This window comes from Halorubrum sp. ARQ200, from assembly GCF_005435115.1.
In the GTDB taxonomy this organism is placed as follows: Archaea; Halobacteriota; Halobacteria; order Halobacteriales; family Haloferacaceae; genus Halorubrum; species Halorubrum tropicale.
This window is the reverse complement of record NZ_SGTZ01000018.1, coordinates 1-56,004: the sequence shown is the minus strand read 5'-3', so window position 1 is coordinate 56,004 and position 56,004 is coordinate 1. Positions and strand designations below refer to the sequence as shown.

Below are 56,004 nucleotides of genomic sequence, written 5' to 3'. Positions count from 1 at the left end.
CAGAGCGGTAGGGAAACACCCGTACCCATTCCGAACACGGAAGTTAAGCCTACCAGCGTATCGTGAAGTACTGGAGTGAGCGATCCTCTGGGAACCACGAGTCGCCGCCTGCCCACTCATACGGGAATACTCCCACCACAGCCCACGGACAACGCGTCCGTGGGCTTTCTTCATATCCAACGAGTGACAGCGACGCGTCCGATTCGGTGGACACTGACTCGATGGTGTGGTTGGCGTCCATCGAGGCGGCTGAGTCAGGGTACCGTCCGTCAGCGACTGCGCCGTCCAGGAGCTGAGTCGAAGATTGTCTCGGCGGAACCGTATCAGTACTAATACTTTCGTCCGTAAGTTTATCACTTCTGTCGCTGAAGTCAATGTAACATGGGCGGGTCGGACGACGCGGTTCGACTGTGCTGCGGCGACGAGCCGTCGCTTCGCGACGGCGTCGCTTCGGACCGCGTCGTCTCCGTGTTGTTCGGCACCGACGTCGAGGCGTGGCGGAGGGGCTGGAGTCGGACCGTAGCGGGGCCGCCGGCACGGGAGGCGGCGGTGGACGTGAACGACATCGCTCGGAGCGGGGCCACCGCGTCGACGCAGGTGGTACCGAACAACGGGCTCGCGTACACGGTGCTCGGCCGCGACGCCGATGGGGAGCGCGTGCTCGACGCCGTTGGCGATCACCTCGACGGCGTTCCCGAGGGGACGGTCGACCTGTTGGTCGACGACCTCGCGCCCGTCGCCGCGCGGGAGGGCGTCGACGTCGCGGTCGGGTTCGCGGACCGTCTCCGTGAGCGCTTCGCCGACGAGGCGAACCGCGTCCTGCTCGGCTGTTCCGCCGAGTGCTCCGCCGAGTTACTGTCACGCCTCGACGCCCTCGTCGACGCTGACGCGACCGCGACGGCGGCGGTTGAACGGCTCTCGCGCGACGACCCCACCACCTTCGGGTACGTCCGTCGTCACTGGGCAGAGGCCAAGCGCGGTATCGAGGCGTGCGACCGGAACTACCCGCAGTCGAAGCAGGTCCACGCCGCGCTGACCGACCCGGAGACGACGCCGCGGACGCTGGGGGCGACCCTGTCGGGGTTGGTCACGCTCGGCGCGCTGGAAACGTGGGGAGACACGGTGGGACCGACCCGGTACGACCTCACCGCGTACCGGCCGGATCGGACGTCGGCGATCGGCGCGGCGCTCGAAGCGGACGACGTCGAGGAGTGAGACGTCGCCTCCCGGCTCGGTGTGTCAGCCGCCGGTTTCGTCCCGCTCGTCGGTCTCCGCGATGCGTCTGAGGTCGGTCTCAACGACGGTGCCGTCGGGCTCCAGCGTCACGCTTCCGAGGGCGGCGGTCTCACCGGTGTCGTACCGGGCGTCGACCGCCGCCAGCGTCCGGCGCCTGTCGAGCCGGTCCCAGACGGCCTCCGCGACGAGCGACTGGAACGCCTCGGGGTCGGTCCACCCGGCGTCGATGTCGGAGGGGACGCCGACGACGACCCGGAGCTCCGTCTCGGCGACGCGAATGCCGACGCCGAACGTGTCCGCACACATGGACGGTCGTTCGCGACGGGGGGTGAAATCACCGTCGGCGGCGGACATGACGGCGACCGCGCCGACTCGCACGCTCGACTCTCGAAACCGGTAAGCACTCCCCGCTCGAATGGTCGAAGACTCGATGAGTTCGACGCCAGCGGTGTCGCCGAGGGCGGGGCTCGCGGCGGCGGTCGTCGCGGTGAGCGCGGGCGCGATCCTCGTCCGCCTGAGCGACGCGCCGAGCTCGGTCGCCGCGTTCTACCGAGTGCTGTTCACGACCCTCCCGTTGGCCTCGGTGGCGGCGTGGCGGTACCGCGGGGAGTTCGGCCGGATCCGGTCGCGCGACCTCGCGTTCGCGGTGCTGTCCGGCGTCGCGCTCGCGATCCACTTCGCGGCCTGGTTCGAGAGTCTCCGGTGGACGAGCGTCGCCGCGAGCGTGACGCTCGTTCAGGCGCAGCCGGTGTTCGTCGCGGTCGGCGCGTGGCTGCTGTTGCGCGAGCGCGTCACGCGGCAGATGGCCGCGGGCATCGCGGTCGCCGTGGCGGGGATGGCGTCGATGTCGCTCGGCGACTTTCTGGGGGGCGTGGCGGTCGGGGCTCGCCCGCTGTACGGCAACGCGTTGGCGCTGGCCGGTGCCGTCGCCGCGGCGGGGTACGTGCTGGCCGGTCGCTCGCTGCGGCAGCGGATCTCGCTGGTCCCCTACGTCACCGTCGTGTACGGCGTCTGCGTGGTGGTCCTGCTCGCGTTCGTGCTCGCCGCCGGCCACCCGCTGACGGGGTACCCCGCCCGGGAGTGGCTCCTGTTCGTCGGGCTCGCGGTCGGACCGGGGCTCCTCGGCCACACGGTCCTCAACTGGGCGCTCGCGCACTTGGAGTCGAGCGTCGTGTCCGTCTCCCTGCTCGGTGAGCCGGTCGGCGCGACGCTGCTCGCGGCCGCGCTGCTGTCGGAGACGCCCACCCCGGCGACGGTCGCCGGCGGCTGCGTGGTCCTCGTTGGTATCTACGTCACCGCGACGACGAACTCGTCGTAGCGTTTTCAGCGCCGATATTTTGGGGTGAACGTTCAAGACCGCCGAACCGGTGGGTAAAGTATGGACCGGCGAACGGTCGTCGCGTTCGTTGGCGACGACGAGAGCGCCAGCGAACGCGTGGCCCGTTCGGTCGAGGCCGCGTGGAACGGCGCGGGCGGCCCGTCCCTTCGGACGCTCGCTCCCACTGACTTCGGCGAGGACCGAGGCGGCGAGGAGCCGCTGAAAGACACGTGCGGGGTCGTCGTCACCGCCTCGGCCGTGGCGGACGACGTCGTCACGGAGAGACTCGTCGCGCTCCCGTCCCACGTGCCGGTGATCGCGCTCGTCGAGGACGCGTCGACGGCGACGATCCGAACACTGCTGGCGGCCGACGTGGACGACGTGGTCGAGGCCGACGACCGCGGCCGTCACGTCGGGGGGGACGCGGTCGACCCGCTCGCGGAGCGGATCCGGGGGCAGATGAGCCCTGACCGCGTCACGCTCGGAGGCGACGGCGTCGCCCGGCTCTCCGAGGTGTTGCTCGACGCCGGGACGACGCTCATGAGCACGCGCACCGACGAGGTCGGCACGAAGATCGAGTGGACGATGGAGAACGTCGGCGAACACGCCGAACTCGATCGGATCGTCTGTTACCGCGAGGAGGACGGCGAGTTCGTCCCCGCCTACGACTGGTGTCCCGAGGGGTTCGACCCGGCGCCGAGGCCGTTCGACGACTTCCCGGACCCGGACCTGCTATCGACCTTCGGCAACGTCGCACGCGGATCCTCTCCGGCCGAGGACGACTCGGAGGGCAACGACGACGCGGGCCTCGCCGGGCCGGCGGCGACGGTCCACGTCCCGCTCGTCGTCGACTGGGAGCTCAGCGGCATCGTCGCGTTCGAGTCTGACGACTGCCGCGTCTGGACGGACGAAGAGGTGAGCCTGTACCGAACCCTCGGCGACCTGATCGCGCACACGATCGCGCGCAACGACCGCCGAGAAGCGCTCCGCAGGCAGGCGGAACAGCTGGAACAGTTCAGCGCGGTCGTCTCGCACGACCTCCGGAACCCGCTGAACGTGCTCTCCGGCTACCTGTCGCTCTCCGAGGACGAACTCACGTCGTCGCGGTACGACGCCATGAGCGGCGCGGTCGACCGCATGGAGACGCTGATCGACGACCTGCTCATGCTCGCGCGTCGCGGCGAGGCGATCGGCGACACGGAGCCGGTGCCGGTCGCGGCCGTCGCCGAGGACGCCTGGGACTCGGTGCGCGCGCCGAAGGCGACGCTCACGATCGCCGACGAAATCGGGCGCGTCGAGGCAGACCCGAGCCGGCTCCGGCAGGCGCTTGAGAACCTCTTCCGGAACGCGATCGACCACGGCGGTCCGGAGGTCTCGATAGAGATCGGTCCGCTCACCGACGGCGGCGATGTCGGCGGGATGTACGTCGCTGACGACGGGCCCGGCATCCCGGTCGGACTCGTCGATACGGTGTTCGACTCGGGCGTCTCCTCGGCCGACAGCTCCGGGATCGGCCTGGCGATCGTCGACCGGATCGTCGAGGCGCACGAGTGGGACATCGATGTCCGGAACGACGGCGGCGCGGTCTTCGAACTCACCTTCGACACGGACGCGACGCGGGTCGCGGCGCCGTAACGTTCGGTCGGCGTCGTCGTCGCCGCGACCCGGTCAACGTTCGTCGGACTCTCAGTTTTCGGCGAGCGGCTCACTCCTCGGCGAACCGTTCGACGGTTCGGCGGTGCCGATCGCGGAACATCCCCTCGAATCCAACCTTCGCCAGCGGCCCGACCGCGTCGCCCAGCGGGCCGAGCGGCAGCCGATAGGCGACCGTGTCGACGAGGAGCGTCTCGTCGCCGTCGGCGTAGAACGCGTGGGTGTGTTCCCACCGTCGGAACGGACCGCCTTCCATCACGTCGACGAACCGGGCGGAGCGCTCCGGGGACGCCGTGCCGTCGGGCTCGCGCTCGGCGATCCGCGAGGTCCACCGCTGTCGCGGTCCGGCCCCGAACGGGCGGACCGACATCTCGATCTCCGAGCCCGCGACGAGGACCTCGGGGTCGGGCGACCCGTCCGCCCCCGCGACGCTGTCGACGCCGAGACGCATCCAGTCCGGGGTGAGTTCTCGCAGTCCGTCGACCGTGGAGTGAAAATCCCACACGTCTTCGATCGGGGCCGGCACCCGAGTCGTCCGCCTGTACGTCGGCATACCCGCGGTATGGTGCGGGCGGACAAAAAGCCGTCCTCGGCGGCGGTTCTGGGACCGAAACCCGCATGCCCGCGCGCGGCGTGAGACGAGACGATGGAACGCGGGGCGATCGACGTCGGCGATCTGGCTGGACCGTTCGATCTCCAGGCGACCCTGGAGAGCGGACAGAGCTACCTCTGGAACCGCGCGGACGGCGAGACCTACGACGAGCTTCACGCCCACGGCGGCGACGCGTGGTACGAGACCGTCGTCGACCCGATTCCCGGCGTGACGGAGGAACGCGTCGCGGTCCGGGTCAGACAGGAGGGCGGCGTCCACGACGGGCGGCTCCGCTGGGAGGCCTCGACGGACGCCGAGCCGCTGTTGACGCACCTGCTCCGACTCGACGACGACCTCGACGCGATCTTGGACGCGACGCCCGACCTCCCGCTGCTGGAACGGGCCTACGACGCCTACGAGGGGATGCGACTGACCCGCGACCCGGTATTCCCCTGTCTGATCTCGTTCATCTGCTCGGCGCAGATGCGGGTCGCGCGGATCCACGGGATGCAGCGGCGGCTCCGGGAGACGTACGGCGACGCGGTCGCGCTCGGCGACGAGACGTACCGGGCGTTCCCGACGCCGGATCAGCTGGCCGCGCGCACCGAAGAGGAGCTCCGCGACCTCTCTCTGGGCTATCGGGCGCCGTACGTCCAGCGCACCGCGGAGATGGTCGCGAGCGGCGAGGCCGATCCCCTGGCTGCGGCCGACCTCCCCTACGAGGAGGCGCGGGAGTCGCTCACGCGGTTCGTCGGCGTCGGGAACAAGGTCGCCGACTGCGTGCTGTTGTTCTCGCTAGGCTTCCTCGAAGCGGTGCCGCTCGACACCTGGATCCGCACGACCATCGAGGAGTACTACCCCGACTGCGACCGCGGGAGCTACGCGGCGACCTCCCGCGCGATCCGCGAGCGGTTCGGCGGCGAGTTCGCCGGCTACGCGCAGACGTACGTGTTCTACTACCTCCGCGCCGGCGGGGAGTGACCGACGGGCCCGCGTCCGCGGACGCCGGCGTCTCCGCGGGAACGAGCGGCCGCGAGACGCCCGCTCGCCGACCGCGTCGGCCGCCGAGAGTCGGTCCCGTCCGAAGTTTGATACTCGTTCGCGTGGTACGCTCGGCTGTGATGGACTGTCGAGTCGTCGTCGAGGCCGCGGTCCCGGTGTACGACGTGGAGACCCCCGACGAGGCGGTCCGGATCGCCATCTCGAAGACCGGCGAGATGCTCAACCCGGACCTCAACTACGTCGAGATCGACACCGGCACGCGGACGTCGCCCAGCGGCGAGCAGCTCGACCCGGCGTTCGTTGCGGCCGACGAGGCGCTCGTCGCCCTCGAACTCCGGATGGACGTGTTCAACGTCGACCGCGACGAACACGCCAGCCGCGTCGCGCGCAAGGAGATCGGCAAGCGGCTCCGTAACATTCCGCTGAAAGTGCTCTCGGTGACTGAGATAGCCCCCGAAGAGAGCGACCGTCCGGAGGACTCCCCGACGGCTGAAGGAACGCCGGAGTCGGAAGACGGCGAACTCGATCCCGGCGACGACGGGCCGGCTGACGGTCGCTGAGCCCCGAGAGCGGTTCGGACACCGCCGGTCCGCGGGCGAGAACGACACGGGACGACGGACGGCGGCGTCGCTGATCGGTGAACGGTCGGTCGGCGAGGAGCGGCGCGCAGTAGACGGTTCAGTCGGCCGTCGGGGCCAGCGGCTCCGATTCGGACGACTCCATCGGCTCGGTGATTCCTTCGGTCAGCTTGAAAACGGCGGCTTTGTGGTCGGTCTTCGACTTGTGAATCGATGTCGGCTTGACGCCCAGTTCCTCGTAGGCTTCGAGGTCGACGTCGTCGTCCCAGAACTCGCACTGTTTTCGTACCTCCGCGAGGAGACCGTGAAGATGGATGAGCTCCTGCTTCTTCATGAGTACCAGTCCTTTACTACCGGAGGTTTATATTATTATCTTGAGTCACGTTACCATGCTGTTCGCGTATTTCGCGAGTAGCGGGGCGGAGAAGTGGATTCTCGATAGATCTATCAGGATCGTTTGCGACCGTCCGGAGCGGTCGCCGGCTCGCGAGCGACGGGCGTCGCTACGCGGTCGGTCACCGGGCGACCGGAAGGATCGGCATCGCGGGCCGGCCGTCGCGCCGGCGTGCGCTACTGGAACTGCTTGACGGCCTCGAGGTCGCGTTCCGTCCGCATGAACTCCGTCAGGCGGCGCGTCGCGTGACACGCCGAACAGGTGAAGTTGGACCGCAGATCCTGAAGCTCGGCGGGATTGTCCTGCCACTCCTTGCCGCACTCCGGACAGACGAGTCTGACGAACGCGTCAACCATGTCATCCAGTACAGGCGGCCGCGTTAAAAACGTGTGTGGCAGGCGATCCGCGACGGTCGGCGGGTCGGTCCCGCGGCCGATTCGACGGGCCGACCCCGCGATCGGTTACGACCGCATCGCCCGCTCAGGCGCTCGCGGTTCCGCTCGCGTCGAGCAGCTCCTTGTACCGGTTCCTGATGGTGACCTCCGAGACGTCGGCGACGTCGGACACCTGGCTCTGGGTCACCTTCTCGTTCGACAGCAGTGCCGCGGCGTAGACGGCGGCCGCGGCGAGGCCGACCGGCGACTTGCCGCTGGTGATCCCCGCGTTCGCGGCGTCGTCGAGCAGTTCGCGCGCGCGCCGCTCGGTCTCCTCCGAGAGGTCGAGCCGCGAGACGAACCGGGGGACGTAGCTCGTCGGGTCAGCGGGTTGGACGCGCAGTCCGAGCTCGCGGACGACGTAGCGGTACGTCCGGGTGAGCTCCATCTTCTCGACCCGCGAGACCGCGGTGAACTCGTCGAGGCTCCGGGGGTTCCCCACCTGCCGTGCGGCGGCGTACAGCGAGGCGGTGGCGACGCCCTCGATCGAACGGCCCGGAAGCAGGTTCTCGCTCAGCGCCCGGCGGTAGACGACGGAGGCGGTCTCGCGGACGGTGTCCGGGAGCCCGAGGGCGCTCGCCATCCGGTCGATCTCGCCGAGCGCCTGCTTGAGGTTGCGCTCCTTGGAGTCGCGGGTGCGGAAGCGCTCGTTCCAGGTCCGCAGTCGCTGCATCCGGCGCCGCTGTCGGCCCGAGAGCGACTTGCCGTAGGCGTCTTTGTCCTGCCAGCCGATGTTCGTCGAGAGCCCCTTGTCGTGCATCATGTTCGTCGTCGGGGCCCCCACCCGCGACTTGCTGTCGCGCTCGCCGGAGTTGAACGCGCGCCACTCCGGCCCGCGGTCGACCGAGTCCTCCTCGACGACGAGCCCGCAGTCGCTACAGACCGTCTCACCGTGTTCCGTGTCCGTGGCGAGCCGGCCGTCGCACTCCGGACAGGTGGTGATCCGCTCGCGCTCGTTCTCCGTGCGCTCGTCGACGCTCGTCGACTCCGCTCCCGCCGCGTCCCTCGTCCGGGTGCGCTCGCCGGACGCGGGCGCGTCGCCTCGGTCCGCGAGTCGGTCCCGTTCCGTGCCGCCGTCGCTGTAGGTGTATGTCTCTGTCATGGGCTTGCTCCGACGATCCCCCGACGAAAATACAGCGAGGTCCGCAATCGCCAGTCTGTTAACATGTAGTTAGTGGTGAGAACATATAAATATGTCGCTATTGACGATAGTGGGCGAAAGACGAAATTCGCCTCTGGAGGAGGAAAACGGCCGTCAGGGCGGCCTTGACGGTCCGATCGCGACGACGCCCGGACCGCCGTTCGGGCCGCGCGATCGTATATATACTTCACTCTCGGACCGCTCCGGGCCGGGGTGTCCGACAAATAAAGCGGCTGTGCCGGGGCGCTCGCGCGCGTCGCCCTCGCCTGCGGCCGTCACGGGTCGCCGGCGGCGACGCGCGCCATCGCCCCGGCGAGCACCTCGGTCGCGGCGGCGCAGTCGGCCCAGTCGGTCCACTCGCGCGGGTTGTGCGAGATCCCGTCGCGCGACGGGGCGAACAGCAGCGACGCGTCCGCGACGCGCGCCACCCGCATCGCGTCGTGGGCGGCGCCGGAGTGGAGGTCGACCGCCTCGCGGTCCGCGGCGTCGGCGGCCTCGTGGGCGGCCTCGCGGAGGCGGTCGCTCATCGGCGTCGGCGCCACGTCGAACGGGCGCTCGAACGCCGTCTCGACTCCGCGCTCGCGCTCCAGCCGCGCCAGCGACCCGCGCGCGGCGTCGACGATCGACTCCATCGACTCGGCCTCCACGTCGCGCACGTCGACGCCCGCCTCGACGCGCCCGGGGACCACGTTCGTCGCGTTCGGCGCGACCGACAGCGACCCGACCGTACCGACCGCCGAGGGCGACGACGACTCCACGATCTCGTTCGCGGCGCGCTCGACGTCCGAGACGAACTCGCTCGCAGCCGCCAGCGCGTCCGTCCGCTCGTCCATCGGGGTCGCGCCCGCGTGGTTCGCCTCCCCGTCGATCGTCGCCTCGCAGTGGGTGATCCCGGTGATCGTCGTCACGACCCCGGCCGCCGCGCCCGCCGCCTCCAGCGTCGTGTCCTGCTCGACGTGGAGCTCGTAGAACGCCCCCCACGACGCGGGGTCTACCGTCGTCGGCGCGCCCTCCGCGTCGGTCGGCGTGGCGGCGTCGACCGCGTCCCCGCCGCGGTAGCCGATCCGGTCGAGCGCCTCGCCGAGCGTCTCCCCGTCGCCGTCCGACAGCGCGAGCGCCTCGTCGAGGGGTAGCTCGTCGGTCGCGACGGTCGATCCCAACAGCCCGTTGCCGAAGGTGCCGCCCTCCTCCTCGGTGAAGCTCACGACCCCGACCGGCCGGTCCGGCTCGACGCCCTCGTCGCGCATCGCGCGGACGGCCTCCAGCGCGGCGTACACCCCGAGCGGCCCGTCGAAGATGCCGCCCTCCGGGACGCTGTCGAGGTGGCTCCCCGAGACGACCGGGGCGGCGCCCGGGTCGGCGTTCTCGGGAGTCCAGGTCCCGAGGACGTTCCCGACGGCGTCGACGGTCACGTCGAGGCCGGCGTCGCGGAGGCGCGCGACCAGCCGGTCCCGGGCCTCCCGGTTGGCCTCGGTCCCCGTTCGGTTCGTTCGGGCGTGCGCGTCGGCGTCGTCCGTCTCGACCCGGCCGAACGCCGCGTTCGCCTCGATGTCCGCGCGGAGCCGGTCCGCGTCGACTGGGAGGTTCATACCGGCACCGGGTCCCGCGGGATCAAAACGGTTCGGGCTCCGGCCGGGCGCTCGGCGGCACGACCGCTCGTCGCCGGCGCCGCGCCGTCACTCGTTCCGCCGCGCGAGCCAGTAGCCCGCCGACCCCGCTCCGAGACCGGCGGCGAACGAGCGCTTCGCCGCCGGGCCGTCGAGCGAGCGCGCGACGGCGACCCCGAGCGCCGCCCACGCCAGCGCGACGCCGACGGTCCGCCCCGGTCCGCCCCGGAGCCGCCGACAGCCGGCGATCGTCCGCGAATGCCGATAGAGGTAGCCGGCCGCGAAGCCGACCGCGAACGGGCCGGCCCGGACCTCGTCGCCGGCCGCTCGCCACCGCGCGAGCAGGACGCCGACGCCGAGGCACTCGATCGCGGCGCCGAGCGCGCGCACCGCGTTCACCATGCGAACGGTTCGCACTCGACGCGAAAAGCGGTTTCGCCGGGCGCGGATCCGAAAGCACTTGTCGGGGCCCGTTCGTACATAAGATGGCATGTCCCCGTTGCTCCTCCAGGGTGCGGCCGCCGGGATCGCCCTGCTGATCAGCCTCGTGTTCCTCGTCGTCCACCTGGCGATGATCGTGTGGACGTACTCGGACGCGCAGTCGCGGAGCGATCACCCGCCCGTGCTCTGGGCGCTCGTGGTGTTCTTCGCGCCGATCCTCGGCCTCCTGCTGTACCTCATCATCGGCCGAAACTCCTACTGAGGCATCGCCGTCCGGCGACGGTCGTCGCGTGACCGCCCGCGCCGGACCTCACACGCCCTTCAGCACGCTCGTCGCACCGACCGTCTCGGCGACGACCCACGCGACGAACAGCGCGTAGGCCGCGAGCAGCGCGTACGACTCGCGCTCCCCGAGCGCGAGCTCCGTCCGAAGCGTCACGAACAGGAGGACGGTCGCGGCCGTCAGGACGCCGAACATCGGCACCGCCGTCGAGAAGTTCACCTCGACCGCGCCGACGATCAGCACGCCGAGCGGGATCGCGACGAGCAGGTCGAAGGTGTTGGACCCGAGGACGTTGCCGAGGCTCGTCGCGCCGCGGTCGTCGCGCGCCGTCCGGACGCTCACCAGCGCGTCCGGCAGGCTCGTCGCCGCCGCGACGACCGTGACGCCGGCGAGGAACTCCGGGACGCCGAAGGTGGCGCCGAGCGACTCGACCGACGCGACGAGCCGCTCGACCGTGACGACGATGAGCCCGAGGCCGGCCGCCAGCTTCGCCCACTCCCGCCGGAGGTCGACCCCGTCGCGCACGCGCTCCGCCGCCGCGTCGTCGACGTCTTGATACTGGATGAACAGGTAGAGCACGTACAGCCCGAGCGGGATGGCCGCGAGCGAGCGCGGCAGCTCGCCGACGATCGGCTCCGTCGACACCGGGAAGTAGATGACCGCGAGCGCGAACGTCACGACCAGCGCCGAGACGGCGAGCATGTAGAACTGCGCCTCCTTGTACACGATCGCCCGGTTGGCCTCCAGGTCCGACTCTGTCCCGAGGCCGGCGACCGCGGGGATCACGAGGACGTTGAAGATGGCCGACCCGACGAGCGCCCCGACGCCCATGTCGAAGACGCCGGTGAAAGCGGTGACGAGCACGCTCACGAGTTCCGGGAAGCTCGACCCGACCGCGACCACGACCGACCCCTGCACGACGGCCGGCAGCCCGTAGTAGCCGGCGAGGGTCTCGGCGGCCTCCTCCAGCCAGCCGCTCCCGACCCAGATCAGCCCGGTCGCCGCGGCGATCACGAGGACGTGGACGACCGGCGCGTCGGGGAGGATCCCCGTCACGGGCTACCGGACGTGTCGCCCGCCCAGCTCCCGGAGCCGGGCCGCTGTCTCGTCGTCGAGCGCGTCGCGGGTGACGCGCCACTCCCAGTTGCCGGCCATCGTGCCGGGCTCGTTGAACCGCGCGTCGCTGCCGAGCCCGAGCAGGTCCTGGAGCGTCGTCACCGCGAGGATCGCGTCCGACCCCCACACAGCGTCGATGATCGCCCACTCGGGCGACTCCCCGGGCTCGGACCCGACGTTGTACCGGAAGCAGTCGCGCTGCTCGGCCGGGAGGTCCTCGAAGTAGCCGACCCAGGTGTCCGTGTCGTGCGTCGAGGTGTAGCCGACGACGCCCTCGCCGTAGTGCATCGGCTGGTACTGGTTCCCCTCCGCACACCAGTCGGCGTACTGCGGGACGCGCATTCCCGGGAAGCCGAACTCCGCCATCAGCTCCTCCATCGCCGGCTCCTCGAATCCGAGGTCCTCCGCGATGAAGGGGGCCTCGCCCAGTTCGCGCTCCACCGTCTCGAACAGGTCGCGCCCCGGCCCGTCGCGCCACTCGCCGTCCGCGGGGTCGTCGCTGTCGGCCGGGATCGCCCAGTACTTCGCGAACCCGAGGAAGTGGTCGAGCCGCGCCACGTCCGCGAGCTCGAACAGCCGACGGAACCGGTCGAGCCACCAGTCGTACCCCGACTCGGCGAGGTGCTCCCAGTCGTACAGCGGGTTCCCCCACCGCTGCCCGTCGTCGCCCGCGTTGGGCGGGACGCCCGCGACCGCCGTCGGGCGGTTCCCCTCGTCGAGCCGGAACGCCTCCGGGCTCGCCCACACGTCGGCGGAGTCGAGCGCGACGTAGATGGGCACGTCGCCGACGATCGACACCCCCTCATCGGCCGCGACCGCCCGCAGGTCGCGCCACTGGCGGTCGAACGTCCACTGGACGAACTCCCGGAACCGGATCTCCCGGGCGTGCTCGTCGCGCGCGTCGGCCAGCGCCTCGGGGTCGCGCGTCCGCAGCGGGGCGGGCCAGTCGGTCCAGACGTCCTCCGGGCGCGCGTCGGAGAGCGCGCGGAACAGCGCGTAGTCGGCGAGCCACGGCTCGCGCTCGCGGAACTCGTCGAGGGCGGCGCGGTCCGCCTCGGTCGCCCGCTCCTCGAACCGGCCGAAGGCGGTCCGCAACAGCGGGAGCTTGTACTCGCGGACCGCGTCGTAATCGACGCGGCCGGTCGGGAAGTCGGGCACCGGTTCGAGGTCACTCTCGTCGAGCCACCCGTCCGCGACGAGCCCGTCGGGGTCGACGAACAGCGGGTTGCCGGCGAACGCCGACGGCGACTGGTACGGCGACTCCCCGGCAACGGAGAGCGTCGGCCCGAACGGACAGATCTGCCAGTGGTCGACGCCGGCCTCGCCGAGGAACGAGAGGAAGTCGCGCGCGCCCTCGCCGAGGTCGCCGATCCCGTACGCCCCCGGCAGCGAGGTGACGTGACAGAAGACGGCGTCGGAGCGGTCGAATCGCATACGACCCCCTGCGATCCCCACCGACTCAAGCGTTGTGACCGGGCGGGGCTCGCCCGGACGGTCCTCGGAGCCCGGGCGGGCCGCCAGTCACTCCGTCCGCCGCCACACGACCGCGTCCGCCGTCTCCAGCGTCACCGACGCCGTCGAGCCGGCGGAGTCACCCGGCTCGACGCCGAGGTCGGGCGGCGCGAGCGCGACAGTCCACTCGCCGCTCGCGTCGTCGCCGGGGCCGCCGGCGCGCTCCGCTCCGAGGTCGGCGAGGACGGCGGCCGGCGAGACCTCGACCGGCGTCCCCTCCGTGTTACAGGCGATGAGCAGCGTCTCGTCTCCGTCCGGTGCGCGCCGGCACGCCTCGTACACCACGGTTCCCTCGGTCGGGTGGCGGTAGCCGAACGCCTCCCCGCGGTCCGGGTCCACGTCGTCGCGGAGCCACGGTCGCGCCTGCCGAAACTCTCGGACCGCGCGGTCGAACGCGGTCCGGGCCCCGTCCTGCTCGTCCGCCCACCGGTCGAGCGTGAGGTACTCGCTCACGTCGCCGCTCCACGCGAACGAGAAGCGCTGGAGGTCGTCCGCGTCGAGCCCGTTGCCGGCCTCCTCCGCGTCCATCGGCGTCCCCATCGCCGACAACAGCTCGGCGATCAGGTCCACGTCGTAGTCGGTCGCGTCGACGAGGTCGGACAGCGTCGTCGCGACCGACTTCAGGTCGGCGCGCGTCTCGAAGCCGAGCGCCCGAAGCCGCGGGAACGCGTCACCGGTGCCGTCGGCGTCCGCGAGCGCTCCCTCGGGGACGTGCCAGTCGATCCACGGCGCCTCCTCCGCGACCACCTTCACGTTCCACGTCGGGTCGGTGTCGCGGACGAACCCCCACGGCGCGCGGTAGTTGGCGTGGAGAAAGTCCATCGGTACGCCCGGCATCGCGACGTGGAACCAGACGAGCGCGGCGGGGCTGTCGTACGCCTCCCGGATCGTCCCGCGCGGGTCGGCCGCGAGGTACGGGTTGATCAGCTCGCCGCTCCAGTCGTCCGTCACCTCGACCTGCGAACCGCGGCGGAGCGTGTCGTGGTTGGCGACGCCGGTGATCCACCGGCTTCCGAACTCGCCGACCTCGCGCATCCGCCACCACTTCGTCGCCCAGAAGGTGAGCAGCGCCGGCTTGTTGTGCGCGAACGTCACCGGCGACCACTGGAACGCGTGGGGGTGTCGGTCGATCAGGGTGCGGTACGTCGAGGCGAGCTCCCAGTCCTCCCGCGGCCAGGGCCGACCGTCCTCGAAGATCATCCACGGGCGGTAGCCCGTCCCCGCGACCTCGTGGACCACGCCGTCCAACGCGTCGAGGAACGCGTCGTCGTGGACCTGCTCGCCGGTCTCCTCGTCGTGGTAGGTGAAGTCCTGCGCGCCGTCGACCCGGATCCCGTCCGCGCCGAAGTTCGCCTTCCGCCGGTGGAGCTCCAAGAGGATCGCTCGCACAACCGGCTGCCGGTAGTCGAGGTGGAGCCCGTACATCCCGGGCCCCTCGAAGAACGGGTCCGGGAGCAGCTCGGCGGCCGCCTCGTCGGCGTGGCCGAGCGCCACGTCGAAGACGACCCGGATCGGGTCCGGCATCGCGTGGCAGGCGGCGATGAACTCGACGAGCTCGTCGGGCCGGCCCGTCTCCAGCAGCGCCGGGTTCGCGGCGCCGAAGCCGCTCACGACCACGTCGTACCCCCAGTTCCGCTGGTCCGGCCGCTTCACCCCGACCGTCGCGGTCTCGGCGTCGGCGTCCCGGTTCAGCGGTGGGCCGTCCGCCGCCCCTTCCGCGCCGCCCGGCCGCCAGTACCACTGCCGGCCGTACGCCTGCGTGAGCGGCTCGACCGGCATCAGCTGGACCGCGTCGTAGCCGGCGTAGTTGCGCTCGTGCGGGTCGAGCGGTTCGCCGCGCTCCAGCTTGTCGCCGACCTCGCGGAACCGCGCCGCGAGCGCGCGCAGCGACCCGAACTCGGTCGACGTGCCGGGGTGGACCTCCAGCATGCTCGTCGCGGGCTCGACCCGCGGGAAGCCGTCGTCCTCGTCGGTCGGGACCGACTCCTCGTCCGTGCCGAGCGCGGCGAAGTGGTCGCGGTCCGGCCGCGTCGCGTCGAGCCGCGGCCAGTCGTACGCCTCGGCGGGTGCGAACGCCCCGAACGGGAGCGAGCGAGCCAGCGGGTCCCTGACGGTCCGGTACGATCCGTCGCCGTCTGGCTCCGGGGCGACGAGCTGGTAGAGCGCGCCGAGCCGGTCGGCGGTCCCGACCGGGAGCCCCTCGACGGCGACCCAGTGGAACTCGCCGTCGCGCTCCGTCGGGAGCCGGTCGATCCGGAACGAGACCTCCCGGAGGTCTTCGCGGCCGGGATCGACCGCGAACCCGTCGCCGCCGTCGTCGACGGGAGTGAATACCTCCAGGCGCACGTCTTCGGCCGGGACGCCGTCCGCGACGAGATCCGGCGTCCAGAATCCGAACGCGACGCCCTCCGGGGGATCGGTCGCCGGGTCGGCGCCGTCGGGCCGGATGGGGTGCGCGCCGAGCCGGGGCGCGATCTCGCTCGCGGCCGCGAACCGGTCGTCCGCCGACGCCCGGTCCCGCCGCGCGGCGTCGACCAGCGCGGCGGTCTCGTCCGGGAGGACGGACGGGCCGTCCGGACCGCGGTCGGCCGCCCGACCGCCGCTCATGGCTCCGAGACCGGCACCACCGCCACCTCGTCGACGCGGACCCGCTCCGTGCCCTCGCCGTCCTCGACGAGGCAGTCCTCGCCGGTGACGAGATCGCGCTCCCCGTGGTCGAGGTCGAACGCGACGCTCGCGTCGGCCGGCGCGAAGTTGAGGACGACGAGGAGCGTCTCGTCGCCGTCGCGGCGCCGGAACGCGACCACGTCGTCCGGGTGGGCGTCGCCGCTCGCGACGACCGGCTTCTCCGAGAGATTGCCGCTCGCGACGTGGTAGTCGACGCGCGCGAGGTCGCCGTCCGGCCCGAGCGCGGGGTGGTCCCGGCGGACCGCGAGGAGGCGCTCGTAGCGCTCGCGGACCTCCTCGCGCGCGTGGTCCCACGCGATCGCGTCACGGCGCCCGCGCTGCCCGATCTCCTGGCCGGCGTACACCATCGGGACGCCCGGCAGCGTCATGATCGCCGCGCCCGCGGCGGCCGCGGCCGCGTCGCCGCACTCGACGCGGTAGCGCGTCTCGTCGTGGTTCTCGATGTACTGGAGGAACTCGGCGTGGTCCGGAAACCCGATCTCGGCGCGCTGGCCGACCGCGTCGAGGACCGACTCCGCGGGCGCCGCCCCCCGTCCGATCTGCCGGAGCTGGAAGTACAGCGTCGCGTCGAAGTGGACGTCGAACATCCCCTCGTGGAACCCCGGGATGTACGGGATCGTCTCGTCCATCAGGAGGAACTCCCGGTCGATGTCCTTCACGCGGTCGCGGAGCTCCCGCCAGAAGGAGTCGGGGACCGCCCACGCCATGTCGCAGCGGAACCCGTCGACGAGCGGCGCCCACTCGTCGACCACGTCCAGCAGGAACCGTCGCACGTCGAGGTTCGCGTGGTTGAGGTTCGCGATCAGCTCCCAGTCGAAGTACGTGCCCGGCTCGCCCGACTCCTGCCACTCGTAGCGGTCGCGGTACGGCGACGCCGGATTCCGGTAGGCGTCTTGGAACCACTCGTGGTCGCGCGCCGTGTGGTTGGCGACGAAGTCGAACAGCACGCGCATGCCGTGGTCGTGGGCGGTCTCGACGAGCGCCTCGAAGTCCTCGCGCTCGCCGAGGTCCTCGGCGGTGTCGAAGAAGTCGACGATGTTGTAGCCGTGCGGCTTCCCGTCGTGGCCGAGGACCGGGGTGAGCCACAGCGTGTCGACGCCGAGGTCGGCGATCCGCGGGATCCGCTCGGCGATGGCGTCGAACGCCTCGCCCTCGTCGGCGTCGGCGAAGGTGCGGACGAACACCTCGTAGACCGAGGCCTCGCGGGTCCACTCGGGCGGGTCGTTGAGCCGCACCGTCTCGAAGTCGGGCGCGTCCGGGACCCGCACGGCCTCGCTTCCCACGGCCTCGTCGGCCGCGGCCCGGTCGCCCGCGGCGCGCTCGACGGCCGCCGCGTCGGCGACGCTCACGCGCGGGTCCTCGCCCGGGTCTCGCGCGACCGCGACCGCGTGTACCCGGAGCCGGTCCGGCACCGCGTCGAGCGGCACGCGGAGCTCGCGGCCGCCCTCGCTCGCGCGGAGGGCGTCCCGCGGGTTCGTGCGGCCCGCCGCGACGGCGTCGGCCACGTCGCGGTCGTCGACGACGAACGTCACGGCCAGGTCGTCGGCGTCGAGCGAGGACTCCGGGTTCGGCGAGGGGACCGCGGTGAACACCGCTTCCCCGGCGTGTTCGCCCTCCTCGCCCGGCTCCTCGTCGAACACGACGCTCGCTTCGACCCGCACCCGCGGCCGGCCGACCCCCTCGTGTCGCCCCTGCGCGGCGTAGTCGCGCGGCCCGTCGTCCGCGTCCCGGTCGCGGATCGCGGTCCCGCTCCCGCCCGCGACGTCGACGCCCTCGTAGCTCGCCGGGAACGCGCGGACGGTGAGGAGGTGGTCGCCGTCCGGGGCGTCGAGGCCGAGCAGGTAACGCCCCGGCACGTCGGGGGTGAATCCGGTCACGGGGCCGTCGCCGACGGTCGACTCGCTGTCGGGCGGCGCGTCGGCGACGCGCCACGCGTACGCGCCGTCCGGGTTCGGATCTCTCGGTGCAAGCTCCGTCCGCTCGCCGGTCGCGAGGAAGCGCGGGGGTCCGGGGTGGTGCATGTGACGGCCATCGACCCCCGGGGCCTTCGGTGTTGCTCTTGTGACGGTGACCGCGCCGCGGCGCCGACCGCCGCGCGGTTACCCGCCGCGGTCGTCAAGGCTTTTACTCCGGCAGGCGCAGGGCGGGTATGCGACTGCGTACCGCCCTAACGGAGCACGAACGTCGGCGCGGAGAGCGCTACCCGGCGGAGCACTCGATGACCGCCGGCGCGTTCACCGGCGACGACGGCCGACTGGTCCACGTGGGGCCGGACGGGACCGTCCACGACTGTTCGTATTCCCTCTCCGAGGTCGGCGGCGCCGACCGCCTCCGGACGGGGATAACCGCCGGGCGCGGCGTCCGCTGGTTCGACGACCTCGAGACGACCCGCCAGCACTACGACGGCGACACGCCGCTCGTCGAGACCGAGTACGACGCCGGCCGCTACACCATCCACCAGTTCGACCTGGTGGTGGGCGACACCCACCTCACCCACGTCGAACTCCGCGGCTCGCCCCTGGCAGACGCCGAGCTCGTCGCCGCCTACGCGTTCTCGCCCGACATGGTCGAGGGCCGCGTCGGCAACATGGTCCACGACGGCGCCGGCCCCGAGGACGGCGGCGTCGTCGAGGTGTACCACCGCACCGAACACGACTTCCTCACGGCCTCGACGGGCCTCTCGAACGCCCACGGCCAGCGCCTGCGGACGATCCCGGAGCTGCTCGGCGAGGGCGGCGACGGGTTCCCGCACCGCGGCGAGATCGACCGGCGCGAGGACTCTCGACTCACCCCGGACGTCGTCGTCCGCGCCCCGTTCGAGCGCGACGGCCGCACCGAGCGCGTCACCCTCGCCGGGCGCGCCGTCGTCGACCGCCGCGACGCGCGCGACACCGGCGACGACGCGAAGGACGCCCTCACCGACGGCATCGACCGCCAGCGCCGGATCGAGGCCGTCTCGAACATCGCGACCGCCTACCCCGACGCCGACGACCTGCGCGAGGCCGCGGACGGCCGCGGTCCGAACGTGCCCGAGGACGCCCCCCGCCGCTCGGTGATCGCGAGCGACCTCCGCGCGCTCGACCTGCTCACCGCGGAGTCCGGCGCCCGGATCGCCGCGCCCGAGTTCGACCCCTTCTACTCCACCTCGGGGGGCTACGGCTACACCTGGTTCCGCGACGAGGCCACGGTGTCGACCGCGCTGCTCGACGCGAGCGAGGAGCTCGGCCTCGACGCCGGCGAGGAGTTGCTCGCGGCCGCGAGCTTCTTCTGCCGGACGCAGGACGCCGACGGCTCGTGGCCCCATCGGGTGTGGGCCGACTCCGGGAAGGTCGCGCCCGGGTGGGCGAACGCCCGGATCGAGGGCGCGAACGCGACGCCCGGCCCCAACGACCAGCTCGACCAGCCCGCGACGGTCGTCGCGTTCCTCGCGACGCTGCGCCGCGAGGCCGACCTCCCCGCCGAGTGGCGCGACCGGATCGACGAGACGATCGCCGACGCCGTCGACTTCCTCCTCGAGACGACCGAGGACGACGGGCTCCCCCGCCGCTGTCAGAACTGCTGGGAGAACGCGCTCGGCCGGTTCACCCACACCGGCGCCGAGTACCTCCGGGCGTTCGCCGCGGTGGCTCGCGCGCCGGTCGACGAGGGGCTCCGCGCCGACGCCGCCGCCGCCGCCGACGCGGCGCTGTCGGGCCTTGACGCCCGCTGGAACCCCGACACGGATCGGTTCCTCCAGCGAGCAAGCGACGAGGGGCAGGACGCCCGCGCCGACGCCAGCACCTTCGCGCTCGCAACGGCGGCCGCCGAGTACGCCGCCCTGCTCGACGACGAGGCCGCGCCGGGCGACGCCGCGGCCGCCACCGACGGCTCCGGCCCCGCCGGCGTCGACTCGGTCGCGACGACGGAGTTCGACCGCTTCCTCGACCGGGTCAACACGCACGTCCGGCAGACGATCGACGCGCTCCGGCGCGAGACCGCCTCGGTCGAGGGGCTCGTCAGGTTCACCGGCGACGACTGGCGCACGGCCGAACAGGGCGCCGCGAAGGTGTGGTCCATCGCGACGCTGTGGGGCGCGACGGCCGCGGCGACGCTCGCGGGCGTCGTCGACGAGCGCGGCGGGGCCGCCGGCCCGCTGTTCGCGGACGCCCGCGACCTGTACGAGCTGTGCGGCCCGGACGGCCCCTTCGTCAACGAGGCGGGGCTGTTCGCGGAGCAGGCGTTCGACGACGGCGACCTCGACAGCGCGACGCCCATCGCGTGGTCGCACGCGCTCCGCATCGACGCGACGGTGACGCTGGCGAGCCACGGCGAGCTCCCGGTCCCGCACGACCGCGAGAGCGGGCCCGAGACGGGTCCGCACTGGACGACCGGCCGGAAGTTCGGCCTCGGCACGCCGGGCGACTACGACGCCGAGGACCCGGTCCCGGTGTGGTTCACGCTCACCGAGGGGGCGCTCACCGAGGCGCGGTTCCCGCGGATCGACGTGATGAACGTCCGCACGTTCGACTTCCTCGTCGCCGACCCCGACTCCGAGTACGCGATCCGCACGTTCGACGAGACGGGCCACGTCTCGGCGACGGAGACGATCGAGCGGACGACGGAGCCGGCGGCCGACGACGCGCTCGCCTACGTCCAGCGGATCCGCGAGACCGGCGACGGCCACGGCCACTCCTGGACGCTCCGGGTCGAGTACGCCGTCGACACCGACGGGACGGCGATCCTCGCGGACGTGCGGTTTGAGGGGAGCCGCGAGTACGACGTGTACGCGCTCGCGGACGTCACCATCGCCAACGTCGGCACGAACGACCGCGCCGAGCGCGTCGACGGCGACCGCGGCGCGCACCTGATCGCGCGCAAGGACGACCCCGACCGCGACCCGGGCAAGCTCGTCGACGACGAGGGCGAGCCGTTCGACCCCGCGCTCGCGCTGGCGAGCGGCGACAGGTTCGACTGGGCGAGCGCGCTCGCGGCCGGCGGCGAGGCGGCGGACGCGCTGTTCGGCGACGGCGAGCGCGACGACGAGTCGGCCGAGGCGGTCGGCAACGTCGTTTTGGCCGGCCTCGTCGGCAGCGGCGAGCGCGTCGTCGACACGGTCGCGCTCGGGTTCGCCGAGGACGCCGACACCGCGGCCGCGCTGGGCGAGGCCGAGGGGGCGCTCGCGCGCGGCTTCGACGACGCCGCGGACGCGTACGCCGAGACGTGGCGCTCGTGGCTCGCGGACCGCGAGCTCCCCGACTCGGTCGCGGACGACCCCGGCCTCGCGGCGCAGTACCGCTTCGCGCTGATGACGCTCGCGGCCGTTGAGGACAAGGCCCACGACGGCGCGGGGATCGCGAGCCCCTCGGTCCCGTGGGGCGAGACCGAGTACGCCGCCGAGGACCGCGGCTACGGCTACAACTTCGTCTGGTCGCGGGACCTCTACCAGGTGTTCACGGCGCTGATCGAGATGGACGACCTCGAACGAGGCGCCGACGCCCTGGCGTACCTCTACAACACGCAGCAGGACGACGACGGCTTCCTCCCGCAGAACACCTACATCGACGGGCGGACCCGGTGGGGCGGCGAGCAGATGGACAACATCGGCTTCCCTTCCGTGATGGCGTGGCAGCTGTACGAGCGCGGCGTGACCCTCGCGGACGCGGACTACACCTACGACCAGGTCGCCCGCTCGCTCGATTACATCGCCGAGAACGGCCCCGAGACCGCCCAGGAGCGCTGGGAGGAGGAGGCGGGCTACTCGCCGTCGAGCATCGCGGCCGAGATCGCGGGTCTCGTCTGCGGCGCCGCGCTCGCGCTCGCGGAGGCCGACCGGCGCGACGGGGCCGAGGAGGCGGGGAGCGGGGCGGCCGAGTCGCCCGAGTCGCTCCGCGCCGACGCGCTCGCGTGGCTCGCGCTCGCCGACGACTGGACCGCCCGCGTCGAGGACTGGTGCGCGACCGCGACCGGCACCGACCGCCACGAGCGGACCCCGTACTACGTCCGGATCACGGCCGACGGCGACCCCGAGTCCGGTCGCCCGCGCACGATCGCCAACGACGGTCCGACGTACGACGAGCGCGAGATCGTCGACGGCGGCTTCCTCGAACTCGTCCGGCTGGGGATCAAGCCCGCCGACGACCCCGTGGTCCGGAACTCCGTCGCCGTCGTCGACGATTCGATCCGCGTCGACACCCCCCACGGCGCCGCTTGGTACCGCTACGTCGGCGACGCGTACGGCGAGATCGCAGTGGGGGACCCCGGCGCGCCGTGGGCCGGGACCGGCGACGGCCGCGGCCGCCTCTGGCCCATCTTCACCGGCGAGCGCGGGGAGTACGAGCTCCGCGCTCGCGGCGACGGCCCCGACGCCTTCGGCGGCACCGACGAGGACGCGCTCGAACCCGAGGCGCTGCTGGAGACGATGGCTGGCTTCGGCAACTCCGGGCTGATGCTCCCCGAGCAGGTGTGGGACCGCGAGCACCCGACGAAGTACGGCTGGGAGTTCGGCGAGGGCACCGGGGGGGCGACCCCCCTCGCGTGGTCGATGGCCGGCTTCGTCCGGCTGGCGCACGGCGTCGACGCGGGCGAGCCGGTCGAGACGCCGACCGTCGTCCGCGACCGCTACGTCGACCGCGACCGCCCGGCCGGTCCCGACCTGACGGCCACTGCCGAGTTCGTGGAAAATTCGGTCGTCATCGCCGGTGAGACGGACGCCGAGCGTGTGGCAGTTCACACGCGGCAGACGTCGCGGCTCGTCTCCCCCGGCGCCGACGGCGCGTTCGAGGTCGACCTCGACGCGGACACCGACGCCGACACGGTCGTGGTCGCGGCCGCGACCGACGACGACTTCGAGGCGGCGGGGACCGCAGTCGAGCGGCTCCGCCTGTAGCGCGTCGCGGCCGCGTCAGGCCGCGGACCGCGAAGTCCTTCTACCCTAGCGCGGTGACATCGACGGTGCGCGTCTCGCCGTCGACCTCGATCTCGACCGTCTCGGCGACGCGTTCGCGCACCGTTTCGCGCCAGTCCTCGACCGCCTCGGCGTGTCGCTTCCGCCGCGCCGCGAGGTCCGCGTCGGGGTGTTCCGCCGCCGTGTCGTCGACCTCGGGGTACGGCGGCGCCTCGGCCACCAGCGCGCGCGGGTCGATGTGGAGCGGCGCGGGAGCCCCGTCGCCGGCGTCCGCGTCGCCGCCTCCCGCGTCGAGCGCGTGGAGTCGGGCCCGCATCCGCCCCGAGAAGGGCGGCGTCGCGCGGAGGACGACCTCGCGGTCGCTCCGCAGCGTCGCTTCGAGCGCGTTCGCCACGTCCTCGCGGTGGACCGCGACCGACCGGATCCGGTCGGGGCCCACGCCCCGACTCCCCTCGTCGTCAGTCATCGTTCGCCGCCCACTCGGCGTCCGAGAGCGTTCGCTGGACCGCCTCCTCGCCGACCGCGCCGGCGAGGTGTTCGAAGCCCGCGCGGACCCCGCGGTCGCCGGCGTTCGCGACGAGCCGCGAGACGATGAACTCCGGCGTGGACTTCCCGACCGTCTCGAACCGCGGCTGGTAGTCGACGCGGAGCTCCAGGTCGTTCGTCAGCCCCTCCGCGAAGATGCCGTCGATCCGGGCGGCGTCGGGCAGCGGGCTCAGGTCTTCCGCGAGGTGGGTGACGTAGACGCCGAGCGCGCCGCGGTCGACCGTCAGCGTGACGAGGCCGTTGAGCAGGTCGGCGGCCCGGCCCGGCTCCGTGATCGCCTCGAACTCGTCGACGAGCATGAGCGTCCGCCCCTCGGCGACGAGCGGGGGGACGACCGACTTCAGCGTCGACTCCAGCACGCCGGCGTTGAAGGAGGCGTGCCGGCGATGGAAGACGATCCGGTCGAACGTCCCGACCTCGGCCGCGTCGGCGGGCACGGGCAGCCCCATCGACGCGAGCAGCGCGACCGCACAGAGCGTCTCCAGAAGGGTCGTCTTCCCGCCGGAGTTCGCTCCGGTGAGGACGCTCACGCGGTCGCCGGTCGGCGGCGCGTCCGCGCTCGCGACGCCCGCCTCGCCCGCGAGCGAGTGGGAGCCGACGCCGTACGAGACCGGCTGAACGTCGCCCCCGAGGAAGGGGTTCCGCGCCCCGCGCACGCCGATACCGTCGTCGACGAGTGCCGGTCGGACGTGCCCGTTCTCGGCCGCGAACCGCCCGAGCGAGAGCAGGAACGCCGCGTCCGAGACCGCCGTCGCGGCGCGGGCGACCGCGGTGTCCTCGTCGGCGCCCGACTCGTCGCCGAGCCGCTCGCGGATGTCGGCCGCGACCGCGGCCTCGCGCTCGTCGACGGCGGCCTCCAGTTCGCCGACGAGGTCGCGCAGCGTCCCGGAGACGAAGTCGGCCGCGTCGAGCGCCTCGTCGGGCGCCGCCGACCGGACCGTCGCCGGCTCGACGCCGGTCTCGCGCGCGACGTGGTCGACCGTCGCCGCCTCCAGCGCCTCGAAGTCCCGGAGGCTCCCGTCGCGGACGGTTTCGAGCACGTCGAACGCGGAGTCCGCGAGGTCGCGCGCGGCCGCGAGCTGCTCGCGCAGCCGGTCCAGCTCCGCGTCGGCGCCGGCCGCGACCTCGATGTCGTCGCCGTCGAGGTCGCCGGCGGGGTCGATCGAGCCCCGTACGTCGGCGAGCGCGTCGGCCGCGTCGCGCAGGCGGTCGCCGTCGAGCGCGCCCACGTCCGCGAACGGGCCGTCAGTCAGCCCCGTTTCGCGGAGCGCGACCGCCGTTTCGACCGCGGCGAGGTCGGAGCCGTCCGCCTCGTCGTAGGCGGCGAACGACTCCGCGACGGCCTCGCGCGCGTCGTCGTCGAGGCCGTCCCACGCGTCGCGGGCGGCGACGACCCGGTCTAACCGCTCCTCGACGGCGTCGCGGTCGAGGAGGGGGGTCATCACCCTGATCCGGTCGGCCGCGTGCGCGGTCAGCGCCGCGTCGGCCGCGAGCCCGAGGAGGTCGTCGTACACCGAGCGCGCGTCGCCCGTCGCGAGGACGTCCATCCTGGCCTCGCCGTTCGCCCGGCGGAGGATGCGGGTCGCGCGGCCGCGGTGGAGGCCGGCGTCGACGAGCGCGCGGACGTCCGCCGACTCGATCGCCTCGACGGCCCGTTCGGTCCCGAGCGCCTCGGTGAGCCGCTCGCTCGTCTTTGGGCCGATCCCCCAGTAGTCCTCCAGTCGCATACCACGTGGTGTCGCCCCGGCGCCTTGGCGTTTTCGTCGCCCGTCCCGGCGCCCCGATGTCTTTCCCGGCGCCCCGATGTCTCTCCCGCCACCTCGGCGGCGCGATCCGGCACGCGAGCGCTCTTGCATCCGGCTCCCGTACGGGAGGCCATGGCAACCGAGATAGCCGAGGGCGTCTGGCGGATCGAGTGTCGCGGCGTCAACGCGTACCTCGTCTTCGACGACGTGCCGACGCTCGTCGACGCCGGGACTCCGTGGGACGGGGCCGCGATCCGGGACGGGCTCGACGAGGCCGGCGTCGCCGTCTCGGAGGTCGGCCGCGTCCTGCTCACCCACTACGACCTCGACCACGTCGGGACGCTGGCGGCGCTCGCGCCCGACCTCGACGCGCCGGTCCGCGCGTACGGCTTCGACGCTCAGCTGCTTCGCGGGTCGCGGTCACCGTCGATCCGGAATCACAAGGGCCTGATCCAGCGACTCGGCGGGCTCGTCACGGACCGCGCCGACCTCGACGTCGTCGGCGTCCGCGACGGCGAGCGGATCGGGTCGTTCACGGCGTACCACACGCCCGGCCACACGCCGGGTCACGTCGCGTACGCCAGCGGGGAACTCGGTGTCGGCCTCCTCGGCGACCTCGCCTCGGCGTCGGACGGCGACCTCGAACCATCCGGCTGGCTGATCAGCTACGACACGGACGCGGTGGCGACGAGCGTGCGCGACCTCGCGGCGCGCGCCCCGTCGTTCGAGGTCGCCTGCGTGGGACACGGCGACCCGCTCGCGACGGGCGGCGGCGAGGCCCTGCGGTGGCTGGCGGCGACCGTCTGATCTACCCGCCTATCGCGACTGCCGGTAGATGAGGTTGCGCTGGATGTCGTTGGCGCCCTCGTAGATCACCGGGATGCGCACGTCGCGGTAGACGCGGGCGATCCGGCGCTCGGTCAGGATCGAGCGGCCGCCGTGGAGCTTCATGCCCTTCTCGGCGCAGTCGGTGGCGACCTCCGTCGACTTGGTCTTCGCCAGCGCGGCCCAGTAGCCGGCGTCCTCACCGTTCGCGACCTTCTCGCAGGCGCGCCAGTTGAGCGCCCGCGCCGACTCGAACCCGATCCGCATGTCCGAGATGGTGTGCTGGACGGCCTGGAAGTCGTCGATGGTGCGGCCGAACGCCTCGCGCTCGTCGATGAACGCCTCCGCCTCCTCGATGGCGGCGGCGGCGAGCCCGAGCCCGTGCCCCCCGACGATGACGCGGCCGTGGTTGAAGAAGTCCGCGAGCACGTAGAAGCCGCCGCCCTCGCTGCCGACGACGTTCTCCTCGGGCACGAAGCAGTCATCGAAGACGATGTGGCCCTGCTTGGACGCGCGCATCCCCATCTTCTCCGGGATGTGCTCGGCCTCGTAGCCGTCGGAGTCGGTCTCGACGATGAACAGCGTGTAGTTGGAGTAGCGGTCGTCGCTCTCGCCGGTCTTCGCGTAGACGGTCAGCCAGTCGGCCTCGACAGCGTTGCCGACCCAGTACTTCTCGCCGGTCAGTTCGTAGCCGCCCTCGACCTTCTCGGCCTTCGTCGTCATGCCCGCCAGGTCGGAGCCGGTCTGCGGCTCGGAGACCGCGAGCCCGGAGATCTGGTCGTTCTCGGCGACCGGGCGGAGGTACTTCTCCTTCTGTTCCTCGGTCCCGTAATCCTCGACCATCTCGGCGCCGAAGCTGGCGAGCTGGAGCGTGAGCGCGATGCCGGCGTCGGCGCGGTAGAACTCCTCCGCGATGGCCAGCACCTGCGCCAGGTCGAACCCCTTCCCGCCGTACTCCTCGCCGATGTCCTGGGCGACGAGCCCGGCGTCCATCCCCGCTTCGAGCACTTCCCACGGGTACTCGCCGGACTCGTAGTACGCCTCCGCGTTCGGGGCGATGTACTCGTCGGCGAACTCCCGCGCCTCCTGTTTGACGTCTCGCGCGCGCTCCGGCACGATGCTGTCGTCGAGCAGCTCCATACGACTTCTCAGAGCTCCGCGGGCAAAACGTCGGTGGAACAACGAAGAACGCTGGGTGAGTTTATCCGTCGCCGACCGCGTCCGTGTCGCCCGACTCCTCGGCGTCCGCGTCGCCTTCTCCCTCGGTCTCCGCTGTCTCCTTCTCGGTCTCGTCCTCGCCCGTCGGTCCGGCCGCGACCTCCTCCGCGTCGGCGATTTCGACCTCTTCGGGGCGATCGGCGTCGGACTCCGAGATGCTCGCGCCGTCCGGAGCCGCCGCCTCCGCCGGCCCGGTCGGCTCGGCGGGGTCCGCGGGCTTGAACCCCGCCGTCTCAAGGTCCGCGTCGGTGCTCTTCCGGGGGTCCGTCCCTCGCTCGCGGAGGAGCGCCCGCGTCGCCTCCCTGTCGACCGTCCCCGAGACGGTCCGTGGGAGATCCTCGACGTACGCGACCGTCTTCGGGATCTTGAAGCCGGCGAGGCGCTCCCGAGCGTAGTCGACGAACGCGCCCTCGTCGATCGGTGCGGGGCCGACGCCCTCGCCCGCCACGACCGGCGTCGCGTCGTCGGAGCCCGTCGCGTCGTCGGAGCCCGTCGCGTCGTCGGAGCCCGTCGCGTCGTCGGAGCCCGTCGCGTCGTCGGAGCCCGTCGCGTCGTCGGAGCCCGTCGCGTCGTCGGCCGGATCTGCCGACTCCCCCTCCGGTACGTCGGTCGCCGTCGGTTCGGGCTCCCCGTTCGCGGCGTCCCCCGCGACGCCCGCCCCGTCAGGGAACCGGTCGCCGACGGCGACGAGCGCCGCGACGCGCTCGCCCCACACCTCGTCGTCGAGGCCGACGACCGCCACGTCCTCGACCTCGACGTACCCCCGGAGCACGTCCCCGACCTCGCCGGGTTCGACGTTCTCGCCGCCGGTGATGATACGGTCGTCGACCCGGTTGAGCACGTGGAGGTACCCCTCCTCGTCGAACCGGCCGACGTCGCCGGTGTGGAGCCCGTACGGTCCGAAGTCCGACCGGTCGACGGCCGCGGGATCGATCCCGTTCAGGTCGATGTCGTCGGGGACCGATTCGCCGCCGTCGTCGTCCGCTTCGGACCGGTCGCCGTCGCGCTGCGCGAGGTACCCCGACGTGATCGTCGGTCCCCTGACGACGACCTCGCCGGTCTCGCCGGGCTCGACAGGGTCGCCGTCCTTGCCGACGACCGTCACGTCGGTGCCGAAGAGGGGCCGGCCGACCGTTCCGATCCGGTCCCTCGTCTGTCGCGGCGTCGCGGTGGTGATCTGCGAGGCCGCCTCGGTCATCCCGTACGTCGGGTAGACGGGGATCGAGTAGTCGCGACACCGCTCCAACAGCTCCGCCGGCGCGGGCGCGCCGCCGAGCAGGACCACGCGGAGCGAGTCCGACAGCGTCCCCCGTCGGTCGAGCATCCGCTTGAGCATCGTCGGGACGAGCGAGACGCCGGTCACGTCGTAGGCGTCGATGTCGTCGGCGGTGCCGCCGGCGTCGAACCCCTCGCGCAACACGAGCGTCGCCCCGTACATGACCGACCGGTACACCGGCGCGAGCCCGCCCATGTGGTGGAGCGACAGCGACACGAGCCAGCGGTCGTCGGCCTCGACCCCCAGCCGGAACGCCGAGGCGACCGCCGAGCTGTACACGTTGCCAGCGGTCAGCGGCACGGGCTTGGGCTCGCCGGTCGTCCCCGAGGTGAACAGCACGCAGAGCGGGTCGTCGAACGACCACGTCGGCGGGTCGAGCGCCGCCGGGTCGACGTCGTGGATCCCGGTGACCTCGGCGCTCGTCGGGTCGTCGACGGAGTAGACGGGGACCCCCTCTATCTCCGCCGCCGCGTCGGTGGCCGTCGGCTCCGTCGGCTCCGCGCAGACGACGGCGTCGAGGTCGGTCCGGTCGATCCGCGCGGCGATCTCGCGCGCGGTCAGCTCCTGGCCGAGCGGGACGAACGTCGCCCCGATCCGCATCGTCGCGTGGACGAGGCCGACGGTGCCGACGTACGGGGGCGTCAGCACGCCGATCCGATCGCCCTCGCCGAGCCCGTGCGCGACGAGCCGACCGGCCGTCTCGGCGACCAGCCGGTCGAGGTCGGTGTAGCTCCACGCCTCGCCGTCCTCGGCGCGGATCAGGGCGGTGTCGTCCGGCGACGAGACCACCCGATGGGAGAGCCAGTCGCGCATCGGTGTCACCCCCGTCTGCCGAGTGCGGTGCGACTACTCATCTGTCGACTGTCGCACGGTCAACACCGGTACGTCCGACGTGCGGACGACCCGCTCCGTGACGCTCCCGAGCAGGTAGCGGTCGATCCCCTTCCGCCCGTGGGTCCCCATCACCACGACGTCGATGTCGTGGTCGTCGACGTAGTTGTGTATGGACCGGTAGGCGGTCCCGGACGTGACGCTGGTGACGCACTCGACGCCGGCGTCCGCGGCGGCCTCCGCGACGCGGGTCGTCGCCTCCTCGCCCTCCGATTCGAGCGCCTCGACGACGATCTCCGCGCCCGCCTCGAGGCTGGAGTACGCCGCACCGTCGACGACGTACAGCGCGTGGAGGCGGGCGTCGTATCGGTCCGCGAGGTCGATCGCGTGTTCGATCGCGGCGTCCGACGCCGGGCTGCCGTCGGTGGGAACGAGGATCTCTGAGTACATCTCACCCCGTAGTTCGACCGGTAGCGATTAAAAACCCGATCAACTGTCTCGCGCCGCGGTAGCCCCGCGGCGGCGCCGCCTCTCTACCGGAACCCCATCGCTTCGATCTGCTCTTGATACCGGTTGCGGATGGTGACCTCGGTGACCTGCGCGACGTCGGCGACCTCGCGCTGGGTCTTCTTCTCGTTACAGAGCAGCGACGCGGCGTAGATGGCGGCGGCCGCGAAGCCGGTGGGCGACTTCCCGGAGAGGAGCCCCTGCTCCGCGGAGACGTCGATTATCTCGGTCGCCTTCGACTGGACCTCCTCGGAGAGCTGGAGCGCGGACGCGAACCGGGGAACGAACTGCTTCGGGTCGACCGGCTTCAGCTCCAGGCCGAGCTCCTGGGAGATGTAGCGGTACGTCCGGCCGATCTCCTTTTGCGGGACCCGCGAGACGTCGGCGACTTCGTCGAGGCTGCGGGGGATCCCCTCCTGTCGGCAGGCGGCGTACAGCGCGGCGGTGGAGACGCCCTCGATTGATCGCCCCCGAATGAGGTCCTCGTTGAGCGCGCGGCGATAGATGACGGACGCGACCTCGCGTACCGACCGCGGGACGCCGAGCGCGCTGGCCATGCGGTCGATCTCGGAGAGCGCGAACTGGAGGTTGCGCTCGCCCGCGTCCTTCGTCCGAATTCGCTCCTGCCACTTCCGCAGCCGGTGCATCTGCGAGCGCTTCTCCGAGGAGAGCGACCGGCCGTAGGCGTCCTTGTCCTTCCAGTCGATGGTCGTCGTCAGCCCCTTGTCGTGCATCGTCTCCGTGATCGGAGCGCCGACGCGCGACTTGGACTGCCGCTCGTTGTGGTTGAACGCGCGCCACTCCGGCCCGCGGTCGATGTTGCGCTCGTCCAGCACGAGGCCGCAGTCCTCGCAGACGAGTTCCTGGTCGGCGTCGGTGACGATGTCCTCCGAGTCACACTCCGGACAGGAGACCGTCGATTCGTCCGTTTCCTGCTCCGTGTCCCGCTCCTGTTGCCGCTGGCGACTCGGACGTTCCATTAAAAGGTTTGTGGTCAGTCGCACATTTAAGCCTTGTCCACCCCCATCAACGATCCTTATGATAAGCGGGCGCTCGGTCACCCGGTTAACCGCTCGGAGAGCGCGTTTACCGACGAATCTGGGAATATAGGGTCGGATCGGCCCGGGCCGCGACCCGTCTCGCTCCGCCGCCGTGACGCACGAAACGTGACCGCGGTCCGGGGTCGGATTGGCCGCCGGATTTCAGGGCCCGAGGTCGTGGCCCCACTGCGGGCGAATTCCAACGCTCGGAGACGCTCACTCGCCGCGCTCGACGTGCTCGTCGCCGTCCCGTCTCGTCGCCTGACCTCTAGTTATTACTTTCAAACATCTATAAAGATTTTTGTATAACCTATGCCAATAGGATTGTATGAGTACCACCTCCTCGTCCGGCATCGAACGCACGCTGCGCGGCTGTCGCCCCGCAGACGTCGATCCGGTCGTCATCGACGCGGCCGACCTCGACAGCACCGCGCCCGACCACCTCCGCGACCTCAAGCAGGGGCTCGCCGCCCGGGGCTACCAGCCCGCCGCCGTCGCGACCGAGGCGGCGTTCGACGCCGAGGGCACGCTCGAACGCCAGCGCGAGGCCGACCGCCTCCGCGGGCTCGTCCGGGCGGCGTCGTTCCTCGGCGCCGGACGGATCGAGGTCGCCGTCGAGGACGAGCCGAGCGAGGAGGCCCGCACGGCGCTCGCGGCGCTCGCCGAACGGGCCGACCGCGAGGGCGTCGAGTTCGTCCGCGTCGACGGCGCCGCCTGACCGATGGCGACGAAGCGGTCGCTCGCGGCCAAGCTCGGCGTCGTCGCCGGCTTCGAGCGCCCGGACGCCGCCCTCGAACAGTACCCGACGCCCCCGGAGCTGGCCGCCCACGTCGTCCACCTCGCCGACCTCCACGGCGACGTCGACGGCCGGACCGTGATCGACCTCGGCGCGGGGACCGGGATGCTCGCGCTGGCCGCGGCGCTGCGCGGTCCCGCCCGCGTCGTCGGCCTCGAACTCGACGGCGGCGCGCTCGCGACCGCGCGGGCCAACGAGCGTCGCGTCGCCGCCAGCGCGCCGGTCCACTGGGTCCGCGGCGACGCCACGCGCCCCCCGCTCGCCGTCGCGGAGCCGGCGACCGTCGTGATGAACCCGCCGTTCGGCGCGCAGGACGGGAACCGCAACGCCGACCGGGAGTTCCTCGCGGTCGCGAGCGACCTCGCCGACGTCTCCTACTCGGTCCACAACGGCGGGAGCCGGGAGTTCGTCGAGGCGTTCGCCGCCGACGAGGGCGGCGAGGTGACCCACGCCTTCGCGGCCGAGTTCCGGATCGACGCGCAGTTCGACCACCACACCGACGCGGCGCGCGACATCGAGACCGAAGTGTACCGGATCGAGTGGTCGTAGGCTCCTCACTCGCCGCTCCGGTTCGGCCGGTCTCGACTACTGACGCCCCTCGTACCGCTCCCGCTGCGCGATCCGGACTCGCGTCTCGCCGCGCTCCGCGAACAGGACGTCGCCCTCGCGCACGAGGGTGATCCCCCGAACCGTCACCGACTCGTTCGCGGCCGGGAGCGGCGCCGTGACGTTGTTGCCGCTGCCGCCGATCACCGTCAGCTCGAAGGTCCCGCGCGCGGCCGCGACGACGACGGTGCGGCCGTCGATCTGGGGCTCGGCGCGCGCCGGTTCGCTCGTGAACAGCGTCCGTCGGGTCTCGTTACGGACCGCGTCGACCCGGTACGTCGGCCCCCCGTTCGCCGCCACCCAGCCGACCCGCTGGACCCACACGGTCTCGCGCCAGCCGGTCCCGCCCACGTCGACCGCGCGGTACCCCCAGAACGCGAGGTTCCCCTTCGAGACGGCCGTCGTCCATATCTCGCGGTCGGGGTTGGTGACGATCACCCCCGAGGTGTTGACCGACGTCGACCGGCCGAACGCCTCGACGTCGACGACGCCAACGAGCCGGTTCTCCACGTCCTCCGCGTACGTCACCTGATACCCCTCCACCTCGACCGGGTCGCCGGGGAGGTCGCCGTCGTCGACCGCGACGAGGTTCGGGACGACGGCCGGCCCGGCGACGACCGCCAGCGCCGCGACGAGCAGCAGGAGGCCGACCGCCGCCGGCGTCGCCGACCGGATCCCGCCCCGGATCGTCTCGGGGTCCGGGACCGCCCGGGCCGGCCAGATGGGCTCGTCCCGCGAGACGGCCGCGACGGCGACTATCGCCGCGAGCAGGGCGAGCAGCCCGACGCCGACCGCGCGGTACAGCTCGTAGCGCTCGTTGCCGAGGTACCAGTACACCGCCCACAGCCGGCGCGACGCGCCGAACAGGAGCAGCGCGCCGAAGACGACGAGCGCCGACCGCTCCGTCGCGTCCGCGCGAGTCCCGCCGCCGTCGGCGGTCGCGACCGGGTGGTGCCGCCACCGCCCCGCGGCCGCGTCCGAGTCGGCACTCCGACCCTCGCCGTTCCGGGCTCGGCCGCGGCGCCGGAGCAGGACGACCGCGACCAGCGCGCCGCCGATGACCCCGAGCGCGTGGCCTTGTATCGCGACGTTCGCCCACCCCGGCACGCCGTAGGAGGGGGACGCCTCCGCGAACGCCACCGGGACCCGGACGGCGTCGTAGAGGACGCCGACGAGCGTCGTTCCGGCCATCGCGACGACCGCGGCGACGGGGCGCGAGACGAGCGCGAACCCCCAGTACGCGAACACGACGACGGAGAAGCCGATCACCGGCCCCAGCGCGAACAGCGCGGAGACGAGGCCGAACGCGACCGCGGCGCCGGGCACGATCAGGAAGGCCCGGACGTACGGGTTCGCCGCGGGCGACTCGACGGCGGCGAGCCGGCCCGGCGCCGCTCGGATTCGCTGAGGAAGGCGCCGCGCTCGGCTCGGGAGCGCCCACACGCGACTCGGCAGGCGTCGAAGGCGGACGGCGAGCCGGTCCGCCTCCCCGACCTCACGACCGTCGGGGAAGTGGCCGTACGCGTACTCCGAGAGGCCGCCGGCGACGACAGCGGCGAGGAGGTTGCCGGTGATGTGGCCGCGGCCCGCGTGCGCGAAACTCGACCAGACGAGCCCCTCCGGGTAAAAGTACGACCACGACCGGAACGGGATGACGACCGGCCGGTTCGGGTTGTTGAGGCCGGACTGGACGAACAGGTACACCCCCACCACGCCCGCCATCACGACCAGCGTCCCCCACGGGACGCCGAGGAGGAGTCGGGACCGGAGCGCCCGCGTCCAGTCGCCGCTCGGGCGGTCGACGAAGTACACGACGGCGAGCGCGACGGCGAGCGCGACGCCCCCGGCGGCGAGGTGAACGGCGTCCGCCGTCAGCGCCTCTGCGACCATGTCAGGTTCGACGGAGCCGCGCACACATCAATACGGGGGTCGGGAGCGGGGACCGAAGATGGGCGGCGACGGACGGAACTCGGGAGCGGGGATCGGGCGTCGGCGCGAAGGCGGGGGGTCCGGAAGGAGCTGGCTCGGGCCGAGGGTTCCGGAACGGGCCCTCAGATCTTGTTCTCGGCGTCGTCGGCGAGCTCCTCCATCCGCTTGCCGACGCGGCCGGCGGGCGAGAACTCGTCTTCGCTCATCGCGTTCGCCAGGGCGTTCCCGAGGACGAACACCGCGTGCTTGTGCTCGCTCTTCGACTTGTGGACGTGCGAGGGGTCGACGTCGAGCTCGTCGTACGGGTCGAACAGCGAGCCGTCGACGGACTCCTGCGCGCGGAAGTGCTCCATGATCGTCACCATCTGTTCGTGGAGTTCGAGCAGCTCGTCCTTGTGCATACCCACGGATACGGGATGTGGGCCCTATAAGGGTTGTTGAGGGGGGTACGCACGGTTCCGCGCCGCGGGGACCGCCGCCGAGGAGCGTCGTTCGCTCAGAAGACGTACTCGTCTTCGTGGCCCATCATCCCCTCGTCTTCGAATCCGTTGGAGTCGTCGTCGTCTCGCGGGCCGCTCGTCTTGTACGCCTTGATGCCAGTCGACAGCAGCTCCTCGACCGCCTCCTCCCGGTTGAGGAACTCCCCCTCCTCGACCATCTGGGCTATCTGCATCTCCAGATGCTCCGGCACGGTTATCTTCACTCGTGGCATTTGCTGTCCGGCTCTTGTGGCATGGCGTATATAAAATTGGCGTCGCAGATCCGCCGATATGAAAACGCAAAACGACGACAGAAAAGTTCATTTTCCGTCCTCAAAATTTGCCTTGGAATTGTGCGAACGCCGCGCGGCATTCACGCCTCGACCGATGGGGGCTCGCCGAACGCGGCGCACTCGGTCGCCCGCCCGGCTCCGGGAGCGACATCCATACGTCGGTCCGGGCCGAATCGGGTTCCATGACCGACTCCGGCGTCGAGGCCGCCGAGGACCTCACCGACCTCTACCGCGAGTACGGCGACGACCGGCTCCCGCCGGGCCAGCGCGAGACCGACGGCTTCCCCGTCCTCTCGAAGAGCGGCACGCCGTCGTGGGACCCGGAGACGTTCGAACTGGAGGTGTGGGGCGCCGTCGAGGAGCCGCGCTCGTTCTCGCTCGACGAGTTCCGCGACCTCCCGGCCGTCACACAGCGACAGGACTTCCACTGCGTGACGGGGTGGAGCAAGTTCGACTGCGAGTTCACCGGCGTCGCGTTCGCTGACCTCGCCGCCCTCGCGGGCGTCCGCGACGACGCCGAACACGTCATGTTCCACTCGCTCGACGGCTACACGACCGACCTCCCGCTCGACGAGTGTACGAAGCCGGGCGTCCAGCTGGCGTACGGCTTCGACGGCGATGACCTCCCGGCGGACCACGGCGGCCCCATCCGCGTCGTCACCCCGCACAAGTACGCGTACAAGGGCGCGAAGTGGGTCTCGGGCGTGGAGCTCCTGACGGAGCCCGAGCTCGGCTACTGGGAGAAGCGCGGGTACAGCGACACGGCGAACCCCTGGAACGAGGAGCGTTACAGCTGATCGCGCGGGGTCCGTCGCCCGCCCGTTTCGCCGCTCGGATCTCCCCCGTCCGCTCCGCCCCGATAGTCAGGATAAAGGGTCCACGGCCCCGACTCGGTACGTATGAAAGGGGCGCGCTCTCGGTCGTCACCGCCGCTGGTCAGCCGGACCACGGCGATCGACGAACCGGCGTTCGCGGCGGCGTTCGACGCGCTTCCGGTGCCGCGCACGACCTGGAGCGCGCCCGGCGACGCGCTGGTGATCGGCGGCGGCGCGGCGGCCACCCTGACCGCCGCCGGCGGCGACCGCTTCGCGGCGATCCGCGACGCGACGACCGAACTGTTCGAGTCAGGCGACGTCCACGCCGGCACCGAGGCGGCCCGCCCCAGGGTCTTCGGCGGCTTCGCCTTCCACGAGGGGGCCTGCGACGGCGACCCGTGGACGCCGTTCCCGGAGGCCCGGTTCGTGATGCCCCGCGTCCAGCTGACCGTCGCGGACAACGGCGCGTGGCTGACGGTCAACGCGGTCGGCGACGACGCCGACGTCTCCGCGGTCGAGGACCGGCTGGCGAGCGAGGTCGACCGCTTCGCCGCCCTCGACGGCGTCGGCGAGGCGCCGGGTGGCGACGCTGACGGCCGCGGGGACCGGCCACCCCGGCCCGGGATCAGCGAGAGTCGGCGGACCACGAGCCCCGAGGCCTGGCGCGAGAGCGTCGTCGCGGCGGTCGACCGGATCCGCGACGGCGACCTCCGGAAGGTGGTGTTGGCCCAGGCGCTGGAGGCCGACCTCGCGGCCGACTTCCCGCGCGCGGCGACGCTGGAGCGCCTCGCGGAGAAGTACCCGGACTGCCACCGCTACTGGTTCGAGCCCGAGGCCGGCGAGAGCGCCTTCTTCGGCGCCACGCCCGAGCGGCTGGTCTCGCTGCGCGGCCGCACCGTCGAGACCGACGCGCTCGCCGGGACGACCGGCCGCGGCGAGACGCCGAGCGAGGACGAGTGGCTCGCGCGGGAGCTCCTCGACGACGAGAAGAACGTCCACGAACACGAGCTGGTCGCGGAGACGGTCCGGGACCAACTGGAGCCGTTCGCGGCGTCCATCTCCGCGGGCGAGCGTCGCGTCCGTCGCCTCGCGACGGTCCAACACCTCCACACGCCGATCACCGCCGAGCTGGACGCGGACCGCCACGTGCTCGACCTGGTCGAGGCGCTCCACCCGACGCCGGCGGTCGGCGGGCTGCCGCCGGACCGCGCGCTGGCGACGATCCGCGAGACGGAGCCGTTCGACCGCGGCTGGTACGCCGCGCCGGTCGGCTGGATCGACGCCGCGGGCAACGGCGCGTTCGCGGTCGCGATCCGCTCTGCGGTCGCGACCCGCCGGCGCGCCACGCTGTTCGCGGGCGTCGGCATCGTCTCCGACTCCGACCCCGACCGGGAGTGGGACGAGGTCCAGCTGAAGTACCGGCCGATCCTCGACGAGCTGGAGGGCGACGACGGTGACGCGGGCGGTCGATAGCCCCCGATCGCGAACCGCTACTGGAACATCTTCAGCGGCTCGGCCTGCGAGCTCTCTTCGGTCGCCTCTCGCATCCGCTCGGCGAGCTGTTGTTTCGCGTCCCGGATCTCGGTCGCCTGTTCGACCAGCCCGTCCGTCGGCGTCTCGATCCCGGCGATCGGGTCGATGCCGTCGGCGATGAGCACCCGCGCCGCCTCCGGGTCGGGGAACCGCGGGTCGGACTCGACGACGAGGCCGACCGCGTCGCGGCCGTGCTCCAGCGCGGCCGCGAGCATCGCTCCCGTGGGGCCGGAGACGAGTCCGGACTCGGACGGCTCGGCCACGTCGGCCCGAGCCAGCGCCTCGCCGCCGTCGCCGGTGGCGATCCCGTACAGCTCCGGCGGCGCCTCGTCCTTCTCGCGGCCGAGACCCGACAGGAAGACCGGGAACAGGTCGATCTCATCGAACCACGATCCGAGACACGCCGCGACCTCCGTCGCCGCGCTCGGGTTCACCGGCACGTCGCTGCGGAGCGCGACGAGGTCGTTATCCGGGTCCGCGTACAACCGCACCGGCGTCGTCGCGGCCGTCTCGGACTCGCGGTAGACGGCCACCGGCGGGAGCCCGTCGCAGTGGACGTTCGCGTAGTGAGTCATCCCGTGGACGTCGATCAGGTGGTCGGTCGCTATCTTGCCGACGAGGCCGACGCCGGGGAACCCCTCGATCAGGGTGGGCGCGTCCAGCGAGACGCCGTCGTCGAGGACGGTAATGCGTGCCATGGCGCCCGTACGCCCGGGGCGGACCTAAAGGTGCGGCGCGGAACGACGCCGCCCGAGTCCCGAAACCGTCTAACGCCCCGACGCGAAAGGGGGGCTATGAATCCGCTCGACCGTTACGAGCCGCTCGTCGACGACGTCGACGCGTTCCGGGCGGCGTGCGACCGGCCCCTCCCATCGGTCGTGCGCACGAACGGCATCGCGGCGACGCCGGCCCGCGTCCGCGAGGCGTTCGACGAGGCGGGCGTCGCCTACGAGCCGGTCGACTGGCACGACGGCCTGTTCCGGCTCCCGGACGGGAACCCCGGCGGCAACTGGCCGTACGTCCACGGCTGGACGCACGGCCAGGAGGAGGTGTCCGTGCTGCCCGGACTCGCGCTCGACCCGCAGCCCGGCGAGCGCGTCTGGGACGCCTGCGCGGCGCCCGGCAGCAAGACGACGCAGATCGCGGACGCCATGGACGACGAGGGCACCGTCGTCGCCAACGACAACAACCTCGGGCGGCTCTCCGCGCTCCGGCACAACGCCGAGCGCCTCGGGATCACGAACGCGGTCGTCACGAACCAGGACGCCCGCAACTTCTCGACGAAGCCGCTCGCGTTCGACGAGTTCGACCGCGCGCTGGTCGACGCGCCCTGCTCCTGCGAGGGCACCTGTCGCAAGAACCCGGACGTCTTGGACCAGTGGACGCTCGACCACGTCCACGCGGTCGCGGGGATCCAGAAGGGCGTCCTGGCGCGGGCGGTCCAGGCGACCCGCCCCGGCGGCGTCGTCGTCTACTCCACGTGTACGTTCGCGCCCGAGGAGAACGAGGCCGTCCTCGACCACGTCCTCGCGAGCGAGGACTGCGAGCTGGTCGACTTCGACCTCCCGCTCGACACAGACCCCGGCGTGACCGACTGGGACGGCGAGGCGTACGACGAGTCGGTGACGCGCGCGAAGCGGATCTACCCCCACCGCAACGACACGGGCGGGTTCTTCTGCGCGAAGCTACGCGTGGGCGGAGCGGCCGGCGACGGGGGCGCGGTCGCCGACGGCGGTGAGGTGGACGCATGAGCGACGACGCGCCCACCAACGACGGGCAGCAGTTCGACCGGCTTCCCGAGACGCCCGCCGACCGCGCGGTCGAGGGCCGCGCGAGCCGCGAGGAGGTCCTCGACTGGTGGGAAGAGCGGTTCGGGATCGGTCGGGACACCTTCGCCGGGTACTCCTTCTGGGAGAAGGGGGCCGGGAAGATCTGGATCTTCAACGGCGAGGCGACCGACCCCAGCGAAGTCGAGGCGGTCGGCATGACGTTCCTCCGGACGCGACAGGAGCACTGGAAGCCGACGGGGCGGGCGGTCTCGCGGTTCGGATCGCGCGCGACGAAGAACGTGATCGAACTCGGCCCGGAGCGGGCGGCCGCCTTCGCCGCCGGGGACGACCAGGACCTGCCCGAGTGGGACGGCGACTGGGGGTACCTGATCGCGACCCACGAGGTCGCCGACGAGTCGGTCCCGATCGGCGTCGGGCTGTACCTCTACGACGAACTGCGCTCGGTGGTACCGAAGGGCAGCCGCACGGACCTCCCGGTCGCGGAGTGACCGACCGCCGTCACGACTCCTTCTCCCGCACGGTCCCCCCGCCGAGGCCCTCCCACTCGACACGGTAGCCGAGCCGCGAGAGCGCGGCGCTGGCGTCGTCGACGCCGTACTCGTCGAGGACCGACTCTGCCTCGGAGAGCGCCATCCCGGCGTCGATCTCTCCCCCGACCGCCTCCAGTACCGCCGGCCGCGCGAGCGTCCGCCCGATCCGATCGTGGTCGGGGAACGACTTGCCCTCGATCGCGCCGACGCTCACCCCGTGCTCGTCCGCGAGGTCGTCGAGTCCGATCACGTCCGCCTCGGGCGACAGCGCGTCGGGGAGGTCCGCGGCCGCGTCCGCGGCGAAGTCGGCCTCGTACTCGCGGAGCACGTCGACCACGTCCTTCACCCGCACCGTCCCGGAGTAGGTGACGACGCGGTGGTCGCGCGCGGCTATCTCCTCGCCGACGCCGAGGCTCTCGTCGACGGCGACCAGCAGGTCCACGTCTTCCACGTCCGCCAGCTGCCCGAGCTTCTTGTCCACGTACTCGGGGGTCCAGAAGCCCATCACCTCGAAGAACAGCCGGAAGTCGGCGTGGGCGTAGTCGAACGCGAAGTCGGGGATCATCACGCTCGCGCCCGCCTCCAGCGGCTCCGGCTCGCGGACGAGCGTCCAGTCGAGGTCGAGCCCGCGGAACCGGCCGGCGAAGTCCGCCTCGACCCCGCTGTCGAAGTCGGGCTCCGCGACGGGCTCGACGGCCGGCACCGTCACGTCGCCGTCCGAGAGGCGCATCGTGCGCTCGCGGCCGCGGTCATCTATCGTCGCCTCCAGCGACCACTCCGCCGACTTTGCGACCGTCCGGAGCAACCGCGCGAAGGCGGTCCCGTACCGCCTCGTCCGCGAGAACAGCGCGTCGGGGCCGGTGACGACGAGTTCCCTCCCCTCGGGCGTCCGCTCGACCTCGTACATCAACCGCAGGCGCTTCACCGCCGAGACCAGCCGCTTCGGGTCGTTCGACCGCACCCGGACCTCGGTGGCGTCGAACAGCGCCGTCTGGGCCAAGGAGAGATCGTACTGCTCCAACAGGGCGTCCGGGTCCCAGCGCACGTCGGCGTCGACGAGCACCCGTTCCACGTCGCGGTCGGCGTACAGCGACGCCGCCACGTCGCCGGGCTCGATCCCCAGCGCGTCCGCGGCGCGCTCGACCGCGACCTCGCGGTCCGCCTCGCTCGCGACGCCGACCGCCTCGGCCGCCTCGAACGCCGCGCGCCGGACGCGGCGCGGCGGGACCGGCGCGCGCGTCTCGAACTCGCACTCGCGCTCGACGAGCGCCGCGAGCCCGCGGACGAGCTTGAAGTCGCCGTTCCGCGCCGCCGCGTCGGCCTCCAGGTCCGCCAGCGCGTCGTCGAGGTCGCCGCGGCGCTCGCCGACGTGCGACTCGAACGTCCCGAGTACGCGGGCCGCGAGCGGGCGGTGCTCCCGGCCGGCGAACCGCGGACGGTAGCCGCCGCCCGCCCGGGAGACGCGCAGGAGGTCCTTCCGTAACACGGCCGCGGCTACGCGGGTGTCGGCCAAAAACCGGCCGGTTTCCCCGGTGCGACACGCTTAACTCCGAAACCCGTCGATCGAGGCGTAATGAGTACCGACGCGGCGGGCGACGCCGACGACGCCGCTTCCGGGGACGGCACCGACTCGGAGGCGTTCGTCCGCACCTGCGAACACCTCGTCGACCGCATCCTCGCGGGCGAGATCGAGCGCGACGACCTCGAACGCGCCAAGCTCGACGCCTGTTCGGAGTTCGGCTCCCCGAAGGTGCCGAAGAACACCGAGATACTGGACCACGCTCCCGCCGAGGCGCGCGACGACGTGATCGAGGTGGTCCAGCGCAAGCCCGTCCGGACCGCCTCGGGCGTCTCCCCCGTCGCGATCATGACCTCGCCGAAGCTGTGCCCGCACGGGAAGTGCCTCTACTGCCCCGGCGGCCCGGCCTCCGAGTTCTCCTCGGCGCAGTCGTACACGGGCCACGAGCCCGCTGCGGCCCGCGGCGAGCAGAACGACTACGACCCGTACGGACAGGTCACCCTCCGGCTCGAACAGCTCCGGAAGATCGGCCACCCGGTCGACAAGGTGGAACTCATCCTGATGGGGGGAACGATGACGGCGCGCTCGCACGACTACCAGGAGTGGTTCGTGAAGCGCGCGCTCCAGGCGATGAACGACTACGACCTCGACAAGGAGCCGGAGCCCGCCGAGGGCGAGTCGTTCGCGCCGGACCCTGAGGAGACGGAGTTCGAGTACCTCGAAGACGTGATCGCCGAGAACGAGACGAACGCGATCCGCAACATCGGGACGACGTTCGAGACGAAGCCGGACTGGTGTGACCCCGAGCAGATCGACCGCATGCTCGACCTGGGCGGCACGAAGGTCGAGGTCGGCGTCCAGACCACCTACGAGCGGATCAACCGCGAGATGCATCGCGGGCACGGCAACGAGGCCTCCCGCAACGCGAACCGCCGCCTCCGCGACGCGGCGTTCAAGGTCGGCTTCCACATGATGCCCGGCCAGCCGGGGATGACCCGCGAGATGTGTCTGGAGGACTTCCGCCAGCTGTTCGAGAACCCCGACTGGCGGCCCGACTACCTGAAGATCTACCCCACCCTCGTCGTCGAGGGGACCCGCGTGTACGACCGCTGGCGCCGCGACGACTTCGACCCGCTCACCAGCGAGGAGGCGGCCGACCTCGTCGCCGACGTGATGGGCCAGATCCCGAAGTACACGCGGCTCCAGCGCGTCCAGCGCGACATCCCCGCGGACTTCATCGACGCCGGCGTCCAGAAGTCGAACCTCCGACAGCTCGCGGCGCAGCGCGCCGAGGAGAAGGGGATCGTCCAGCGCGACATCCGCGCCCGCGAGGTCGGGCACAACGACGCCGACCCGGACCCGGACGACGTGGAACTCGACGTGCTCACCTACGAGGCCGGCGGCGGCACGGAGCACTTTATTTCCTTCGAGGACCCCGTCCGGGACCTGCTCGTCGGCTTCTGCCGACTGCGATTCCCCTCGTTCGCGCCCGACCAGCCCGGCGCACCCGGGACCAAGAGCGACCCGATCCGCCCGGAGCTCGAAGACGCCGCCCTGGTCCGCGAGCTGCACGTGTACGGCAACGAGGTCGGCATCGGCGGCGACGGCGACTGGCAGCACCAGGGGTACGGCACGCGGCTCCTCGAACGCGCCGAGGAACTCGCCCGCGATGCCGGCTACGACAAGGTCGCGGTCATCTCGGGCATCGGCGCCCGCGAGTACTACCGGAACAAGCTCGGCTACCGGCAGGACGGCCCGTACGTGTCGAAGCGGATCTGACCGGATCGAGCGCGCGCTCGGTCGCTTCCCCGCCGCACCCACAACGACACGCCTTTTTCCGGCCCGCCGGTCTGTCTTGGATATGGACCAGAAGCGGGAGCTGTCGAGCATCGACCTCGCCGCGCTCGTCACCGAACTCAATCGGTACGAGGGCGCGAAGGTCGACAAGGCGTACCTCTACGACGACGACCTGCTCCGGCTGAAGCTGCGCGACTTCGACCGCGGCCGCGTCGAGCTCATGATCGAGGTGGGCGACGTGAAGCGCGCGCACGCCGCCGACCCGGCGCACGTCGCGGACGCGCCGGGTCGCCCGCCCAACTTCGCGAAGATGCTGCGGAACCGCATGTCGGGCGCGGACTTCGCGGGCGTCGAGCAGTACGAGTTCGACCGCATCCTCACCTTCGAGTTCGAGCGCGAGGACGGGAACACCACCCTCGTCGCGGAGCTGTTCGGGCAGGGGAACGTCGCCGCGCTCGACGAGACGGGCGAGGTGATCGGGGCGCTCTCGACGGTGCGGCTCAAGTCCCGAACCGTCGCGCCCGGCTCGCAGTACGAGTACCCGGCCTCCCGGCTGAACCCGCTCGACGTGAGCTACGGCGGGTTCGAGCGCCACATGCGCGAGTCGGACAGCGACGTGGTGCGCACGCTCGCGACGCAGCTGAACCTCGGCGGCCTGTACGCCGAGGAGGTGTGTACGCGGGCCGGCGTGCCGAAGGAGACGCCGATCGAGGAGGCGACCGACGACCAGCTCCGCGCGCTCCACGACGCGCTCGCCCGGATCGACGAGCGGCTCCGCTCCGGCGACGTCGACCCCCGCGTGTACGAGGAGTCGGTCGAGGGCGACGGGACCGACGGCGACGGCGGCGAACCTCGGGTCGTCGACGTGACGCCGTTCCCGCTCGCCGAGCACGAGGACCTCCCGAGTGTCGGCTTCGACTCGTTCAACGACGCCGTCGACGAGTACTTCCACCGGCTGGGGAGCGAGGCGACCGACGACGGCGAGGCGCCCGCCGACGCCGGCAGCTCCCGCCCGGACTTCGAGGAGGAGATCGCCAAACAGGAGCGGATCATCGAACAGCAGAAGGGGGCGATCGAGGGGTTCGAGGAGCAGGCGCAGGCCGAGCGCGAGCGCGCCGAGCTGCTGTACGCGAACTACGACCTCGTCGACGAGGTGATCTCGACCGTGCGCGAGGCCCGCGAGAACGAGGTGCCGTGGGACGAGATCGAGGCGACGCTCGACGCCGGCGCCGAGCGCGGGATCGAGGCCGCGCAGGCCGTCGTCGGCGTCGACGGCGGCGAGGGGACCGTGACGGTCGAGCTCGACGAGGAGGGCGACGACGGCGGGACGACCCGGGTCGAACTCGACGCCAGCGAGGGCGTGGAGGTCAACGCCGACCGGCTCTACCGGGAGGCGAAGCGCGTCGAGGAGAAGAAGGCGGGCGCGAAGGAGGCGATCGAGTCGACCCGCGAGGAGCTGGAGGCCGTCAAGGAGCGGAAGCGGGAGTGGGAGGAGCAGCAGGCCGCCGACGAGGGAGACGACGCTGACGACGAGGGCGACGCCGACGAGGAGTACGAGACCGACTGGCTGTCGCGGTCGTCGATCCCGATCCGCAGCCCGGACGACTGGTTCGAGCGGTTCCGCTGGTTCCGCACCTCCACGGGATACCTCGTCATCGGCGGCCGTAACGCCGACCAGAACGAGGAGCTGGTGAAGAAGTACATGAGCAAGCACGACCGGTTCTTCCACACGCAGGCGCACGGCGGACCGGTGACGATCCTGAAGGCGTCGGGGCCGTCGGAGTCGGCCGACCCCGTCGACTTCTCCGAGGAGACCCTGCGCGAGGCCGCGCAGTTCGCCGTCTCCTACTCGTCGGACTGGAAGGACGGCCGCGGCGCGGGCGACGCGTACATGGTCGAGCCGGACCAAGTGTCGAAGACGCCCGAGAGCGGCGAGTACATCGAGAAGGGGAGCTTCGTGATCCGCGGCGACCGCACGTACTTCGAGGACGTTCCCTGCCGGATCGCGGTCGGCGTCCAGTGCGAGCCCGTCACCCGCGCCATCGGCGGGCCGCCGTCGGCGATCGTCGACCGCGCGGCCGCGCACGTCACCTTCGAGCCGGGGATGTACGCGCAGAACGACGCCGCGATGATGGCCTACCGGACCCTGAAAGAGCGGTTCGCGGACCAGTCGTTCGTGCGGAAGGTCGCGAGCGCCGACCGGCTACAGGAGTTCCTGCCGCCGGGCGGGTCGGACATCGTCGACTGAGACTCACTCTCGACCGAGTGCCTTGCGTCGGCCCGAACGCGACGTTTTCAAGCCTCCGCGACCGAGGAGGCGCATGGCCTTCGAATCGCTGCCGGACGGCTGGCGGCTGTGGAACGAGGAGCCCAGCGGGCGGGCGATCCTCGTCTACCGCCCCGACGTCTTCGGGAGCGGCGACCTCCCCGACGAGTGTCTCCCGACGATCTACCTGACGAACGGCGCCCGGAACGCCCGGCCCGGATCGGGTCAGTACGCGACCGACGAGTGGCACGTCGTCCTCTTCTTGGAGCCCGAAATCGAGGCGGTCACGGAGACCCACGAGAGCCGGGAGGCCGGCGCGGCCGGTGCGGTCGACGTCGCGGAGCGGTTCGTCGCCGGCGACGTGGACTACCGGGGGGCGTACCAGGTACCCAGAGAGGAGTACTTCGCGCGCCTCGACGAGTTCGTCGGGGGCGGCGAGACGGCGTGAGCCGCGTCGGTCGGACCGCCCGACCGCACGTGGTCGCTCACCGAAAATATCCACAATAGTGTATAACTCGCCGTGAGTGGCGGGGGGATACGCCACGAACACGAGGATTTTTATCGCCGCCCGCCTCACCCTCGCGTACATGAACGCCGGTGGGGACTACGGCGGCGACGAACCGCGGGAGAAGTGCGGCGTCGTCGGCGTCTCGCTCGCGGACCGGGAGGCCGCGCGACCGCTGTACTACGCGCTGTACGCGCTCCAACACCGCGGGCAGGAGTCGGCGGGGATCGTCACGCACGACGGGTTCCAACAGCACAGCCACGTCGAGCGCGGCCTCGTCGGCGACGCCTTCGAGGAGGGGGACCTCGCGTCGCTGTCGGGCGGCACCGGCATCGGCCACGTGCGCTACCCGACCGCCGGCAGCCTCGACAAGAGCTGCGCGCAGCCGTTCTCCGTCTCCTTCAAGTCCGGCTCGCTCGGGCTCTCGCACAACGGCAACCTCGTCAACGCCGACGAGGTGCGCGAGGAGCTGGCGGCCGCGGGCCACGCGTTCACCTCCGACGGCGACACCGAGGTGATCGCCCACGACCTCGCGCGGAACCTACTGGAAGAGGACCTCGTACGGGCGGTCAAGCACACGATGAACCGCATCCACGGCTCCTACTCGCTGGCGATCACCCACGACGACACCGTGCTGGGCGTCCGCGACCCGCTCGGCAACCGGCCGCTGTGTCTGGGGAAGGTCGACGGCGGCTACGTCCTCGCTAGCGAGTCGGCCGCCATCGACACGCTCGACGGCGAGCTGATCCGCGACGTGCGCCCCGGCGAACTCGTCGTCCTCGACCCCGACGGCACCGGCTACGACACGTATCAACTGGTCGAACGCGAGTCGACCGCCCACTGCTTCTTCGAGCACGTCTACTTCGCCCGTCCCGACTCCGTCATCGACGAGAGCCTCGTGTACGAGGTCCGCCGGAAGCTCGGCCGCAAGCTTTGGGAGGAGTCCGCCGTCGAGTCCGACGTAGTGATGCCCGTGCCCGACTCCGGGCGCGCGTTCGCCTCCGGCTACGCGGACGCCGCGGCCGAGACGACCGCCGACGGCGAGCCCAGGGCGGCCGACGACGGCGGCGTGGAGTTCGCCGAGGGCCTGATGAAGAACCGGTACGTCGGCCGGACGTTCATCATGCCGACGCAGGACGAGCGCGAGCGCGCGGTCCGCCTGAAGCTGAACCCGATCCGCTCGACGGTGGCGGGAAAGTCGGTCACCATCATCGACGACTCCATCGTCCGTGGGACGACCTCGACCCAGCTCGTCGAGTTGGTCCGCGAGGCGGGCGCCGAGGAGGTCCACCTCCGGATCGGCGCCCCGCCGATCCTCGCGCCCTGTTACTTCGGCATCGACATGGCGACCCGGGAGGAGCTGATCGCGGCCGACGCGTCGACCGAGGAGATCCGCGAGGAGGTCGGCGCCGACTCGCTGTCGTACCTCTCCATCGACGCGGTCGCGGAGGCGCTCGGCGAGAGCCGCGCCGACCTGTGTCTCGGCTGCGTCACCGGTGAGTACCCCTTCGACGTGGAGGGCGAAGCGACCGACCGCGACGTCGACGCGCCGGTCTCTGACCCGACGCCGGCCGACGATTAGCGCCCGCTGACGGCCGAATTCACCGGTCGGATCGGGCCTCGAACGCCCGGTCGCGATCCGCGCCTCCTCGAACGCGACCCCGCACACGTTCGGCGGCGGTTCGACCGCTCGGGACGTATCGGGGGCTTAAATACGATCACGATCAGACGTGCGACTATGACACGGAACGCCGACGCTGCCGAGGACGACGCCGCGTCGATGAGCCGCCGCGGGTTCTTCCGCGCCGGGGCCGCCGGCGCGGCGGTCGCCGCGGGCGTCGCCGCCGGAAGCGGTACCGCGGCCGCCCAGTACGACGGCTGGCTCGACGACGTGAGCAACTACGACGGGACCCACGACTACCGCGGGCAGAGCGAGGTCACCGTCTCGGTCGGCGCGGGCGAGAACGGCCTCCTGTTCGGTCCCGCTGCCATCCTGATCGATCCGGGCACGACCGTCGTCTGGGAGTGGACCGGGCAAGGCGGCGGCCACAACGTCGTCGCGAACGACGGCACCTTCGACAGCGGGTCGGCGGTCGCGGAGGAGGGGACGACCTTCGAGTATACTTTCGACGACGCCAGCGACGGCGACGTGTTCAACTACTACTGCGGCCCGCACCAGTCCATCGGGATGAAGGGGTCCGTCGCGGTCGGCTCCGTCGACGACGACCTCGTCGATCCGCAGGCGGAGGGTGGCGACGGCGGCTCCGGCGGCGGTGCGGCCGGATACGGCGACTGGTTCTCGAACGTCGGCAACTACGAGGGGACGCGCGACCTCCGCGGGCAGAGCGAGGTCACCGTCGCGGTCGGCGCGGGCGAGAACGGCCTGCTGTTCGACCCGCCCGCTATCCTCGTCGACCCTGGCACGACCGTCGTCTGGGAGTGGACCGGGCAGGGCGGCGGCCACAACGTCGTCGAGGAGAACGGCGTCTTCTCCAGCGGCGAGCCGGTGGCAGAGGAAGGGGAGACCTTCGAGTACACCTTCGAGGACGCCGGCGACGGTGACGTGTTCCGCTACGTGTGCGAGCCGCACCAGTCGGTCGGAATGAAGGGCGCCGTCGCGGTCGGTTCCGTCGACGATCAGCTCGTCGGCGGCGAGGGCGGCTCCGGAAGCGGCGGCTCCGGCGGCGGGAGCGGACTCTCCGCGAGCGATATCGGAACGCTGGCGCTCGGCTTCGGGTTCGCCGGCGCGCTGCTCGTCCCGCTGTTCTACGCCGCCCATCGGAAGGCCGAGCGGAACGCGTAGCCGCCCCGATATCTTCGTCGCGGTTTCGGTCAGTAGACGTGGTACAGCAGCAGGTACACGCCGATCCCCATGATGAACGAAATCAGCCAGAGGACGGCGCCGACGAACCCGACCTGCGAGTGTCGCGTCTGGTAGAGGTCCGCGTACGGGCGGGTCGCGGCCAGGAAGAGCGCGTGGAAGACGAACGGGACGCAGACGATGGCCAGCAGGATGTGGACCGCGAGGAACGGGAGGTAGACGTACGAGTAGACGAGCTCCGGCCCGGGGAACTCGGTGGTGCCGACGTGGATCAGCCGGTAGATGTACGCGCCGAGGAACGCGGCGAACAGCGCGAAGGAGGTCACCATGAAGTTCCGGTGTCGCTCGACGTTCCCCCGCGAGATCGCCCGCCAGCCGAGCAGGATCGTCGCGATGGCGGTGAGGGAGACGGCGGCGTTGAAATGCGGAATCGCGGCGAGGACGGCGTCGCTCGCGCGCGGCAGCAGCGAACTCGGGATCACGCCGCCCACCGCGCCGAACACGAGCGCGAGCGCGACGACGGAGGCGACGGCGGTCAGGACGGAGACGTTCTCGCGGGCCCAGTCGTTCATGTCCGTGCGGTGGGACGCGACCCCCAAACCCGTGCCGGTTGCGGTCGACGCCTGCCGGACGCGGTCGCCGAGTCGCGCCGGCGTCCGTCGCCCGGCGGTCTGCGAAACTCCGCCACGGCTCCCTCGAATGGAAGGGCTTTTAATCAGGGGAAAGGTAGGTGGGGACGCGACAGAACACCGCGAGCGTGGGTAGCCAAGCCAGGCCAACGGCGCAGCGTTGAGGGCGCTGTCCTGTAGAGGTCCGCCGGTTCAAATCCGGTCCCACGCATCGCTCGGGGCACAACCCCACCGATGCCGGTGTTGTCTCTACGACAGCACCCACGCACAATTCCTTTCCGACGTTACGCGAGGAGCGGCAGTTCCGTTTGGTCGTGACTGATCACCGATCGCGACCGTCCGCGAACACGTTCAAAGGTCCGGCTACCGCCCTACAAGTAGCTAAGTCGCTTCGACTCGAAGTCGCGATTGCGTCGGGACTCGACTGCTGGATACTCCGTATCTGGAGCGTGAAGCGTGGCGAACAGCAGCGACTGAACGGTCTCTATGCCGACGCAACGCCTCGGTTCGTTCTGCTCTATCCGAGTTAAACCGCCGCTACCACCACTAACAGTCCCCTACGGAGTCAAACGGAGTAACAGCTAAGATGACACCACAGCATTACCGTGCATGAACGAATCGATTCGGACGCGAGTGAATGCCCGCTGGAAGAACGTCGTGATCTTTATCGCTGCGATGATCGTGGGGATAATGGCGTATACAGGCGACCTCGTTTACACGCCTGTCGTACTCGTGCTGTTGGTGATCGCGGTCGGAGTCGGTCGCTACGGTTCCGAGCAGTAACCTCGTAGCGACTCACCGGGACACGCGCCGGCCATGTAGCAAAGCCCTCACCGCCTACTCGTCCCCGTCCGTGGGCGTGCGTCCGATACGGAGAGTACAACTGTCACCGACCGGTTGCGCTCAGTTATATTCTCACGCAGCGTCCAAAGCCGTATGGTCGCGTGGCAGCAGCGCTCGGCGACGCGGTGGCGGGGTATCGGTGCCGGGGTCGTCGCGGCGGCGGCGGCACTCGCCGCCTCTCTCTTTTATGTGCTCGTGGCGGCGGTAGTTCCGCTGCGCCTGTCGCCGGACGCGCAGTACTGGATCGGATACGCGCCTCAGTTCGCGTTTGTTTCGGGGTTCGTCCTGGGCACTACCGTGTGGCGACGAGTCGCGTCTCGGGTGTCGACTCCGAAGCAGGGAGCGTTCGTGGGCGGTGTGACGGCTTTCGGCATCGTGACACTCGTCCCGACACTGACAGGAGTGTACGTACTACTGTTTCCGCTCCTCCTCAGTGCCGTTACTGGGCAGGGGTTACAGTACGCAGTCCAACTCTATCCGGAGCCGCTGTGGACTGCTGTCGGCGTTACCCGAACCGTCGCTACTGTGTGGAGCCCGCTGGTCGGTACCTTGCTCGTCCCCATCGGAGCCGTCGCAGGGTGGGCGTCTCAGCGCCGCCGTCGGATCAGCGGGCACTGACTGTTCCGACTCGTGAGCGGCCCGGTGTCAGCGGACACGTTTGCTACCCACCTGGCCGACTCGCACCCCGTATTCAGCACGGCTCCGAGACCATAGTACGGTTTGAGGAGTTCGACAGAGCCATCAGAAAATAACAGCTCAAGACGCTGAGTCTACCAGCGTCTTGGTGTTGAACAGTGTGAGACTCAGTAGGTGATCAAATCGACGATGAGTGACTTTAATCGGGTAGTGAGATCCTGATCAATATCTCCAACCGGCGGGCGGACAGTCGTTTCTTCATACTGGTCGAACTCGGTCTCGATACGATACGTGAGTGATCGCTCACTCCCCTCACTTTCGGTGAGCGTGTGGACTCGGTGGTCGGTAATTCGCCGGAGTCGGCCTGTGTTCCGACTGATCGTCACCTCAATCCAGCATTCGCCGAGTTCCACGTCTCGTAATCGATACGGGAATGGAACCACCTGCGTGTACGCATCCCGGTCGGATAGGCGGTAGGTAGCCGTCTGAGATGATTCTTCACTTGTTTCCCAGTTGGTCCGGTGCGGACGAATATATTCCGTCGGAGCGAGCTCAGTCGGGTAACGATGAGGAGCGATAACATTAGCCCATGCGTCTGAAACACGAACGGTGTCTCCCTCTGGAACCGGCGCGTTAAGATCAGAAACCATCTTCCCGTCCGTCATATAGAGGACCTTGGTCAAGGGCAGGTTTTCAGGGTTCCTGAACACTCGGCTGTAATGAAGCAGTGCCCAGATATTCCGGTGCGGGAACATGCCACTGTGATGGTCGATCCCGGCACTTCTTAGCGGTCCTCTGTACGTGGTTAGCGCATGAAGGTATCGGCGACGTGAATGTTGATACCGTCGTCTGTACACGTCGAGATCATACGGTGTCTCTTCGGTCCCGTCATCCAGAACCCGAGTCCGCGTAATCGCCCGGTGGTCAGCTGCCAAACGGTACGCCGCCGCCGCGATGATGCGCTCACGCGCTGAGTCGCCTGCCGGCAGCGGAATGTCGTACGGACGGATATCACCTACGCGAATACCGCCGTATCCACCCGCTGTGCCGACAACTGCTGCCCCGGCGCCGGCGAGAAACTGACGGCGATTCATCCGTCGACCTCCGTAGATTCTGTTTCGGGATCCCAACGCGCGACGAGTTCCTCGTCTCCCTCCCCGGGTTCGAACCAGTACACATTCGTCGACGCCGGCCGCGGGAGTTCGTGTGTCACAGCTGTCTCGGGAGTGAGCGGAAACGACGCTTTCGCGTTCGTTTCTGCCGGGCCGACCCATATTGTCTCACTATCATCGAGGTCTGGCGTGACGATGGTAAGGCGACCCGTATTTCCGGCTGTAAGTCGGTTTCCGCCCTCGAACGAGACACTGAGCGCTGATCGATCAGGGTCCCAATCGAAGGAGATGAAGATGTTTGGTCTGGTTCTTGGATACGATGCTGGAGGAGGTTCACTCGGCGCCAGTGAACACCCAGCGAGGGAAGTGGCGAGCGACGCCAGGAGGGCTCGACGGTACACGACATACGTATAGAATATTCCCGAAAATAAATATACAGGATGTGTCGAATGTTCAATTGACGGCGAGTCCCGTTGTGGTCTCGGAGACACACACCAGAGTCGGCTTAGACTTGCGCTACTTCTGTCAGGACCGCCTCACGAGATACAGAGGGTGAGTACGGCAGTCCTGGGGGGACCAGTAGGCAAGCCGTCCACTGGGGACTAGGAGGGAGCGACCCATCTATTGATAAAACTTCCGTGCGAAGGAGGAACATGGACGATACACTCCCTGATTCAGTCGAGTCACGACGCGTCGAGACGGACCGCCTCACGACGAACATCCTCGTCTCGGGCGATCCCGACGGAACGCCACTCTGTCTGGTTCATGGGAACGTTTCGTCTTCACGGTTCTGGGCCGGTTTGATGGCCGACCTGCCGGACGACTATTGGGTCCTCGCCCCTGACCTCCGGGGGTACGGCGACTCGGAGACGAAACCGGTCGACGCAACCCGAGGCGTTCAGGATTACACCGAGGATCTGGCGGCCCTGTTCGCAGAGGTCGGGGTTGAGGCGGTAGCGCTGGTCGGTTGGTCCATCGGCGGCGGTATCGCCATGCAGTACGCTATCGACTATCCGGAGACCCTGACGGAGCTGGTGTTGGTCAGCACGATGTCGCCCTACGGATTCGGTGGCACGACCCGCGATGGAACGCCCTGCCAGCCCGATTACGCCGGCACAGGTGGCGGCCTCGCCGACGACGAATTCGTCGAGCGTCTGGCGGAGGGAGACGTTACCGCGGAGGCCGACGCCTCGCCGCGCTCGGTGATGCATGCGTTCTACGTCGGCCCGGACCACGAGTTTGCCTCCGAGACGGCCGACGCCTACGTTGAGGCGATGTGTGCGACGGCCGTCGGCGACGGGAACTATCCCGGTGACGCGGTACCATCCGACAACTGGCCGGGGGTGGCACCAGGCGAGCGGGGCGTGCTCAACGCGATTTCACCGAAGTACTTCGACGCGTCGGGTCTGGCTACCATTGAACCGCAACCGCCGGTCCTGTGGGTCCGGGGCGACGCCGACCAGATCGTCTCGGACACCTCCTTTTTTGACGCTGGCTATTTAGGCCAGATCGGCGAACTGCCCGATTGGCCAGGCGACGACGTCTATCCTCCGCAGCCGATGAACGACCAGACTCGGGACGTACTCGAGGCCTACGCCGCCAACGGTGGCAGTTACAGCGAGGAGACGTTCACGGACGTCGGGCACTCGCCACACATCGAGCGCCCGGAGCAGTTCCGGTCGGTGCTGTTGGAGTTCCTGGGCTCCTGACCGGGCCTATCGACGAGTGGCGCTGTCGGGGGGCTCCGGCATCGCGTGGCGACTCGTGTACCGAGGTCACCAGCGGATCAGTAAACGTGGACCTGTTGACTGGTTCGCGCCATGTATTCAGGGAGGCGCTGAGATCATAGTACCGTTCGAGGAGTTCGACAGAGCCGTCGACCTCGGATCGATGGCCGGACCTCCAAAGCCCCCACCCGCCAGTGTTCGGTACGCTCGCTGCGCTCCTCGCTCGCTGTGGTGCCTCGGTCGCCGCGTCCAGCGAGGGACCAGAGGTCCCTCTGGCAGTCTGGCGAACCCGACGACCTCGCGCGTGCCGTCTCGCGACCGCTTTCGGCGGCCGCTCGAAGGCACGCGCCGACGCATCCGTCGTTTATTACCCCGGTCGTCGCTTCTTGCTCCGCATCGCTCGCGCGAACTGCCACCCTTTTAGTCGCGCGCCGTCGGAGTGAGGCGTAATGAGTACGGACGCGACCCCCGAGTACGACTACGAGGAGCTGGGGCTCGTCGCCGGCCTGGAGATCCACCAGCAGCTCGACACGGAGACGAAGCTGTTCTGTGACTCCCCGACCGTCGAGCGCGACCCGGACGAGGCCGACCGGTCGATAACCCGTCAGCTCCACCCGACGAAGAGCGAACTGGGCGAGCTCGACGACGCGGCGATGGAGGAGAGCCGAGTCGACCGCGAGTTCACCTACCTCGCGTACGACACAACCTGTCTCGTCGAGGAGGACGACGAGCCGCCCAGACGCGTCGACGGCGAGGCGCTCTCGGTGGCGCTCCAGATCGCCGACCTGCTCGACCTCTCCGTCGTCGACCAGGCGCACGTCATGCGGAAGCTCGTCATCGACGGCTCGAACACCTCCGGCTTCCAGCGCTCGATCCTCCTCGGGCAGGACGGCGAGATCGAGACGGAGTCGGGGTCGGTGTCGGTCGTCGACCTCATGCTCGAAGAGGAGTCCGCGAAGCGCGTCGAGGAGACCGACGACGGCGTCGTCTACTCGCTCGACCGCCTCGGCGTCCCCCTCGTCGAGATCGGGACGGGCCCGGACATCCGCAGCCCCGAGGGCGCCCGGCAGGCGGCCGAGCGGATCGGCATGCTGCTCCGGTCGACGGGCGCGGTCAAGCGCGGGCTCGGCACCATTCGGCAGGACGTGAACGTCTCCATCGCGGACGGCGCCCGCGTCGAGGTGAAGGGCGTCCAGGACCTCCAGGGGATCGAGGACATCGTCCGCGGCGAGGTCGGCCGACAGGCGGAGCTGCTCGCGATCCGCGACGAACTCCGCGAGCGCGACGCGAGCGTCGGCGATGTCTCGGACGTGACCGACGTCTTCGCCGACACGGAGTCCGGGGTCATCCGCGGCGCGCTCAACGCGGGCGGGAAGGTGACCGCGGTCCCGCTGTTCGGCTTCGACGGCCTCGTCGGCCGCGAGATCCAGCCGGACCGGCGGCTCGGCACGGAGCTGTCCGACCACGCGAAGCGCCACGGCGCGGGCGGCATCTTCCACACCGACGAGCTGCCCGCGTACGGCGTCACCGAGGCGGAGGTCGACGCGCTCCGCGACGCGGTGGGCGCGGGCGAGGGCGACGCGGTCGCCATCGTCGCGGCCGACCCGGAGACCGCCGACCTCGCGATCGAGGCGGCCGCCGACCGCGCCGAGACCGCGATCGAGGGCGTCCCGGAGGAGACCCGCGGTGCGAACGACGACGGGACCACGCGCTACCTCCGGCCGCTGCCGGGCGCCGCACGCATGTACCCCGAGACGGACGTGCCGCCGGTCGAGCCGGACCCCTCCGACGTGGAGACGCCCGAGCTGCTCGACGAGAAGGCCGAGCGGTACGAGGCGGAGTTCGGCCTCGACGCCGGCCTCGCCGAGCAGGTCGCGTTCGGCCAGCGGTTCCCGCTGTTCGAGGCGGCCGTGGAGCGCGGCGCCGAGCCCACCTTCGCGGCGTCGACGCTGGAGTCGACGACGACGGAGATCCGGCGCGACGGCGCGCCCGTGGAGAACCTCACCGACGACCACTTCCTCGCGTTGTTCGACCTCGTCGAGGGCGGCGCCCTCGCGAAGGAGGGCGTCCCCGAGGTGCTGACGACGCTCGCCGAGGACCCCGACCTGACGGCGAGCGAGGCGGTCGAAGAGGCCGGGCTCTCAGGCGTGAGCGAGGCGGAGGTCCGCGAGGCCGTCGTCGAGGTCGTCGAGCGCAACGCCGACCAGGTCGAGGCCGAGGGGATGGGCGCGTTCTCCGGGCTGATGGGCGAGGCCATGGGCGCGCTCCGCGGGAAGGCGGACGGCGAGGTCGTCTCCGACGTGTTACGCGAGGAGATCGGGAAGCGGTCGTAGCGTCTCCCGGTCGTCCCCGCTGGGTCACGTTCTCTCGATCGCCCCCGGTACGCGCGGTGTTAAGTTAAGGAAGAGGCGGGACGAGGATTCAGTGCTCTATGCCGAAAACCGCCCGCCTCACCGAGTGTACCGAGTGGATCGACTTGGAGTTTGTGGAGCGAGAGCGGACACCCCGCGAG

47 protein-coding genes, 1 tRNA gene and 1 rRNA gene are annotated in these 56,004 nt (G+C 70.9%); 25 read left to right on the top strand and 24 right to left on the bottom strand.

The genetic code is table 11. From position 1 onward, the window contains the following. Both rrf and EXE50_RS16160 read left to right on the top strand, forming a co-directional pair. Window positions 1–113, top strand: a 5S ribosomal RNA gene (gene rrf / locus EXE50_RS16165); the annotation flags it as partial. A 268-nt stretch (window positions 114–381) separates the two neighbouring features. Then, entirely contained in the window at window positions 382–1,215 is an 834-nt protein-coding gene (locus EXE50_RS16160; protein WP_233561614.1) for a hypothetical protein, read from the top strand. A gap of 24 nt (window positions 1,216–1,239) precedes the next feature. Here EXE50_RS16160 and EXE50_RS16155 read toward each other — a convergent pair whose 3' ends face one another. Next, on the bottom strand, window positions 1,240–1,542 hold the full coding sequence (locus EXE50_RS16155; RefSeq protein ID WP_053771482.1) for a hypothetical protein: 303 nt from the start codon (window positions 1,540–1,542) through the stop codon (window positions 1,240–1,242). Between the two features lie 124 nt (window positions 1,543–1,666). Here EXE50_RS16155 and EXE50_RS16150 point away from each other — a divergent pair, with 124 nt between their 5' ends. Both EXE50_RS16150 and EXE50_RS16145 read left to right on the top strand, forming a co-directional pair. After that, entirely contained in the window at window positions 1,667–2,554 is an 888-nt protein-coding gene (locus tag EXE50_RS16150; RefSeq protein WP_121599606.1) for a DMT family transporter, read from the top strand. A gap of 60 nt (window positions 2,555–2,614) precedes the next feature. Continuing rightward, entirely contained in the window at window positions 2,615–4,189 is a 1,575-nt protein-coding gene (locus EXE50_RS16145; RefSeq protein WP_053771481.1) for a HAMP domain-containing sensor histidine kinase, read from the top strand. 70 nt (window positions 4,190–4,259) lie between these two features. On the opposite strand, the gene EXE50_RS16140 is transcribed toward EXE50_RS16145, so the two are convergent. Continuing rightward, window positions 4,260–4,760, bottom strand: coding sequence for an SRPBCC family protein (locus EXE50_RS16140; RefSeq protein ID WP_053771480.1), 501 nt, complete (start codon window positions 4,758–4,760; stop codon window positions 4,260–4,262). A gap of 93 nt (window positions 4,761–4,853) precedes the next feature. On the opposite strand from EXE50_RS16140, the gene EXE50_RS16135 reads away from it, so the two are divergent. After that, a complete protein-coding gene (locus EXE50_RS16135; RefSeq protein ID WP_053771479.1) occupies window positions 4,854–5,780 on the top strand; it encodes a DNA-3-methyladenine glycosylase in 927 nt (308 codons plus the stop codon). 140 nt (window positions 5,781–5,920) lie between these two features. Continuing rightward, window positions 5,921–6,361, top strand: a complete 441-nt coding sequence (locus EXE50_RS16130) for a DUF555 domain-containing protein (protein WP_053771478.1) — start codon at window positions 5,921–5,923, stop codon at window positions 6,359–6,361. Window positions 6,362–6,479: 118 nt separating this feature from the next. Here EXE50_RS16130 and EXE50_RS16125 read toward each other — a convergent pair whose 3' ends face one another. The 5 genes from EXE50_RS16125 to EXE50_RS16105 form a co-directional block, all read right to left on the bottom strand. Further along, complete coding sequence (locus EXE50_RS16125) at window positions 6,480–6,713, bottom strand: UPF0058 family protein (RefSeq protein ID WP_004598519.1); 234 nt, start codon at window positions 6,711–6,713, stop codon at window positions 6,480–6,482. A gap of 236 nt (window positions 6,714–6,949) precedes the next feature. Next, entirely contained in the window at window positions 6,950–7,129 is a 180-nt protein-coding gene (locus EXE50_RS16120) for a hypothetical protein (RefSeq protein ID WP_053771477.1), read from the bottom strand. Between the two features lie 124 nt (window positions 7,130–7,253). Further along, window positions 7,254–8,309, bottom strand: a complete 1,056-nt coding sequence (locus EXE50_RS16115) for a transcription initiation factor IIB family protein (RefSeq protein ID WP_053771476.1) — start codon at window positions 8,307–8,309, stop codon at window positions 7,254–7,256. Between the two features lie 314 nt (window positions 8,310–8,623). After that, on the bottom strand, window positions 8,624–9,937 hold the full coding sequence (locus EXE50_RS16110) for a Zn-dependent hydrolase (protein WP_053771475.1): 1,314 nt from the start codon (window positions 9,935–9,937) through the stop codon (window positions 8,624–8,626). A gap of 87 nt (window positions 9,938–10,024) precedes the next feature. Next, the gene (locus tag EXE50_RS16105; RefSeq protein WP_053771474.1) at window positions 10,025–10,357 is read right to left on the bottom strand and encodes a hypothetical protein; all 333 of its coding nucleotides are present in this window, start codon (window positions 10,355–10,357) and stop codon (window positions 10,025–10,027) included. A gap of 88 nt (window positions 10,358–10,445) precedes the next feature. Here EXE50_RS16105 and EXE50_RS16100 point away from each other — a divergent pair, with 88 nt between their 5' ends. Continuing rightward, the gene (locus tag EXE50_RS16100; protein WP_053771473.1) at window positions 10,446–10,658 is read left to right on the top strand and encodes a PLDc N-terminal domain-containing protein; all 213 of its coding nucleotides are present in this window, start codon (window positions 10,446–10,448) and stop codon (window positions 10,656–10,658) included. Window positions 10,659–10,706: 48 nt separating this feature from the next. On the opposite strand, the gene EXE50_RS16095 is transcribed toward EXE50_RS16100, so the two are convergent. The 4 genes from EXE50_RS16095 to malA form a co-directional block, all read right to left on the bottom strand. Next, window positions 10,707–11,735: a sodium:calcium antiporter gene (locus tag EXE50_RS16095; RefSeq protein WP_053771472.1), complete on the bottom strand. Its 1,029-nt coding sequence runs from the start codon at window positions 11,733–11,735 to the stop codon at window positions 10,707–10,709. Between the two features lie 3 nt (window positions 11,736–11,738). Continuing rightward, on the bottom strand, window positions 11,739–13,229 hold the full coding sequence (malQ, locus tag EXE50_RS16090) for a 4-alpha-glucanotransferase (protein ID WP_137705555.1): 1,491 nt from the start codon (window positions 13,227–13,229) through the stop codon (window positions 11,739–11,741). Window positions 13,230–13,316: 87 nt separating this feature from the next. Further along, a complete protein-coding gene (gene gghA, locus EXE50_RS16085) occupies window positions 13,317–15,914 on the bottom strand; it encodes a glucosylglycerol hydrolase (RefSeq protein ID WP_137705554.1) in 2,598 nt (865 codons plus the stop codon). Then, window positions 15,911–18,016: an alpha-amylase MalA gene (gene malA, locus EXE50_RS16080; RefSeq protein ID WP_053771469.1), complete on the bottom strand. Its 2,106-nt coding sequence runs from the start codon at window positions 18,014–18,016 to the stop codon at window positions 15,911–15,913. Before malA ends, gghA begins: the two co-directional genes overlap by 4 nt. 128 nt (window positions 18,017–18,144) lie before the next feature. On the opposite strand from malA, the gene EXE50_RS16075 reads away from it, so the two are divergent. Next, a complete protein-coding gene (locus tag EXE50_RS16075; protein ID WP_199241446.1) occupies window positions 18,145–22,860 on the top strand; it encodes a glycoside hydrolase family 15 protein in 4,716 nt (1,571 codons plus the stop codon). 40 nt (window positions 22,861–22,900) lie between these two features. Here the strand turns inward: EXE50_RS16075 and EXE50_RS16070 are convergent, their stop codons facing one another. Next, complete coding sequence (locus EXE50_RS16070) at window positions 22,901–23,344, bottom strand: hypothetical protein (RefSeq protein WP_053771468.1); 444 nt, start codon at window positions 23,342–23,344, stop codon at window positions 22,901–22,903. Continuing rightward, complete coding sequence (locus tag EXE50_RS16065) at window positions 23,337–25,151, bottom strand: DNA mismatch repair protein (protein ID WP_137705553.1); 1,815 nt, start codon at window positions 25,149–25,151, stop codon at window positions 23,337–23,339. Before EXE50_RS16065 ends, EXE50_RS16070 begins: the two co-directional genes overlap by 8 nt. A 150-nt stretch (window positions 25,152–25,301) precedes the next feature. On the opposite strand from EXE50_RS16065, the gene EXE50_RS16060 reads away from it, so the two are divergent. Next, the gene (locus EXE50_RS16060) at window positions 25,302–25,976 is read left to right on the top strand and encodes an MBL fold metallo-hydrolase (RefSeq protein WP_137705552.1); all 675 of its coding nucleotides are present in this window, start codon (window positions 25,302–25,304) and stop codon (window positions 25,974–25,976) included. A gap of 9 nt (window positions 25,977–25,985) precedes the next feature. On the opposite strand, the gene EXE50_RS16055 is transcribed toward EXE50_RS16060, so the two are convergent. From EXE50_RS16055 to EXE50_RS16040, 4 genes are all read right to left on the bottom strand, one after another. Continuing rightward, a complete protein-coding gene (locus tag EXE50_RS16055; RefSeq protein ID WP_121599585.1) occupies window positions 25,986–27,134 on the bottom strand; it encodes an acyl-CoA dehydrogenase family protein in 1,149 nt (382 codons plus the stop codon). Window positions 27,135–27,195: 61 nt separating this feature from the next. Further along, complete coding sequence (locus EXE50_RS16050) at window positions 27,196–29,301, bottom strand: AMP-binding protein (protein ID WP_137705551.1); 2,106 nt, start codon at window positions 29,299–29,301, stop codon at window positions 27,196–27,198. Window positions 29,302–29,334: 33 nt separating this feature from the next. Continuing rightward, window positions 29,335–29,769, bottom strand: coding sequence for a universal stress protein (locus tag EXE50_RS16045; protein WP_121599583.1), 435 nt, complete (start codon window positions 29,767–29,769; stop codon window positions 29,335–29,337). A gap of 83 nt (window positions 29,770–29,852) precedes the next feature. Then, window positions 29,853–30,806, bottom strand: coding sequence for a transcription initiation factor IIB family protein (locus EXE50_RS16040; protein WP_053771462.1), 954 nt, complete (start codon window positions 30,804–30,806; stop codon window positions 29,853–29,855). Between the two features lie 388 nt (window positions 30,807–31,194). Between EXE50_RS16040 and EXE50_RS16035 the strand changes: the two genes are divergently transcribed. Then, complete coding sequence (locus EXE50_RS16035) at window positions 31,195–31,584, top strand: hypothetical protein (protein ID WP_137705550.1); 390 nt, start codon at window positions 31,195–31,197, stop codon at window positions 31,582–31,584. 3 nt (window positions 31,585–31,587) lie between these two features. Beyond that, a complete protein-coding gene (locus EXE50_RS16030) occupies window positions 31,588–32,211 on the top strand; it encodes an METTL5 family protein (RefSeq protein ID WP_053771460.1) in 624 nt (207 codons plus the stop codon). 36 nt (window positions 32,212–32,247) lie between these two features. Here EXE50_RS16030 and EXE50_RS16025 read toward each other — a convergent pair whose 3' ends face one another. The 3 genes from EXE50_RS16025 to EXE50_RS16015 form a co-directional block, all read right to left on the bottom strand. Then, window positions 32,248–34,158: a rhomboid family intramembrane serine protease gene (locus tag EXE50_RS16025; RefSeq protein WP_137705549.1), complete on the bottom strand. Its 1,911-nt coding sequence runs from the start codon at window positions 34,156–34,158 to the stop codon at window positions 32,248–32,250. 161 nt (window positions 34,159–34,319) lie between these two features. Beyond that, window positions 34,320–34,598 (bottom strand): UPF0058 family protein, encoded by a 279-nt coding sequence (locus EXE50_RS16020; protein WP_053771458.1) that lies wholly within the window; start codon window positions 34,596–34,598, stop codon window positions 34,320–34,322. A 95-nt stretch (window positions 34,599–34,693) separates the two neighbouring features. Further along, window positions 34,694–34,909, bottom strand: a complete 216-nt coding sequence (locus tag EXE50_RS16015; protein ID WP_004598554.1) for a ribbon-helix-helix domain-containing protein — start codon at window positions 34,907–34,909, stop codon at window positions 34,694–34,696. Window positions 34,910–35,151: 242 nt separating this feature from the next. On the opposite strand from EXE50_RS16015, the gene EXE50_RS16010 reads away from it, so the two are divergent. Continuing rightward, a complete protein-coding gene (locus tag EXE50_RS16010; protein WP_121599579.1) occupies window positions 35,152–35,766 on the top strand; it encodes a sulfite oxidase-like oxidoreductase in 615 nt (204 codons plus the stop codon). A 102-nt stretch (window positions 35,767–35,868) separates the two neighbouring features. After that, window positions 35,869–37,257, top strand: a complete 1,389-nt coding sequence (locus EXE50_RS16005) for an isochorismate synthase MenF (protein ID WP_053771456.1) — start codon at window positions 35,869–35,871, stop codon at window positions 37,255–37,257. Between the two features lie 17 nt (window positions 37,258–37,274). Here the strand turns inward: EXE50_RS16005 and EXE50_RS16000 are convergent, their stop codons facing one another. Beyond that, entirely contained in the window at window positions 37,275–38,015 is a 741-nt protein-coding gene (locus tag EXE50_RS16000) for a proteasome assembly chaperone family protein (RefSeq protein ID WP_137705548.1), read from the bottom strand. 96 nt (window positions 38,016–38,111) lie between these two features. Here EXE50_RS16000 and EXE50_RS15995 point away from each other — a divergent pair, with 96 nt between their 5' ends. Next, window positions 38,112–39,068, top strand: coding sequence for an RsmB/NOP family class I SAM-dependent RNA methyltransferase (locus EXE50_RS15995; RefSeq protein WP_053771454.1), 957 nt, complete (start codon window positions 38,112–38,114; stop codon window positions 39,066–39,068). After that, window positions 39,065–39,595 carry a hypothetical protein gene (locus EXE50_RS15990; RefSeq protein ID WP_137705547.1) on the top strand — a complete coding sequence of 177 codons (531 nt, stop codon included), beginning with the start codon at window positions 39,065–39,067 and terminating at the stop codon, window positions 39,593–39,595. Before EXE50_RS15995 ends, EXE50_RS15990 begins: the two co-directional genes overlap by 4 nt. 10 nt (window positions 39,596–39,605) lie before the next feature. Here EXE50_RS15990 and EXE50_RS15985 read toward each other — a convergent pair whose 3' ends face one another. Then, a complete protein-coding gene (locus EXE50_RS15985) occupies window positions 39,606–41,123 on the bottom strand; it encodes a DUF790 family protein (RefSeq protein ID WP_053771452.1) in 1,518 nt (505 codons plus the stop codon). A gap of 87 nt (window positions 41,124–41,210) precedes the next feature. Between EXE50_RS15985 and EXE50_RS15980 the strand changes: the two genes are divergently transcribed. The 5 genes from EXE50_RS15980 (at window position 41,211) to EXE50_RS15960 (ending at window position 48,527) form a co-directional block, all read left to right on the top strand. Further along, complete coding sequence (locus EXE50_RS15980) at window positions 41,211–42,935, top strand: tRNA uridine(34) 5-carboxymethylaminomethyl modification radical SAM/GNAT enzyme Elp3 (RefSeq protein WP_137705546.1); 1,725 nt, start codon at window positions 41,211–41,213, stop codon at window positions 42,933–42,935. An 82-nt stretch (window positions 42,936–43,017) separates the two neighbouring features. Further along, window positions 43,018–45,201 (top strand): ribosome rescue protein RqcH, encoded by a 2,184-nt coding sequence (rqcH, locus tag EXE50_RS15975; RefSeq protein WP_137705545.1) that lies wholly within the window; start codon window positions 43,018–43,020, stop codon window positions 45,199–45,201. A gap of 73 nt (window positions 45,202–45,274) precedes the next feature. Next, entirely contained in the window at window positions 45,275–45,667 is a 393-nt protein-coding gene (locus EXE50_RS15970; RefSeq protein WP_053771448.1) for a DUF5820 family protein, read from the top strand. A 139-nt stretch (window positions 45,668–45,806) separates the two neighbouring features. Further along, on the top strand, window positions 45,807–47,306 hold the full coding sequence (gene purF / locus EXE50_RS15965; protein ID WP_137705544.1) for an amidophosphoribosyltransferase: 1,500 nt from the start codon (window positions 45,807–45,809) through the stop codon (window positions 47,304–47,306). A gap of 156 nt (window positions 47,307–47,462) precedes the next feature. Beyond that, complete coding sequence (locus EXE50_RS15960) at window positions 47,463–48,527, top strand: halocyanin domain-containing protein (RefSeq protein WP_053771446.1); 1,065 nt, start codon at window positions 47,463–47,465, stop codon at window positions 48,525–48,527. Between the two features lie 29 nt (window positions 48,528–48,556). Here EXE50_RS15960 and EXE50_RS15955 read toward each other — a convergent pair whose 3' ends face one another. Next, entirely contained in the window at window positions 48,557–49,117 is a 561-nt protein-coding gene (locus EXE50_RS15955; RefSeq protein WP_137705543.1) for a DUF420 domain-containing protein, read from the bottom strand. A gap of 183 nt (window positions 49,118–49,300) precedes the next feature. On the opposite strand from EXE50_RS15955, the gene EXE50_RS15950 reads away from it, so the two are divergent. From EXE50_RS15950 to EXE50_RS15945, 3 genes are all read left to right on the top strand, one after another. Beyond that, window positions 49,301–49,385: transfer RNA gene (locus tag EXE50_RS15950), tRNA-Leu, on the top strand. A 398-nt stretch (window positions 49,386–49,783) separates the two neighbouring features. Beyond that, window positions 49,784–49,957, top strand: a complete 174-nt coding sequence (locus EXE50_RS17235; protein ID WP_158293566.1) for a hypothetical protein — start codon at window positions 49,784–49,786, stop codon at window positions 49,955–49,957. 153 nt (window positions 49,958–50,110) lie between these two features. Next, window positions 50,111–50,635: a hypothetical protein gene (locus EXE50_RS15945; RefSeq protein ID WP_137705542.1), complete on the top strand. Its 525-nt coding sequence runs from the start codon at window positions 50,111–50,113 to the stop codon at window positions 50,633–50,635. Window positions 50,636–50,820: 185 nt separating this feature from the next. Here the strand turns inward: EXE50_RS15945 and EXE50_RS15940 are convergent, their stop codons facing one another. Next, the gene (locus EXE50_RS15940; protein WP_137705541.1) at window positions 50,821–51,747 is read right to left on the bottom strand and encodes a hypothetical protein; all 927 of its coding nucleotides are present in this window, start codon (window positions 51,745–51,747) and stop codon (window positions 50,821–50,823) included. Between the two features lie 671 nt (window positions 51,748–52,418). On the opposite strand from EXE50_RS15940, the gene EXE50_RS15935 reads away from it, so the two are divergent. Then, the gene (locus tag EXE50_RS15935; RefSeq protein WP_137705540.1) at window positions 52,419–53,474 is read left to right on the top strand and encodes an alpha/beta fold hydrolase; all 1,056 of its coding nucleotides are present in this window, start codon (window positions 52,419–52,421) and stop codon (window positions 53,472–53,474) included. A 467-nt stretch (window positions 53,475–53,941) separates the two neighbouring features. Further along, window positions 53,942–55,825, top strand: a complete 1,884-nt coding sequence (gene gatE, locus EXE50_RS15930) for a Glu-tRNA(Gln) amidotransferase subunit GatE (protein WP_137705539.1) — start codon at window positions 53,942–53,944, stop codon at window positions 55,823–55,825. Window positions 55,826–56,004 lie beyond the last annotated feature (179 nt).

What these genes read in the sequence shown, in the direction of transcription:
- EXE50_RS16160 (WP_233561614.1), top strand. Translation starts at nt 382, where the DNA reads ATGGGCGGGTCGGACGACGCGGTTCGACTGTGCTGCGGCGACGAGCCG.
- EXE50_RS16155 (WP_053771482.1), bottom strand. Translation starts at nt 1,542, where the DNA reads ATGTGTGCGGACACGTTCGGCGTCGGCATTCGCGTCGCCGAGACGGAG.
- EXE50_RS16150 (WP_121599606.1), top strand. Translation starts at nt 1,667, where the DNA reads ATGAGTTCGACGCCAGCGGTGTCGCCGAGGGCGGGGCTCGCGGCGGCG.
- EXE50_RS16145 (WP_053771481.1), top strand. Translation starts at nt 2,615, where the DNA reads ATGGACCGGCGAACGGTCGTCGCGTTCGTTGGCGACGACGAGAGCGCC.
- EXE50_RS16140 (WP_053771480.1), bottom strand. Translation starts at nt 4,760, where the DNA reads ATGCCGACGTACAGGCGGACGACTCGGGTGCCGGCCCCGATCGAAGAC.
- EXE50_RS16135 (WP_053771479.1), top strand. Translation starts at nt 4,854, where the DNA reads ATGGAACGCGGGGCGATCGACGTCGGCGATCTGGCTGGACCGTTCGAT.
- EXE50_RS16130 (WP_053771478.1), top strand. Translation starts at nt 5,921, where the DNA reads ATGGACTGTCGAGTCGTCGTCGAGGCCGCGGTCCCGGTGTACGACGTG.
- EXE50_RS16125 (WP_004598519.1), bottom strand. Translation starts at nt 6,713, where the DNA reads ATGAAGAAGCAGGAGCTCATCCATCTTCACGGTCTCCTCGCGGAGGTA.
- EXE50_RS16120 (WP_053771477.1), bottom strand. Translation starts at nt 7,129, where the DNA reads ATGGTTGACGCGTTCGTCAGACTCGTCTGTCCGGAGTGCGGCAAGGAG.
- EXE50_RS16115 (WP_053771476.1), bottom strand. Translation starts at nt 8,309, where the DNA reads ATGACAGAGACATACACCTACAGCGACGGCGGCACGGAACGGGACCGA.
- EXE50_RS16110 (WP_053771475.1), bottom strand. Translation starts at nt 9,937, where the DNA reads ATGAACCTCCCAGTCGACGCGGACCGGCTCCGCGCGGACATCGAGGCG.
- EXE50_RS16105 (WP_053771474.1), bottom strand. Translation starts at nt 10,357, where the DNA reads ATGGTGAACGCGGTGCGCGCGCTCGGCGCCGCGATCGAGTGCCTCGGC.
- EXE50_RS16100 (WP_053771473.1), top strand. Translation starts at nt 10,446, where the DNA reads ATGTCCCCGTTGCTCCTCCAGGGTGCGGCCGCCGGGATCGCCCTGCTG.
- malQ (WP_137705555.1), bottom strand. Translation starts at nt 13,229, where the DNA reads ATGCGATTCGACCGCTCCGACGCCGTCTTCTGTCACGTCACCTCGCTG.
- gghA (WP_137705554.1), bottom strand. Translation starts at nt 15,914, where the DNA reads ATGAGCGGCGGTCGGGCGGCCGACCGCGGTCCGGACGGCCCGTCCGTC.
- malA (WP_053771469.1), bottom strand. Translation starts at nt 18,016, where the DNA reads ATGCACCACCCCGGACCCCCGCGCTTCCTCGCGACCGGCGAGCGGACG.
- EXE50_RS16075 (WP_199241446.1), top strand. Translation starts at nt 18,145, where the DNA reads ATGCGACTGCGTACCGCCCTAACGGAGCACGAACGTCGGCGCGGAGAG.
- EXE50_RS16070 (WP_053771468.1), bottom strand. Translation starts at nt 23,344, where the DNA reads ATGACTGACGACGAGGGGAGTCGGGGCGTGGGCCCCGACCGGATCCGG.
- EXE50_RS16065 (WP_137705553.1), bottom strand. Translation starts at nt 25,151, where the DNA reads ATGCGACTGGAGGACTACTGGGGGATCGGCCCAAAGACGAGCGAGCGG.
- EXE50_RS16060 (WP_137705552.1), top strand. Translation starts at nt 25,302, where the DNA reads ATGGCAACCGAGATAGCCGAGGGCGTCTGGCGGATCGAGTGTCGCGGC.
- EXE50_RS16055 (WP_121599585.1), bottom strand. Translation starts at nt 27,134, where the DNA reads ATGGAGCTGCTCGACGACAGCATCGTGCCGGAGCGCGCGCGAGACGTC.
- EXE50_RS16050 (WP_137705551.1), bottom strand. Translation starts at nt 29,301, where the DNA reads ATGCGCGACTGGCTCTCCCATCGGGTGGTCTCGTCGCCGGACGACACC.
- EXE50_RS16045 (WP_121599583.1), bottom strand. Translation starts at nt 29,769, where the DNA reads ATGTACTCAGAGATCCTCGTTCCCACCGACGGCAGCCCGGCGTCGGAC.
- EXE50_RS16040 (WP_053771462.1), bottom strand. Translation starts at nt 30,806, where the DNA reads ATGGAACGTCCGAGTCGCCAGCGGCAACAGGAGCGGGACACGGAGCAG.
- EXE50_RS16035 (WP_137705550.1), top strand. Translation starts at nt 31,195, where the DNA reads ATGAGTACCACCTCCTCGTCCGGCATCGAACGCACGCTGCGCGGCTGT.
- EXE50_RS16030 (WP_053771460.1), top strand. Translation starts at nt 31,588, where the DNA reads ATGGCGACGAAGCGGTCGCTCGCGGCCAAGCTCGGCGTCGTCGCCGGC.
- EXE50_RS16025 (WP_137705549.1), bottom strand. Translation starts at nt 34,158, where the DNA reads ATGGTCGCAGAGGCGCTGACGGCGGACGCCGTTCACCTCGCCGCCGGG.
- EXE50_RS16020 (WP_053771458.1), bottom strand. Translation starts at nt 34,598, where the DNA reads ATGCACAAGGACGAGCTGCTCGAACTCCACGAACAGATGGTGACGATC.
- EXE50_RS16015 (WP_004598554.1), bottom strand. Translation starts at nt 34,909, where the DNA reads ATGCCACGAGTGAAGATAACCGTGCCGGAGCATCTGGAGATGCAGATA.
- EXE50_RS16010 (WP_121599579.1), top strand. Translation starts at nt 35,152, where the DNA reads ATGACCGACTCCGGCGTCGAGGCCGCCGAGGACCTCACCGACCTCTAC.
- EXE50_RS16005 (WP_053771456.1), top strand. Translation starts at nt 35,869, where the DNA reads ATGAAAGGGGCGCGCTCTCGGTCGTCACCGCCGCTGGTCAGCCGGACC.
- EXE50_RS16000 (WP_137705548.1), bottom strand. Translation starts at nt 38,015, where the DNA reads ATGGCACGCATTACCGTCCTCGACGACGGCGTCTCGCTGGACGCGCCC.
- EXE50_RS15995 (WP_053771454.1), top strand. Translation starts at nt 38,112, where the DNA reads ATGAATCCGCTCGACCGTTACGAGCCGCTCGTCGACGACGTCGACGCG.
- EXE50_RS15990 (WP_137705547.1), top strand. Translation starts at nt 39,065, where the DNA reads ATGAGCGACGACGCGCCCACCAACGACGGGCAGCAGTTCGACCGGCTT.
- EXE50_RS15980 (WP_137705546.1), top strand. Translation starts at nt 41,211, where the DNA reads ATGAGTACCGACGCGGCGGGCGACGCCGACGACGCCGCTTCCGGGGAC.
- rqcH (WP_137705545.1), top strand. Translation starts at nt 43,018, where the DNA reads ATGGACCAGAAGCGGGAGCTGTCGAGCATCGACCTCGCCGCGCTCGTC.
- EXE50_RS15970 (WP_053771448.1), top strand. Translation starts at nt 45,275, where the DNA reads ATGGCCTTCGAATCGCTGCCGGACGGCTGGCGGCTGTGGAACGAGGAG.
- purF (WP_137705544.1), top strand. Translation starts at nt 45,807, where the DNA reads ATGAACGCCGGTGGGGACTACGGCGGCGACGAACCGCGGGAGAAGTGC.
- EXE50_RS15960 (WP_053771446.1), top strand. Translation starts at nt 47,463, where the DNA reads ATGACACGGAACGCCGACGCTGCCGAGGACGACGCCGCGTCGATGAGC.
- EXE50_RS15955 (WP_137705543.1), bottom strand. Translation starts at nt 49,117, where the DNA reads ATGAACGACTGGGCCCGCGAGAACGTCTCCGTCCTGACCGCCGTCGCC.
- EXE50_RS17235 (WP_158293566.1), top strand. Translation starts at nt 49,784, where the DNA reads ATGAACGAATCGATTCGGACGCGAGTGAATGCCCGCTGGAAGAACGTC.
- EXE50_RS15945 (WP_137705542.1), top strand. Translation starts at nt 50,111, where the DNA reads ATGGTCGCGTGGCAGCAGCGCTCGGCGACGCGGTGGCGGGGTATCGGT.
- EXE50_RS15940 (WP_137705541.1), bottom strand. Translation starts at nt 51,747, where the DNA reads ATGAATCGCCGTCAGTTTCTCGCCGGCGCCGGGGCAGCAGTTGTCGGC.
- EXE50_RS15935 (WP_137705540.1), top strand. Translation starts at nt 52,419, where the DNA reads ATGGACGATACACTCCCTGATTCAGTCGAGTCACGACGCGTCGAGACG.
- gatE (WP_137705539.1), top strand. Translation starts at nt 53,942, where the DNA reads ATGAGTACGGACGCGACCCCCGAGTACGACTACGAGGAGCTGGGGCTC.